The following is a 56,535-nucleotide window of genomic DNA, read 5'->3' as shown; positions in this document are numbered from 1 at the left end:
CACGCACATCCGCGGGCGGTCCCTGCACGACGCGTTCGTCATCGTGGACGAGGCGCAGTCGCTCGAGCGGAACGTCCTGCTGACCATGCTGTCGCGCATCGGGCAGAACTCGCGTGTGGTGCTGACGCACGACGTCGCCCAGCGGGACAACCTGCGGGTCGGCCGGCACGACGGTGTCGCGAGCGTGATCGAGCGCCTGAAGGGGCACCCGCTGTTCGCGCACGTGACGCTGACCCGCTCGGAGCGGTCGGCGATCGCGGCGCTCGTGACGGAGCTGCTCGACTCGCCCGACCTCGGGTAGCGCGGCTGGTCGGCCGCCGGCGGGACTCGCCTGGGCGGACACGTTCGCGGTCGCAGGACTGCGAACGTGTCCGCAGGCGCGAGTCTCGGGGGTGACCCGACGACGGACGGGAGGCGCGGTGCCAGCCGGCACCGTGCCTCCCGTCCGTCAGTGGGTCCCGAGGGTCAGTTCGGGTGCGTCATCGACAGCACGTCCAGCGCGCTGTCGAGCTGCTCCTCGGTGACCTCGCCGCGCTCGACGTGCCCCAGGGCGACGACCGCCTCGCGCACGGTGATGCCCTCGGCGACGGCGTACTTGGCGACCTTGGCCGCGGCCTCGTACCCGATGACGCGGTTGAGCGGCGTGACGATCGACGGGGACGACTCGGCGAACGCGCGGGCGCGCTCGAGGTTCGCCTGCAGCCCGTCGATGGTCTTGTCGGCGAGCACCCGCGAGCTGTTCGCGAGCAGGCGGATCGACTCGAGCAGGGCCGTGCCCATCACCGGGATCGCGACGTTGAGCTCGAAGGCACCCGAGGCGCCGGCCCAGGCGACCGTCGCGTCGTTGCCGATGACGCGTGCAGCGACCATCAAGGTGGCCTCGGGGATGACCGGGTTCACCTTGCCGGGCATGATCGACGAGCCGGGCTGCAGGTCCGGGATGTGCAGCTCGCCGAGGCCCGTGTTCGGACCCGAGCCCATCCAGCGCAGGTCGTTGTTGATCTTCGTCAGGCTGACCGCGATGACCTTGAGCGCACCCGACGCCTCGACCAGTGCGTCCCGGGCACCCTGTGCCTCGAAGTGGTCGAGCGCCTCGGTGATCGGCAGGCCGGTGTCCGAGGCCAGACGGGCGATGACCTGCTGCGGGAAGCCCTTCGGCGTGTTGATGCCGGTGCCCACCGCGGTGCCGCCGAGCGGGACCTCGGCGACGCGGGGGAGCGTGGCCTGCACGCGCTCGATGCCGAGCCGGACCTGGCGGGCGTAGCCGCCGAACTCCTGCCCGAGGGTGACCGGGGTGGCGTCCATCAGGTGGGTGCGTCCGGACTTCACGGCGTCGGCCCAGAGCGTCGCCTTGGCCTCGAGCGACTCCGCCAGGTGCTCGAGCGCGGGGACGAGCGTGCGGATGAGGGCCTCGGTCACGGCGACGTGCACGGAGGTCGGGAAGACGTCGTTCGACGACTGGGACGCGTTGACGTGGTCGTTCGGGTGGACGTCCGTGCCGGAGATGCGGGTCGCCAGGGTCGCGAGGACCTCGTTCATGTTCATGTTCGACGAGGTGCCGCTGCCCGTCTGGTAGACGTCCACCGGGAACTGGTCGTGGTGCTCGCCGCCGATGATCGCGTCGGCCGCCCGTGCGATCGCGTCGGCCACGGTCGGGTCGACGATGCCGAGGGACCCGTTGACGACCGCTGCGGCGCGCTTGATCCGGGCGAGGGCGACGATCTGTGCCGGCTCGAGTCCGCTGCCCGAGATCGGGAAGTTCTCGACCGCGCGCTGCGTCTGGGCGCGGTAGAGGGCATCCACCGGGACCCGGACCTCGCCCATCGTGTCGTGCTCGATGCGGAAGCCGTCACCGCCCGTCGCGGTCCGGTCGGTCGCGGTCTGGTCGGGCTCGCTGGTGTGGGTCACGTCGTCGTGGTCCTTCCTGTGGTGCACGGCCGGAGCGGTCGCCCCGGTGTCTTCGGCGGCCCGGTGGTCTCCGGGCGTCGCGTCGTGGCGGCCGGTCAGGCCTGGCCCACGACGGTGTCGATGGTGACCTCGCCCGTGGAGAGGTCGTAGGTCGCCCCGACGACGGCCAACCTACCGTCGGCGACCGCGTCGGAGACGACACCGGACCGCTCGATCACCTGGCGGAGCGTGGCCTCGAGGTGCGCGGCACCGACGGCCTCCTGCGGGAGCTCGGCGTCGGTCGCGCGGACCCGCTCGACGCTCGGCGCGATCGCGTCGACGAGCGACTGCAGGTGCGGCGCAGGCACGGGCTCGCCCGAGCGCGCTGCGGCGACGGCCCCGCACGCGGTGTGGCGGAGGACGACGACGAGCGGGGTGCCGAGGGCGACGACCGCGAACTCGATGGAGCCGAGCACGACGTCGTCGACGATCTGACCGGCGTTGCGGATCGCGAACAGGTCACCGATGCCCGCGTCGAAGACGTGCTCGAACGGCACGCGTGAGTCGGAGCAGCCGAGCACGGTCGCGAAGGGCGCCTGCGAGCCCGTGAGCTCGCCACGGCGGTCCGGGTCGATCCGGCCGGTGCGGCGCTTGTCGGCGGCGAAGCGGGCGTTGCCCTCGACGAGCAGGCGGAGGGCGTCGGACGGGGTGGAGGCGGCGCGGTCGGGCATGGTCTTCCTCGTGCTTCGGGTTCGGTCGGGCGGGGTCAGTTCGCGAGCTGCTCGGTGACGGCCTTCGCGACGGTCGTGAACGACGAGTCGTCGGCCGTGCCGGACAGGACGATGGTGTCGCGGCCGAAGGTGTGCACGAGCGAGTACGCGTGGTTCCCGGCGTCCTTGCCCTCGTCACGACGGTCGTACACGGTCCACTTCGTGCCGTCGATGGTGCGGTCACCGGTGGCGGGCTCCTGGTCGAGCTGGTTGGCCACCCACGACGCGTTCGCATCGATGCCCTGCTGGAGGCCGACGTACTGGCGGTCCGGGGTGACGAGGCCGACCGTCCAGACCCGCACGCCGTCCGACGTCTTGTCCTGGAAGTCGGCGCGGTTCGAGGTGAAACCGTCGGGCAGGTCCGGTGCCGCGAGCGTCACGCCGGGCACGTCGGCACCGGCGGCGACCTGCTGGTAGTCCACGGACCGGTCGACGGTCTGGTCCGGTCGCACGACCACGGCGACCAGGAAGAGCACGATGCCGAGCGATGCGATGAGCGCCAGCACGAGGTTGAAGGCGGTCTGGTGCTCGCGGCGGGAGCGTCGCGCGGCGTCCTTCCGGGCCCAGGTCTCCTCCGGGGTCTCCGGGCGGCCGAGCTCGGCGACGATCGGGCGTCCGTCGGGGTCGGTCACCGTGCTGCTCCGTCCGGGTCGCCTGCGGTGTCCGCGGTGCCGTCACCGGCCGACGCGGCACGGGCAGCGTCCAGCCGGGCGCGCGCGCCGACGAGCCACTCCTCGCACCGGGCCGCGAGGGCTTCGCCACGCTCCCAGAGCGCGAGCGAACGCTCGAGCGTCGCGGACCCCTGCTCCAGCTCACCGACGACGCGCACGAGTTCGTCGCGCGCCGCCTCGTAGCTCAGCGACTGCACGTCGGACGGCACGGGTTCCTGCTGGGATGACACACCCCGATCCTACCGAGCACCCTCCGTCGGCGGTGCACCGCCGACGGAGCCCGTGGAGACCGGGCTACGCCCCGGAACCGTCCGGCCCCGGTCCCTCCGGCTCGAGTGTCCCCGTCGCCGTGCCCGCGCCGAGGGTGACGTGGACCGGCGTCGCACCGTCGAGGTCCTCGGTACCGCGCACGACCCCGCCGTCACTCCGCTGCACGATGGCGTAGCCGCGGCGCAGGGTGTCGCGCGGCGAGAGCGCGCGCAGCCGCCCGGTCAGGTGCCCGACGTCGCTGTGCGAGCGCTCGAGGCGTCGGTCGAGCAGCTCTCGGGCACGGGACAGGTCGCGTGCGACCTCCTCCGCCCGGGTGTCGACGAGCCAGGCGGTCGACGCCAGCGCCGGGCGGGACCGGAGTGCGGCGATCCGGTCGGCCTCGACCGACAGGGTGTGCGAGAGCCGCAGCCCGAGCCGGGCCCGGGCCTGGCGGACGTTCGCGAGCTCCTCGGCCACGTCGGGCACCACGCGCTTCGCCGCGTCCGTGGGTGTGGAGGCGCGCAGGTCGGCGACCTCGTCGAGGATCGGGCGGTCCGCCTCGTGCCCGATGGCGGAGACGATGGGAGTGGTGGCGGCAGCGGCGGTCCGGACGAGTCCCTCGTCGCTGAAGCCGAGCAGGTTCTGGAAGTCGCCGCCACCCCGGGCGACGATGATGACGTCGACGGTCGGGTCGGCGTCGAGCTCGACGATCGCGGCCGTGACCTCGCCCACGGCCCGCTCGCCCTGCACCGCCGTGTGCACCGTGCGGAACTCGACCTGCGGCCAGCGGAGCTGCGCGTTCCGCTTGACGTCCTTCTCGGCGTCGGAGTCCTTGCCGGTGATCAGGCCGATCCGGTGCGGCAGGAACGGCAGACGCTTCTTGCGGGACGGGTCGAACAGGCCCTCCGCCGCCAGGGTGCGCCGGAGCCGTTCGAGCCGCTCGAGCAGGTCACCGAGGCCGACGTGCTTCATCTCGACCACCTGCATGGTGAGCGAGCCGCCCTTGACCCAGTAGTTCGGCTTCACCGCGGCGACGACGCGGGCGCCCTGCCCCAGGTCCGCGGGCACCCGGGAACGCACGCTCGACCAGATCGAGAAGGACACGGTCGCGTCGACCTCGACGTCCTTGAGCTTGCCGTAGACGTTGCCGCCGGCGACGTTCCACTGCGTGATCTCGCCCTCGACCCAGGCGGTGCCGAGTCGGTCGATCCAGTCGCGGAGCTTCGCCCCGAGCAGGGCGACGGGCCACGGGTTGTCGGCCGTCGGCGGGCCCTGTTCGATCGCCATACCCACCATCGTGCCGCATCCCGGCGACAGCGCCGGCCCGCGGCGCCGCACGCCGGTGCTCCACCACGTCGTCACGGCCCGGCTCGGCCCCGGACGCACCCAGGCCCCGCGCGTGCCCGGCACCTATCATCGGGGACGTGACGATCACCAACGGCCGCACGGTCCCACTCGCCCCGCCGCGGGTGCACGCAGCGCGTGGTCGGCTGCGGGACGAGCCGGTCGCCGGCACGAAGAAGGTCCTGCTCGCCGCGCCCCGCGGGTACTGCGCGGGTGTCGACCGTGCCGTGGTCGCCGTCGAGAAGGCGCTCGAGCAGTACGGCGAGCCGGTCTACGTGCGGAAGCAGATCGTCCACAACGTCCACGTCGTCTCCACGCTCGAGCAGCGCGGCGCGGTGTTCGTCGACGACGTCGCCGAGGTCCCGCGCGGCGCACACGTCGTCTTCAGTGCGCACGGCGTCGCACCCGCCGTCGTGGCCGGTGCCGCAGAACGCGACCTGCACGCGATCGACGCGACCTGCCCCCTCGTCACCAAGGTCCACCGCGAGGCCACCCGCTTCGCGAAGGCGGACCGCACGATCGTCCTGATCGGCCACGCCGGTCACGAGGAGGTCGAGGGCACCATGGGCCACGCGCCCGAGCGCACGATCCTGGTCAACGGACCCGAGGACGTCGCCGCGCTCGAGGTGCCCGACCCCGACAACCTCGTCTGGCTGTCGCAGACCACCCTGAGCGTCGACGAGACGATGGAGACCGTCCGCCTGCTCCGTGAGCGGTTCCCGTCCATCGAGAACCCGCCGTCGGACGACATCTGCTACGCCACGCAGAACCGCCAGGTCGCGGTGAAGAAGGTGGCGCCCGACGCCGACCTCGTCATCGTCGTCGGTTCGGCGAACTCCTCGAACAGCGTGCGCCTCGTCGACGTCGCCCTCGAGTACGGTGCGGCGTCCGCCCACCGGGTCGACTACGCCGAGGAGATCCGCCAGGACTGGCTCGACGGTGTCCGCACGGTGGGTGTGACCAGCGGTGCCTCGGTGCCCGAGGAACTCGTCACGGAGGTGCTCGAGCAGCTCGCGGACGCCGGCTACGGCACCGTGGAAGAGGTCGTGACGGCGCACGAGGACCTCATGTTCTCGCTCCCCAAGGAGCTCCGCACGGACGCCGCGGGCAACCCCACCCGCGCCCTCGGCGGGCGTCGCTCGTGAGCGGCCTCCGCGGCGACTGGTCGTCGGCACCGGCCCGTGAACCGGGGCACGTGGACGAGACCGCCCTCGGCCTGGAGGCCCGTCCCGCCTCCGCCGCACCGGCCTCCGGTCGACGGGACGGCCGGGTCCACGGCACGCCCGCTCCCGAGTACGGCGAGTACGCGCCGGAGGGCTGGGTGAACCCGGTCCTGGTCGAGCAGGAACGGCGCGACCGGCAGCGGCGCGAGGCCGACGACCGTGCCCGCGCGGCACCCCAGGGGCCGACCGACCGTGGCACGGCACGCACGACCCGTCCGACGGACCGCCGCACTTCCGGTGGCACCGGCGCCGGGCCGTCGCGGGGTGCCGCGGCCGGTCAGGAGCGGCCGACGCTCTCGAGCCGCTTCGGGGCGTCGCAGTTCGACTTCGTGGTGACGGTCGCCCTGTTGGCGTTCGGTCTGCTGTCGGTCGTGCAGTCGCTCGCCGTGAGCGACGTCGCCTCCGCCGTGCGCAGGGCGTTCGAACAGCAGGGCCTGGAGCTCTCCGACCCCACGGCGCTGTCGACCGCCGCTGCCGTCGGAGCCATCGGCAACGTGGTCGTGTTCGCCCTCGTCGCGTGGTGGTCCCTGCGTCGGCTGGCCGCTCGGAGGTGGACGTTCTGGGTCCCGCTGCTCGGCGGGGCCGTGGCGTCGCTCGTCAGCCTGGTCGCCTTCGCCGTGGTGATGTTCCAGGACCCGGGCTTCGTGCAGGTGCTGATGCAGCAGTCCGGGGCCTGACCCTCGGGCCCTCGCTGTCGTGTGCGGGCCGTGCGCTCGTCAGCGACCGGTGTCGAGCAGTCCGGTGACCCGGTCGACCGTGGCGTCGAGGTGGTCCTGCAGCGGTGTGCCGTCCGCGTCCTCGAGCCACGTCTCGAGCGCGGTCTGCAGGACGAGGACCGTGAGCCCGGCGACGGAGCGGGCGGTCCGGTCGTCCTCGCCGCGGCGACGGAAGCCGTCCCGGACCGCCGCCCGCAGGTCCTCCTGCTTCCGCAGGTCCCGCTCCCGCAGGTCGGGCTCCTCGCTGATGATCCGTCGTGCGGCGAGCACCTGGTCGCGGCCGGGGTCGAACCGCTCGGCCGCGAGCCGCCGGAGCCCGTCGAGGACCACGCGCATCGGTGCCTCCTCGGCCGGCGCGGTCTCGATCATCCGGGTCGCGATCGCGGGGATCTCGTCATCGCCGAAGAAGACCTCGCGCTTGTCGCTGAAGTGGCGGAAGAACGTGCGCCGGGTGACGCCCGCCCGCGCGACGATGTCGGGGACCGTCGTCGCATGGAAGCCGCGTTCCGCGAAGAGCTCCATCGCGGCCGTCCGCAGTCGCTCACGGGTGTCCGGTGCCCATCTCGTCATGGGGACACCCTAGTGATGACACTCGGTGCCGAGGGCGGGTAGAGTGACGACACCAGGTGTCATCGCTCGTGACGAAAGGCCCGCCGTGCCCGACAACTCCGCCGCTCTGCTCCGTGAACCCCGGGGCGCACTCGTCGTCGACCGGGTACCGGTCCCCGTCCCCGCCGAGGACGAGGTGGTCGTGCGCGTCCGCGCCGCTGCCGTCAACCCCGTGGACTGGGTGATCCAGGGCACGGGGCCGGTGACCTACCGCTGGCTCCGGACGCCGGCGGTGCTCGGCTCGGACGTCGCCGGCGAGGTCGTCGCCGTCGGCTCCGGCGTCACCCGCTTCGCGGTCGGCGACCGCGTCGTCGGACTCGCGACCGGGACCGACCGTGGCCGCGACCCGGTGCACGAGGGCGCGTTCCAGGAACACACCGCGCTGCTCGAACGCCTGACCGCCGCGGTGCCGGACGACGTGCCCCTCGAACAGGCCGCGGTCCTGCCGCTCGGGGCCTCGACCGCCGCCTGCGCGCTGTTCCAGCCGAAGCACCTCGGGCTCCCGCTCCCCGGGGCCGCCGACGCTCCGTCGGACCGCTCCGGCGTCGTCGTGGTCTGGGGTGGTTCGACGAGCGTCGGGATGAACGCGGTGCAGCTCGCCCGTGCCGCCGGGTACGCGGTCGTGAGCACCGCGTCGCCCCGGAACGCCGCGACCGTCCGGTCGCTCGGGGCCGACGTCGTCGTCGACCACGGTTCGCCGACGGCGGTGGACGACCTCGTCGCCGGCGTCGCCGGACGCCCCGTCGTCGGTGCCGTCGCGCTCGGGACGACCTCGACGGCCGCGTGCATCGAGGTGCTCCGCCGGACGGGTGGCACCGCGCTGGCGATGGCGAGCACGCCGGTCTCCCTCGACCGGATCGCCGGCCGTCGGCGACTCTTCCCGGCGATGCTCCCGGTGTTCACCCGCCTCGGACTCGCCACGCTGGCGCTCACGCTGCGTGCCCGTCGTGCGGGGATCCGGGCCGCGTTCGTGTGGGGGAGCAGCCTGCGCGACGACGACCTGGGCGCGGAGCTGTGGGGCCGGGTCCTGCCCGAGGGGCTCGCCGACGGCTCGATCCGACCGATGCCGGAGCCGCTCGTCGTCGGGCACGGGCCGGGCGCGGTGCAGGGCGCGATCGACCGGCAGCGTGCAGGGGTGTCCGCGCGCAAGGTGGTCGTGACGCTCTGACCCGCGGGCCAGCCGGCGCTGTCCGGCCGGCCGGGCCGTGACCCGCCTACCCGGCGAGGAAGGCGGCGACCGCGCCGTGCAGTGCCGCGAGGTCGTCCACGTGCACGAGTTCGCGGACCGAGTGCATCGACAGCAGGCCGACGCCGATGTCGATCGTCGGGATGCCGAGCCGCGTCGCCGCGATCGGGCCGATGGTCGAGCCACCGGGGATCGTGTTCACGTTGACGAACGGCTGCCAGGAGACGCCGGCGGCATCACAGGCGGTCGCCCAGACGGCCTCGCCCTTCGCCTCGGTCATGTAACGCTGGTTCGCGCTGATCTTCAGGAGCGGGCCCGCTCCCGGACGCGGACGGTTCGTCGGGTCGTGCTTCTCCGGCTGGTTCGGGTGGACGAGGTGTCCGGCGTCGCTCGACAGGAGCCAGGACGCCCGGAACGCCCGGGCGGCCTCGGAGCGGGTGGCACCGAGCCCCTCCTGCACGCGGCCGAGCACGTCCTCGAGGAACGGGCCCCCGGCACCGGACGGGGTCGAGGAACCGATCTCCTCGTGGTCGAACGCCGCGAACACCGGGATGTGGTCGCCGTCGGTCGGCGCGTCGACGACCCCGCGGAGCCCGGCGTGCACGCTCGTCAGGTTGTCCATGCGGCCGGACGCGAGGAACTCCCGATCGATGCCGATGCGCGCCGGGGGCTGTGTGTCCGCGAGGAAGAGGTCCCACGAGACCGCGTCCTGCCCGAGCCGGCCGCGCAGCCACCCGAGCACGTCGGTGCCGCCGGTGGTGCCGTCCGTGCCGACGACCGGCAGGGTGTGGCGCTGCCGGTCGATCTCCTTGCCGTCGTTCACCCCGCGGTCGAGGTGGATCGCGAGGTTCGGGATCCGCGCGACCGCGTCGGTCGACACGAGCCGCACCGATCCGTCGGCGTCGACCACACGTCCGGCGATGCGGAGGTCGCGGTCGAACCAGGTCGACAGGAGCGCGCCGCCGTAGACCTCGACGTTGAGTTGCTCCCACCCGCCCACGCGCACGGCCGGGTTCGGCTTGATGCGGAAGCCCGGGGAGTCGGTGTGGGCACCGAGGATCCGGAAGGGGGTGGTGGGCGTCGCCGACTCCGGCAGACGCCAGGCGATGACCGCGCCGTCGCGGACGACGACGTAGGCGCCCGCCTCGGTCGGCCAGGCGTCGAGTTCCGACAGCTCGGTGAACCCCGCTGCGACGAGCTGGTCCCGCGCGACCGCGGCCGCGTGGAACGCGGTGGGGGACTCGGTGACGTACTGGGCGAACGAGGAGGCGATGGCGTCGGAGGTCACCCGCCCATCGTGGCACGGGCGGTGGCGGTGACCGGACGCGGAACGGGGCGCGTCCTTGCGGACGCGCCCCGTTCCTCCCGGCTGGTGGTGCCGATCAGCCCTTGCTGTTGCCGGCCGAGCCGAGGACCTTCGCCGCCTCGACGACGCGGGCCGCCATGGCGGTCTCGGCGACCTTGCCCCAGGCACGCGGGTCGTACTGCTTCTTGTTGCCGACCTCGCCGTCGATCTTCAGCACGCCCTCGTAGTTCCGGAACATCGAGTCGGCGATCGAGCGCGTGAACGCGTACTGCGTGTCCGTGTCGATGTTCATCTTGATGACACCGTTGCGCACGGCCTCGTGGATCTCGTCGTCGGTCGAGCCGGAGCCGCCGTGGAAGACGAGGTCGAGCGGATTCTCACCGGTGCCGTGCTTCTGCGCGACCGAGGCCTGGATCTCGCCGAGGAGCTCCGGGCGCAGCTTGACGTTGCCCGGCTTGTAGACGCCGTGCACGTTGCCGAACGTGAGCGCGGCGATCCAGCGACCCCGGTCGCCGAGCCCGAGGGCGTCGACGACCTTCTCGACGTCGTTCGGGGTCGTGTAGAGCGCGTCGTTGGTGCCCTCGTGCTGGACGCCGTCCTCTTCTCCGCCGACGACGCCGATCTCGACCTCGAGGATCGCGTTGATGTTGCGCGTCTTCTCGATCATCGTGCGGGCGATCTCGATGTTCTCGTCGAGCGGCACGGCCGACCCGTCCCACATGTGCGACTGGAAGATCGGGTTGCGGCCCTGGCGGACCTCCTCCTCGCTCGCGGCGATGAGGGGCATGACGAAGCCGTCGAGGGCGTCCTTCGGGCAGTGGTCCGTGTGCAGCGCGACCGTGACGTCGTAGTTCTTCGCGACCTCGTGGGCGAAGCGGGCCATCGCGAGGGCGCCGGCGGCGCGGTTCTTCACGGTGTGCCCGGCGAAGTAGTCGGCGCCACCGGTCGTGACCTGGAGGATGCCGTCCGAGCCGGCCTCCTGCAGGCCCTGGAGGACCGCGTTGATCGTCTGGGAGGAGGACACGTTCACCGCGGGGTAGGCGAACTTGCCGGCCTTCGCTCGTTCGAGCATCTCGGCGTACTGTTCCGGCGTTGCGATGGGCACTGCGATCTCCTTCGACTGGTGGTTCCCCGCCGAGCCTAGTCAGGGCTCCTCAACGGGTTACAGCGTGCACGTCCGTGCACCCGTGCGGCCGCCCCGGAGCCCGGTCGGTAGGCTCTGGTCGTGACTCCCACGACTGAGACCGGCTCCCTGTTCCTCCAGCCCGACCGCAACCTGGCGCTCGAGCTCGTGCGTGCGACGGAGGCCGCCGCGATCCGTGCGCAGCCGTGGGTCGGCCGGGGCGAGAAGAACCTCGCGGACGGCGCAGCCGTCGACGCGATGCGGAAGTTCCTCGGCACGGTGAACTTCGACGGCGTGGTCGTCATCGGCGAGGGCGAGAAGGACGACGCCCCGATGCTCTTCAACGGCGAGCACGTCGGCAACGGCCACGGCCCGGCCTGCGACATCGCGGTCGACCCGATCGACGGCACCTCGCTCACCGCCGCCGGCCGGCAGAACGCCATCTCCGTGATGGCCGTCTCCGACCGCGGCTCGATGTACGACCCGTCGGCGGTGTTCTACATGGACAAGATCGCCGCGGGCCCCGAGGGTCGTGGCGTCCTCGACCTCGAGAAGCCGATCGGCGAGAACATCCGCGCGCTCGCGAAGGCGAAGCACAAGGACATCGAGGACATGCAGATCGCCGTCCTCGACCGTCCGCGCCACGACGAGCTCATCCGCGCGATCCGCGCAACGGGCGCCGGCACGCGCCTGCTGCTCGACGGCGACGTCGCCGGTGGCATCTCGGCGGCACTGCCCGGTTCGAAGATCGACATGTGCGTCGGTGTCGGCGGTACGCCCGAGGGCATCATCACCGCGTGCGCGATCAAGGCGCTCGGCGGCGTGATCCTCGGCAAGCTCCAGCCCAAGGACGACGAGGAGCGCCAGAAGGCACTCGACGCCGGGCACGACCTGGACAAGGTCCTCGACCAGGACGACCTCGTGACGGGCGACAACACGTTCTTCGTCGCGACGGGCGTCACCGACGGTGTCCTCGTGGACGGCGTCCGCCGGTCGCGCGGTGTCATCCACACCGACTCGCTCGTGCTCCGCTCGCGCTCGAACACGATCCGCCGCATCCAGGCCGACCACCGCGCCGAGAAGTGGTTCTGATCCGTCCCGGCCGCTGACGGCCGTCGGGACGCCTGACCGCTCGCACGACGAGAAGCACCCCGAACCACGCGATCACGTGGTTCGGGGTGCTTCTCGTCGTGCCGGAGCACCTCGCGCCGTGGCGCCTCGTGCCGTGGCGCCGCGCGGTCAGTCCTCGTCGAGGGCGCCGACGAGCTCCGGCGCGGTGAGCAGCCGCGGCTCGTCGTCGATCGTCGCCGGGTCGGCGAGCACCTTCGACTCGTCGAGCAGCGACAGCCGCCGGGCGCTCGGCAGCACCTGGCGCTCGAGCGACCCCACGAAGCGGTTGTAGTCGACGACGGACCCCCGGATCGCCCGGCCGAGCTTGTCGACGTGCCCGCCCATGGTGGCCAGGCGGCCGTACAGCTCGCGGGACACCCGGAAGAGCTCGCGTGCCTCGGCGGTGACGACGTCCTGCTGCCACGAGAACGCCACCGTCTTCAGCACCGACCACAGCGTGACGGGTGACGCCAGTGCGATGCGCTTGCGGAAGGCGTGGTCGAGCAGTCCGGGGTCGGCGGCCAGCGCGCTCGAGACCAGCGACTCGGACGGGATGAACGCGATCGTCAACTCGGGCGACGCGTCGTAGCCCGTCCAGTACTCGCGGGCGGCGAGGGCGTCGACGTGCGCCCGGAGCGCCTTGACGTGCTGCGCGATGAGCTGCTCGCGCCGGGCACCCTCGGCACCCGTCGCGCTCGCCGGGATCTCGGCCGCCTGCAGGTAGGCGCTGAACGGCACCTTCGCGTCGACGGCGATCGTCTTGCCGCCGGGCAGGTGCACGACCATGTCGGGTCGGGCGGTCCCCGCGGTCGTCGTGACGGAGGACTGCACGTCGAAGTCCACGCGTTCGAGGAGCCCCGCGGCCTCGACGACGTTCCGGAGCTGTGTCTCGCCCCACACGCCGCGGGTGCTGTTCGAGGACAGGGCGCTCGCGAGGGTGTCCGCCGTCGCGCGGAGCCGTTCCTCGGACTCGGCGGCGGATCGCAGCTGCGCGGAGAGGGCACCGTACTGCTCGCTGCGGGACTGCTCGAGTTCGGCGATCTTCGCGCGCATGACGTCGAGCGTCTGCGCGACCGGGCTCAGCGCCGACAGCACCTTCGACTCGCCCTGGTTCCGCGCCGCGTCGGCGCCGTGCATGCGCTGCACGAGGTGCTCGAGCTCGGCGGCACGGCGTTCGAGGGAGTCGACCTGCCGGCGGTACTGGGCGTCCTGGGCGTCGAGGCGCTCCTCGGCGTCGGCGCGCACCGAGTCGAGCTGCGCACGCAGCACGTCGGCCGTCGCCCGTGCGGCTGCCGCGTCCACCCCGGCGCGCGAGCGGGCGAGCGACCACGCGACGACGGCACCGACGGCCGTACCGAGGACGAGGCCGATGACCAGGGCGAGGATCTGCATGTCGTGACCCTGGCAGGTCCCACCGACACGCGCCTCCGGGCCGGAGAGGCGCCCGACAGCAGCCCGGTCCATGTACTGACATCAGCGCAAAGTCCGTGTACAGTCGTGCTCGTCCGCCGATGAAGCCGCCCGGAAGGTCCCGCGTCGCATGACCGACGAAGCCCCGCACGTCCATGACGTGATCACGATGGGACGCGTCAGTGTCGACGTCTACCCACAGCAGACCGGACCGCTCGAGGACGTCACCACCTTCTCGAAGTCCGTCGGTGGGAGCGCGACCAACGTCGCCGTCGCCGCCGCCCGGCACGGCGCGGACGCAGCGGTGATCACCCGCACCGGCAACGACCCCTTCGGCCGCTACATCGCCCGCACCCTGCCCGAGTTCGGCGTCGCGAACGACTTCGTCGAGCCGGTCGAGGGCCTCAACACGCCCGTGGCGTTCTGTGAGATCTTCCCGCCGGACGACTTCCCGCTCTACTTCTACCGCGCGCCGAAGGCGCCGGACCTGATGATCACGTCGGAGTCCCTGCCGCTGCACGCGATCGAACGGACGCGGGTGTTCTGGACGACCGTGACGGGACTCAGCGAGGAGCCGAGCCGCAGCGCGCACCACGCGGCCGCCGCGGCACGGAGCGCGGCACTGCGGGCGCCGGGCGCCACCGGGCGACACACCGTGCTCGACCTCGACTACCGAGCGGTGTTCTGGCCCGAGCCGGCGGCCGCGACGCGCGAGGTCGCCGTCGCCCTCGACCACGCCACCGTCGCCGTCGGCAATCGTGAGGAGTGCGAGATCGCCGTGGGGGAGACCGACCCCCTGCGCGCCGCCGACGCCCTGCTCGAGCGCGGCGTCGAGCTCGCGATCGTGAAGCAGGGCCCGAGGGGCGTGCTGGCGAAGACCCGCGACGAGACCGTCGCGTACCGACCGCACGCCGTCGACGTCGTCAACGGCCTCGGGTCCGGCGACGGGTTCGGCGGAGCACTCGTGCACGGGCTGCTGCAGGGCTGGAGCCTCGACCGCACCCTCGCCTTCGCGAACGTGGCCGGGGCGATCGTCGCCACCCGGTTCGAGTGCTCGACCGCGATGCCGACGAGCGACGAGGTCGAGGGCTTCCTGCGCACGAACCCCGCGCCGGCGACCGCGGAGGAGGGCGTCGGTGCCTGAGGTCAGCCCGGCCGACTTCGCCCGGTTGCGCGACCTGCGCGCCGGGTCACCGGAACGCGTCGCGGAGGTCCTGCGGACCCGGATCCGCCGTCCGCTGCTCGCCGAGGACGGCAGGCTCCTCATCGTCGCCGCGGACCACCCCGCGCGCGGTGCGCTCGCGGTCCGCGACGACGCCTCGGCGATGGCCGACCGGTACGACCTGCTCGAACGGCTCGTCGTGGCCCTCGGCCGCCCGGGCGTCGACGGGGTCCTCGGCACGCCGGACGTCCTCGAGGACCTGGCGCTCCTCGGGGCGCTCGACGGCAAGGTCGTCGTCGGCTCGATGAACCGCGGCGGCCTGCGCGGAGCATCGTTCGAGCTCGACGACCGCTACACCGCGTACTCGGCGCAGGCGATCACGGACGCCGGGCTCGACGTCGCGAAGCTGCTCGTCCGGATCGCGCTCGACGATCCCGGCACCGCCTCGACGCTCGAGGCGACGGCGCGGGCGGTGACCGAGGCCGCGGCCCTGCAGCTTCCGATCATGCTCGAGCCGTTCATGTCCTCGTGGCGGGACGGCAGGGTCGTCAACGACCTGAGCGCCGACGCCGTCATCACGTCGATGGCGATCGCCGCCGGCCTGGGCGAGTCGAGCGCCTACAGCTGGCTCAAGGTCCCGGTCGTCGACGACATGGCACGCGTGATGGCTGCGACCACCCTGCCGACGCTGCTGCTCGGCGGCGACCCGTCGGGCAGTCCGGACGAGACGTACGCCGCCTGGGACGACGCGCTCGCCCTGCCGGGCGTCCGCGGGCTCGTCGTCGGTCGCACCCTGCTCTACCCGCAGGACGGCGACGTCGCCGCCGCCGTCGACGTCGCCGCCGCCCTCGTCCACAGCCGGGAGGCACGGGGCGATCGCTCCACACCGGCTCGCCGTCGCGCCGACTCGCCTGCCCCGTCCGCCACCCTGGACCCGTCCGTCCCGGAAGGAAGCACCGCATGACCACCAGCACCGAGACCAGCGCCGGCAGCACGACGGTCGGGCACTGGATCGACGGCGAGCACGTCGCCTCGGCCTCCGGTCGGACCGCCCCGGTCCACGACCCGGCGCTCGGCGTCGTGACGAAGCGGGTCGCCCTGGCCGACGAGGCCGAGGTCCAGCGGGCGATCGCGAGTGCCAAGGCGGCGTTCCCGGCGTGGTCGGACCTGTCGCTCGCGAAGCGCCAGCAGATCATGTTCGCGTTCCGTGAGGTCCTCAACCGCGACAAGGCCGAGCTCGCCGAGATCATCACGAGCGAGCACGGCAAGGTCATCGACGACGCCCTGGGGGAGATCGCCCGCGGGCAGGAGGTGGTCGAGCTGGCGACGAACATCCCGTCGCTGATGAAGGGCGAGTTCTCGGACCAGGTGTCGACCGGCATCGACGTGTACTCGATCCGTCAACCGCTCGGTGTCGTGGGCATCATCTCGCCCTTCAACTTCCCGGCGATGGTGCCGCTCTGGTTCCTGCCGATCGCGATCGCCGCCGGCAACACCGTCGTGCTCAAGCCCAGCGAGAAGGACCCGTCCGCCGCGATGTGGCTCGCGCGGAAGTTCCGGGAGGCCGGTCTGCCCGACGGCGTGTTCACGGTGCTCAACGGCGACAAGGCAGCGGTCGACGGACTCCTCACCAGCCCCGACGTCGAGTCGATCTCGTTCGTCGGGTCCACGCCGATCGCCCGGTACGTGTCCGAGACGGGCACGAAGCACGGTAAGCGCGTCCAGGCGCTCGGCGGGGCGAAGAACCACATGCTGGTGCTGCCGGACGCGGACCTCGACCTCGTCGCGGACAATGCGGTCAACGCGGGCTTCGGCTCGGCCGGTGAGCGCTGCATGGCGATCTCGGTGGTGGTGGCGGTCGAGCCGGTCGCCGACGAGCTGATCGCGAAGATCAGCGAGCGCGCGGCGACGCTGCGCGTCGGCGACGGACGTCGGGGCTGCGACATGGGCCCGCTCGTCACCGAGCAGCACCGCGACAGGGTCGCTTCGTACATCGAGGTCGCCGAGCAGGACGGAGCCGAGGTCGTGGTGGACGGCCGCACCGTGCGACCCGACGGCGACGAGAACGGCTTCTGGCTCGGCCCGACGCTGATCGACCGGGTGCCGACGTCGAGTCGCGTCTACACCGAGGAGATCTTCGGTCCGGTGCTCTCGGTCGTCCGGGTGCAGTCCTACGACGAGGGGCTCGAGCTGATCAACTCCGGCGCCTTCGGCAACGGCACCGCGATCTTCACGAACGACGGCGGAGCCGCTCGACGATTCCAGCGCGACGTGCAGGTCGGCATGATCGGCATCAACGTGCCGATCCCGGTGCCGGTGGCCTACTACTCGTTCGGCGGCTGGAAGAACTCGCTGTTCGGCGACCACAAGGCGTACGGCGCCGACGGGGTGGCCTTCTTCACCAGGCAGAAGGCGATCACCTCCCGCTGGCTCGACCCGGCAGTGCACGGCGGTGTCGACCTCGGCTTCCCGTCGAACGGCTGACGCGCAGCATGGCGAACGAACAGCAGCAGCGCGACCGCTGGTTCATCCCGGCGGGCTCCCGCCCCGAGGCGGGCTGGACCGACGTGGTCGACGGCCGCGTCGAGGGGTGGACGCACACCGGTCTGCGGACCGGCGCCCTGCAGGACGGGGGCGAGCTGCGCCTCCCGGCCGACGCGGTCGAGCGCCTCGTCGTCCCGCTCGCCGGCAGCTTCACCGTGGCGTACGACGTCACCGAGCAGGCGCTCGAGGGACGCACCGGCGTCTTCGAGGGGCCGACCGACGTCCTCTACCTGGGGTCCGGCACCGCCGCGACGATCACCGGCTCCGGTCGTGTCGCCGTGGCCGAGGCGCCCACGGCGACGGTCCGGCCGAGCACGTACATCGCCCGCGTCGACGTCCCCGTGGAACTCCGCGGCACGGGGCAGTCGAGCCGGCAGGTGCACAACTTCGGGACCCCGGCCGCCCTCGACGCGGTGCGGTTCATCGTCTGCGAGGTGATCACGCCGGCCGGCAACTGGTCGTCGTACCCGCCGCACAAGCACGACACGAACCGCCCGGGCGAGGAGTCGGACCTCGAGGAGATCTACTACTACGAAGCCGCCGTGGCCCGTGGTGTGCAGGCTCCCGAGCAGGCCGACCCCTTCGCCCTGCACCGCACGTACGCCTCGGACGACCGGCCCATCGACGAGTTCCGCCAGGTGCGGACCGGGGACATCGCCCTCGTGCCGTACGGCTGGCACGGACCGGCCGTCGCGGCACCGGGCTACGACATGTACTACCTCAACGTCATGGCCGGACCGGACCCGGAGCGCGTCTGGAACATCACCGACGACCCCGCCCACGGGTGGGTCCGGCAGACGTGGACCTCGGAACCGATCGACCCGCGACTGCCCTACGAGAAGGAGCCCTCCCGATGAGCCAGCACGCCGGCCCGGAGCAGACCCGTCGGATGACCGTCGGTCAGGCGCTCGTCGCGTTCCTGGCGAACCAGTGGACCGTCGACGGTGATCACCGCGAGCGCACGATCCCGGGGATCTTCGGCATCTTCGGGCACGGCAACGTCGCCGGTCTCGGGCAGGCGATCAAGCAGCTCCACGTCGACCAGCCCGGCCTGCTGCCGTACCACCAGGCCCGCAACGAGCAGGCGATGGTGCACCAGGCCGTCGGGTTCGCCCGGATGCACCGCCGCCGGGCGACCTTCGCGTCGACGGCCTCGGTCGGCCCCGGCGCGGCGAACATGCTCACCGGCGCCGCGCTCGCGACGACGAACCGGCTGCCCGCGCTCCTGCTGCCGTCGGACACCTTCGCCACCCGCAGGACCGATCCGGTGCTGCAGCAGATCGAGATGCCCCACGACCCGTCGCTGCAGGTGACGGACGCGTTCCGGCCGCTGTCGCGGTTCTTCGACCGCGTCGAACGGCCCGAGCAGCTGTTCCCGATCGCGCTCGCCGCGATGCGGGTGCTCACCGACCCGGCCGAGACCGGCGCCGTGACGATCGCCCTGCCCGAGGACGTCCAGGCCGAAGCGCTCGACGTGCCGGTGACGTTCCTGCAACCGCGCGAGTGGCACGTCCGGCGTCCGCTGCCGGAACGCGGACCGCTGGCCCGTGCGGTCGAGGCGATCCGGAGCGCCGAGCGTCCCGTGGTCGTGGCCGGTGGTGGCGTGCTCTACTCGGGTGCCGAGGACGAACTCGCGGCCTTCGTCGAGACGACGGGCATCCCCGTCGGCACCTCGCAGGCGGGCGGCGGCTCGCTCGTCTGGGACCACCCGCAGTACCTCGGCGGCATCGGGGCGACGGGGACGGCTGCGGCGAACGCGATCGCCGCACGGGCCGACGTCGTGATCGGCATCGGCACGCGGTACAGCGACTTCACCACGGCGTCCCGGACGGCGTTCCAGGACCCCGACGTGACCTTCGTCAACGTGAACGTCGCCGCGTTCGACGCCCACAAGCACGGCTCGCAGCTGCCGCTGGTCGCGGACGCCCGGGAGGCGCTGGTCGCGCTGACCGAGATGCTCACGGCAGGTTCGTCGGACGCCCCGTCGTACGCCGTCTCCGCCGGGTACGCCGCCGAGGTCGCGTCGCGGAAGCAGGAGTGGGACGCCGTCGTCGACGCCGCGTCCGTGCCGTCCGGACGCGCGGTCCCGGGCCAGTCGGAGATCATCGGCGCGGTCCGGGCGGCGACGGACCCGCGCGACGTCGTGGTCCAGGCGGCCGGCTCGCTGCCCGGCGACCTGCACAAGCTCTGGCGGGTCCGCGACCCGCTCGGGTACCACGTCGAGTACGCCTTCTCGTGCATGGGCTACGAGATCGCCGGCGGCATCGGTGTGCGACGCGGCGCCCCGGACCGCGACGCGATCGTCCTCGTCGGCGACGGTTCGTACCTGATGCTGCACACCGAGCTGGTGACGGCGGTCGCCGAGGGCATCAAGATCGTCGTCGTGCTCGTGCAGAACGACGGCTACGCGTCGATCGGCCGCCTGTCCGAGACCGTCGGTTCCGAGCGCTACGGCACGGAGTACCGCTACCGGGACGACACCGGGTCGTTCGAGAACGACGAGGTGCTGCCCGTCGACCTCGCCGCGAACGCGCGCTCCTACGGCGTCGACGTGATCGAGGTCCGCCCCGGCCCGGACGTGATCGCCGACCTGACCGCGGCCGTGCGGCAGGCCAAGGCGAACGACCACACCACGCTGGTGCACGTGCACGCCGACCCGCTCGCGCCCGCCCCCGAGGGTGACGGCTGGTGGGACGTCCCCGTCGCCGAGACCTCGACCCTGCCGAGCACCCGGCAGGCCCGCGCCGAGTACGAGCAGCAGGTCGCGTCGCAGCGCCCCCTGCTCGGCTGAACGAACCCATCCCACGAAGGACGACGACGTCATGACCGACACCGCCGACACCGCTGCCACCGACGCAGCGGCCGCCCCCGCCGCGATCCGCATCGGTACCGCCCCCGACTCCTGGGGCGTCTGGTTCCCGGACGACCCGGGCCAGGTGCCGTGGCAGCGCTTCCTCGACGAGGCCGCAGCAGCCGGCTACACGTGGATCGAGCTCGGTCCGTACGGGTACCTGCCCACCGATCCGGCGCAGCTGTCCGACGAGCTCGAGTCCCGCGGCCTCCGGCTGTCCGCCGGCACGGTCTTCACCGGGTTCCACAAGGGTGACGACCAGTTCCAGCGGGCGTGGGACCAGGCGGTCGCGGTCGCCGGGCTCGCGTCGGCGCTCGGTGCCCGGCACCTCGTGACGATCCCGGACCTCTGGCGCTCGGACGCGACCGGTGCGGTGCTCGAGTCGCGGACCCTGACCGACGAGCAGTGGGAGCGCCTCGGCAGGGGACACGACCAGCTGGGCAAGGCGCTGCTCGAGGAGTTCGGCGTCCGCCAGCAGTTCCACACGCACGCCGACAGCCACGTCGGCACGTACCGCGAGACCGTGCGCTTCCTCGAGGAGACCGACCCGCGGTACACGAACCTGTGCCTGGACACCGGGCACTTCGCCTACTACGGCGGCGACAACCTCCGCATGATCGCCGAACACCCGGAGCGCATCGGCTACCTCCACCTCAAGCAGGTCGACACCGAGCTGCTGTTCGACGTGCTCAAGAACGACGTGCCCTTCGCGACGGCCGTGGCGCAGGGCATCATGACCGAGCCGCCGCGCGGCACCCCCGAGCTCGCCCCGGTCATCGAGGCCGTCGCCCGGATCGACCCGGACGTCTTCGGCATCGTCGAGCAGGACATGTACGGCTGCTCGGTCGACGCCCCCGGCCCGATCGCCGAGCGCACCGTCCAGCACATCCTCGGCTCGACCGCCTCGGCGCGCGTCCGCTGACCCCCCCAGGAGAACCCCGTGAGCACCACCGAGAACCTCCGCGTCGCCGTCGTCGGAGCCGGCGCGATGGGCAGCGACCACGTCCGTCGCATCACGTCCACGATTGCCGGCGCAGACGTCGTCGCCGTCGTCGACCCGGACACCGCCCGGGCCACCGCCACCGCCGAGCGGGCACCGGGGGCGCTCACCGCAGCGTCGTTCGAGGACGCCCTCGACGCGACGCCGATCGATGCCGTGCTCGTCGCGACGCCCGGGTTCCTGCACGAGCCCGTCCTCGTGCCGGCGATCGAGCGCGGTCTCGCCGTCCTGTGCGAGAAACCCCTCACCACGAGCGCGGAGGACTCCCTGCGCATCGTCGAGCTCGAGCAGGCGAGGTCCGACCGCCCACGGATCCAGGTCGGCTTCATGCGTCGCTTCGACAAGGGGTACCAGGAGCTCCGGGCACTCCGCGAGTCCGGCACGAACGGCGCGCTGCTCGCCCTGCACCACGCGCACCGCAACCCGACGACGCCGCCGAACTTCAGCGAGTCGATGCTCATCCACGACTCGGTCATCCACGAGATCGACATCATCCCGTTCCTCACGGGCGAGCCGATCGTCGCGGTCGAGGTGAAGAAGCCCCGCAGGAACTCGCTCGGACCGGTCGACCTGCCGGAGCCGCAGTTCGTGCTGTTCACCACCGCGTCGGGCACCATGGCGATCGTCGAGATCAACGTCAACGCGCAGTTCGGGTACCAGGTGACGACCGACGCCGTGTTCGAGTCCGGCGTCGCGTACATCGGGCGCGAGACGACGATGAACGTCGTGTCGGCCGGTGTCTCGGGCCAGGGCGTCACCCCGTCCTTCGTCGAGCGCTTCGGCGCCGCGTACGACGAGGAGGTCCAGCGCTGGGTGGACGCTGCCCGCACCGGGGGCATCGACGGGCCGAGCGCCTGGGACGGCTACACGGCGTCGGTCGTCGCCGAGGTCGCCGTGCGGGCGCAGCAGACCGGTGCCCTCGAGCACGTGACCTACGCCACCGCGAAGCCCGCGTTCTACGAGACGACGCCTGACGCCTGAGGACGCACCCTGACGAAGGACGCCCGACGGCGGCGCCTGACGGCGGCGCCCGACGGCGGCGCCCGGCGGCGGGCGCCCGGCGACGGAGGTGCCGGCACCGGTGCTGGAGACGGGCCGAGTGCCGGACGGGAGGCGCGGTGCATGCTGGCACGGCGCCTCCCGTCCGCGACGGCGCACCGCCACCCCCCCCCACCCACAGGAGGCACCATGCCGCTCGTCCGCATCGATCTCGTCACCGGTCGCACCCCGGAGCAGGTGCGTGCCGTCGCCGACGCGATCCACACCGCCATCGTCGCCGAGTACGGCATCCCCGAGCGCGACCGGTTCCAGGTGATCACCGAGCACCCGGCGCAGCAGATCATCGCGCAGGACGCCGGTCTCGGCTTCGAGCGGACCGAGGGCGTCGTCATGGTCCAGGTCTTCACCCAGGGCGGTCGGAGCGACGAGGCGAAGCAGGGTCTCTACCGCGCCGTGCACGACCGGCTCGCCGAGGTCGGCGTCGCGAGCGAGGACGTCTTCATCGGCTACGTGGAGAACGGGCCGCAGGACTGGTCGTTCGGGTTCGGCCGCGCCCAGTACGTGACCGGCGAGCTCGGCGTCCCCTCCGCCGGCTGAGGCAGCGGGTCCGCCGGCCTACTTGTCGACGAGGGTGACCTCGAACGAGTAGCGGTCCGGGCGGTAGCAGTGCACCCCGTACTCCACCGCCCGGCCCGACGCGTCGTACGCCGTGCGGCTCATCGTCAGGACCGGGTCACCGTCCTCGATCTCGAGCAGCGAGGCCTCGTCGTCGGTGGCCGCCCGTGCCCCGATCCGCTGCTTCGCGACCCGCATCGTGACACCCCGGCCGCGGAGCAGCTGGTACAGCCCGTGCGTCCGCAGGTCCTCGTCGGTGATCGCCGTGAACTCGGGCGGCAGGAAGTTCTCGAGGATCGCCATCGGGACGTCCTCGGCGAAGCGGACCCGGCGGATGTGGACGACCGGCGTGCCCGGGGCGGTGCCGAGGGCCTCGGCGACGACGTCGCTCGCCGGCAGGTCCGTGCGCTCGAGCAGCGTGGTCGCCGGTGCCTGCGAGCCCTGCGCGAGGTCGTCGTACAGGCTCGTCAGCTCCACCTTGCGCGTCACGGGGCCGTGCACGACCTGCGTGCCGATCCCCCGACGACGGACGAGCAGCCCCTTGTCGACCAGGTCCTGGATGGCTCGGCGGATCGTCGGGCGCGAGAGCCCGAGTCGCTCGCCGAGGGCGATCTCGTTCTCGAGCCGTGCGCCGGGCGGCATCGCACCGGAGCGGATCGCCTCCTCGAGCCGCGATGCGACCTGGAAGTACAGCGGCACCGGCCCGGAGCGGTCCAGGTCCGTGGAGAAGTCGGACGGCAGCTGGCCCTCGTTGGTCATCGCGGTCCTCCGGGTGGGGAGGGCACCGGCGACGGCACCCCACGGCTATGTCGTGACAATAGCACCGGACTCCGCGCGGCCCGGCCCCCCGGGATCGTCAGTCGGCGAAGATCATCGGACGGTTCGACAGCCGCGGCTGGGCTGCCGCACGGGGCTGCTCCGTCCGCGGTCGCACCGGCGCGATGTGCACCCGGGTGGCCGCACCGAGCGCCTCGACCGTGTCGCACCCGTGCTGCCCCGCGGCGTGCACGACGATCGCGGCGCAGGCCTCGGCGTCGGCAGCGGCGTCGTGGTGCTGGAAGCCCTCGTACCCGGCCGCGCGGGCCGCCATCGGGAGTCGGTAGGAGTCGAGCGTGTAGGTCTTGCGCGCCACCTGGAGCGAGCACAGCGAGTGGTGCTCCGCCAGTTCCGTGCCGGTCGCCGAGCAGCCGCCGGCGATCACACCCATGTCGAACCGGGCGTTGTGCGCGACCAGGACGTCCCCCTCGGCGAACGCCACGATGTCCCGGTACTGCTCGGCCCACCCCTTCGCCCCGACCACGTCCGTCGCGACGATGCCGTGGATGCGGGTGTTCCACTCGAGGAACGCGTCGTGGCCCACCGGCGGCTGGATGAACCAGGAGGCCCGCTCGACCACGCGGCCGCCGCGGACCTTGACGAGTCCGACGGAGCAGGCGCTCGCGGGGGAGCTGTTCGCGGTCTCGAAGTCGATCGCGGTGAAGTTCAACGGCACGCCCTCGATGGTCGCACGGGGTTCCGACATCACCCGCACGCGGCCTCGGCGTTGCGGCCCGGCGCGGTAGCGTCCGAGGCGTGACCGCCACCGCCACCACGACCCCGCTCGTCCTCGTCCTGCCCGGTGCCGGGTACGGGCAGCAGGCGCCCCTGCTCTGGTGGACGCGCGCGATCGCCGCGCAGCACGGCGTCGAGGTCGTCGCGCCGGCGTGGACGGTCGACGCCGCAGCGAAGGACGACCCGGTGGCCTTCGTCGAGCGCCAGGTGGCGGGCGCACTCGACGGCCGCCGCCCGGACCTCGTCGTCGCGAAGTCGTTCGGGTGCTCCGCCCTGCCCTGGGCGGTCCGCCACGGCGTCGACGGGGTCTGGCTCACGCCGGTCCTCACCGATCCGGCCGTCGTCGCCGCGCTCGCCGGGGCGGGCACCGGTTCGCTCGCCGTCGGCGGCTCCGCCGACCCCATGTGGCTGCCCTCCGCGGTCGGGACGACACGCGCCGGACTGCACACGGTGGACGGTGCGGACCACGCGCTCGAGGTGCGCGGTGACTGGCGCGGTTCCCAGCGCCTCCAGGCCGAGGTGCTCGCCCTGGTCGACGAGCGCCTCAGAGCGCTGGTGTCCTGACCCGCCGCGACGTACAGTCGGCGCATGGGGGAGCCGAGGGACCTGGACGAGCTGTTGGCGGGCGCACACCGCGTGGACGCGCGGCCGCACACCGTGCGGCGTGGGATCGGTCTCGGGACCACCCTGCTCGTGACCGCGGTGCTGGTCGCCGGCATCGTGCTCGGGATCGCGCACGGCCTGCTGCTCACGTTCGTGAGCTTCCTGTCCGGCATCTGGCCGTCCTGACGGCACCGGCCTGGAGGACCGGGTCGGCTCCGGCGGGCCGCCGCCGGTAGGCTGTGCTCCCGTGGCTCTCACCATCGGAATCGTCGGTCTCCCGAATGTCGGCAAGTCGACCCTGTTCAACGCCCTGACCAAGAACCAGGTCCTCGCCGCGAACTACCCGTTCGCGACGATCGAACCGAACGTCGGCGTGGTGAACCTGCCCGACCCGCGGCTCGACCAGCTCGCGACGCTCTTCAGCTCCGAGAAGACCGTGCCCGCGCCCGTGTCGTTCGTCGACATCGCCGGCATCGTGAAGGGTGCGAGCGAGGGCGAGGGCCTCGGCAACAAGTTCCTCGCGAACATCCGCGAGGCCGACGCCATCGCGCAGGTCGTCCGTGGCTTCACCGACGACGACGTCGTGCACGTGGCGAACAAGGTCTCGCCGAAGGACGACCTCGAGGTCATCAACACCGAGCTCATCCTCGCGGACCTCGAGACCATCGAGAAGGCGCTGCCCCGGTACGAGAAGACCGTGAAGCTCAAGCAGGCCGAGCCGATCGTGCTCGAGACCGCGAACGAGGCGAGGGCGGCGCTCGAGCAGGGCACGCTGCTCTCCGCGACCTCGATCGACCTCGCGCCGATCGCCGAGCTCGGCCTCCTGTCGGCCAAGCCGTTCATCTTCGTCTTCAACGTCGACGAGGCGATCCTGACCGACGAGTCCCGCAAGGCCGAGCTGGCCGCGCTCGTGGCACCGGCGCAGGCCGTGTTCCTCGACGCCCAGGTCGAGTCGGAGCTCATCGAGCTCGACCCCGAGGACGCCGCCGAACTGCTCGAGTCGACCGGGCAGACCGAGTCCGGCCTCGACCAGCTCGCCCGCATCGGGTTCGACACCCTCGGGCTGCAGACCTACCTGACCGCCGGGCCGAAGGAAGCCCGGGCGTGGACGATCGGCAAGGGGTGGAAGGCTCCCCAGGCTGCCGGCGTGATCCACACCGACTTCGAGAAGGGCTTCATCAAGGCCGAGGTCATCTCGTTCGAGGACCTCATGGCGGCGGGCTCGATCGCGGAGGCCCGTGCGCACGGCAAGGCCCGCATCGAGGGCAAGGACTACGTCATGCAGGACGGCGACGTGGTGGAGTTCCGCTTCAACAACTGACCGGTACGCGGCGGCCGACGGCTGTCGGCCGCCGCGCTCGGAAGTCCGGTCAGGCCGTCTCGAGGTCCCACACCGGCGGCACGTACTCGCGCGACCAGCCCTCGCGGAGTCGGGTGACCGCGCGGTCGAACGACTCGAGCAGGTCCATCTCCGGCCGCACCATCGACTGCAGCTGCAGCCCCTCGTACGTCGCGAGGAGCTGCTCGGCGCCACGAGCCGGCTCCATGGTGCGCGGCTCCCGGCCGAGCTCGACGTCCCGCTGCAGGGCCGCCAGCACGAACCCGTGGAAGCGACGCCAGCGCAGGTGGAGCATCGGTGCGAGCGGGTGGTGCGGCGTCGCGGCGATGTTGAGCGTCGAGGTCAGGAAGCGCATGAGCGACGGGTCGGCGACGTTCGCGCGGACGATGGCGCGGAGGAACACGATCGTGCCGCTGCGCTCGGCGATCGGCAGCAGCGCGGTGGTCCGCTGGTCGTTCCACTGGTCGATGGTGGCGAGCAGGAGTCCGTCCCAGGTCGGGAACACCTCGGTGACGACGTCGAGCGGCTGCGACGCCTCGGTGGCCACGTGCTCGTACGACACCTCGTGCAGGGCGTTCGCACGGAGCACACGGATCATCGCGTCGACGATCTCGACCCGGAGCAGCGCTGACGTGTCGAGGGGGTGGAACGATCGCATGGGTCCAGTCCACCGGGTGTGTGCTGCCCTGACCAGTCCCCAGAACTGGGAAGAGCCGATCTCCGCAGCCGCGCAGTCCCGGCGTGGCGGAGGAGCAGCGCGTCCCCCGGGGCGCGTCCGAGCTGAGTGCCCTTCGAGGATGCAGCGTTGACTGGACCGATGAAGTACGTGGTCTACGGAGAGAACCGAGTGATGACCGGCGACGCGATCGCCGAGGCGGTGCTCGCCTACGCCGCTGCGCTCGGCGAGAACGGCACGACGGACATCGTCGAGATCCCGACCGCGGACGCCGAGGGCTACGGCACCACGGCGGAGGTCCTGCTCGGCCCGGCTTCCCAGATCATGGTCGAGGCGGCGCCGGACGATGAGCTGGAGCCCGAGGACGAGGACCTGGTCAACGAGCTCGGGCGCCGCATCGCGGTGGTGGGCGGCGGACGGTTCACGGACGCCGCGTCGTCGCACTCCGACGAGCCGGAGGCCAAGCGCCTCCGGACGGACCCGCCTGAGGTCTGACCGCCGCACGCCCCGAGGAGTGGACTGGCCACGGAACGCACACTCCAGACCTCCTCGCACACGCGGTACCTACCGTCGAGGGAGAGATGAGGAGGAGACGTGAAGTACATCAACTACGACGCGAGCCAGATCCTCACCGGGGACCTGATCGCGGACGCGGTCGCCGACTACGCGGCCGTCCTCGGAGCGAACTCGCGCACCGACACGATCACGGTGCCGAGCGTCGGTGACGACGGCTCGGTGTCGACGTCGATCCTGCTCGTCGGCCCGGCGAGCGAGCTCTGCGTGACGGTCGCCCCGGACGACGAGCTCGAGCCCGAGGACCCGGCGTTCATCCGTCGCCTGCGCGACGCGGCACGGCGTGCGGGTCCGGCGCTCCCGGTGAACGCGGACGGTGGCACGCGCTTCCGCGGAGCCGAGGGGCCGTCGTCGTACGGGCCGGCCTGACACCCCGAAGGCACAGACGACGAACGCCGCCGGCGCTGAGCCGGCGGCGTTCGTCGTGTGTGGACCGGGAACCGTGTGAGCGGTTCCGGCGGGTCCGACCTAGGCGGCCAGGGCGAGCTCGCCCTTGCCGACGCGGCGCGCGAGCAGGATGGTCCGGCTCGACTCGCCCCGCCAGGAGCGGCCGGGTACGGTCCAGCCGGCCTCGCCGTCGATGTCCACGCGTGCGTCACGCGTGACGAACAGGCGCAGGTCGTCGGCCGCGATGCGGACGAGGTACTCGCGCTGCGAGCGGTCGTCGCGGACCGGGAACTCGGCGATGCGGTCGGGGGAGACGGTGGGGGCCGCGAGTGCGGTCCCGGAGATGGTGATGCGGTCGTTGCTGGTCATGGTGGTGCGGTACTTCCTGGTCGTTCGGCACCCGGCCGTGCTCTGGTCGGCGGACTCCGTGGTCCGGCACGACGCATCGGCTGCGGGTGCGCACGTCGTGTCTCGACGTGCTGCTCGTCCGTTCGGATCGAGCGGTGGTCTCGGTGGAATGCGACCCGGCGGGTCGGTACGAGACGTGCTGGTGTGCGCGAGTCAGATGGGTTCGCTGCAGTGCACCAATGAGACACTATACGTCGCTTCGTCCGGAACGTCCAGCAAGACGGACGGGAGGCGCGGTGCGAGCGTGCACCGCGCCTTCCGTCCGGCGGGCCGTCAGTTCAGAGCGGGGGTGTCCTCCGGCACGACGCCGTCGCCGTACAGGTCGGTCGCCAGGTCGCGGAGCGCGCGCAGCGCGACGCGCTGCGTCAGCGGACCGTAGGAGATGCGGGCGACGCCGAGGGCCTCGTACTCGGCAGCCGGCAGGGCGCCCGGCAGTCCGATCACCGAGAGCTTGCCGCGACCGAGCCCGTCGACGAGTCGTTCGACCACGTCGCGCTGGATCGCACCCGGCACGAAGACGAGTGCGGCGCCGTTGTCGAGGAACGCCTTCCCGCGGGCGATGGCGTCCTCGATGCTCTCGTCGATCGGGCGGTCGCCACCCCGGGCGATCGCGTCGGTGCGGGCGTTGAGCTGGAAGGCGACGCCCTCGGCCTCGGCTGCAGCGGTGATCGCGGCGACGCGGGCGACGGCCTCGTCGAAGGGACGGAGGCGGTCCTCGACGTTCGCGCCGACGATCCCGGCGGCGATCGCGCGACGGATCGTCTCGGCCGGGTTCGCGTACCCGTCGTCGAGGTCCGCCGTGACGGGCAGGTCGGTCGCGGCGGCGACGGTCGCGGCGCCCGCGAGGGCCACGTCGAGCGGCATCCCGCCGTCGTCGTAGCCGTGGCTCGCGGCGATGGAGTGCCCGGCGGTCGCGATCGCCTTCGTCTCCGGCAGGTCGCTCACGACCTTCGCGCTGATCGCGTCCCACACGTTGACGACGCGCAGGATCTCGGGGGCTTCGTGCAGCTGCTTGAGGGTGGTCGCCTTGTCGGCGGTGCTCGTGCTCATGGTGCCGAATCTACGGGCACCCGTGCTGACGCGTCCGTGCGCCGTCGCTGCGGCTACGCGGCGGTGCTCACGAGTCGTCAGAACGTCTACGCTGCTTCGAGGATCGCTCGCCCTCCGGGCAGTGGTGAGTGACGCAATGGGCGTCGAACGAGGGGAAGAACTTGGCACGCAGACGCGGTTTCTTCGCGGAGATTCAACATCAGCAGCGGCTCGCAGATCAGCGAGCCGGACGAGCGCGTCGTGAGCGCGCGGCTGCCCAGGCTGCCATCGAGCGCTCGCGAGCGCAGGCCGAACGGGCTCGGGCGCAAGCGGTACGAGCGGCAGCGGCTTCCGAGCGCGCCTCCGAGGCCGAGCGGAAGCGGGCGGAGCGCGAGGCACAGGCTGCCTACGCCGAGGCGCGCAAGGCTGAGGCCGACGACCAGAACGAGGTACTTCGTCTCACGAACGCGGCCGTCGGAAGCCTTCTCGGGGCGACCCTGAACGTCGACGATCACGTCGATCTGGAGCAGCTCAAGCGGACGGCTCACCATCCGCCCTTCCCGCACCCGGACCTCGAGGTTCCGATCCCGCGGCCGATGCCGCTGGCGTTGCCGCCCGCGCCGATCTGGCAGGAGCCGGCGGCGCCGAAGGGACTGTTCGGAAAGCGCAAGAAGCACGAGGAGCTGAAGCAGGAGGCGTGGGCCGCGTTCCAAGCCCATGGTGCTGAATGGGAGAGGCTTCGTGACTCCCTCCCAGCTCGCCAGGCCGACGCCGATCGCCAGCACGATGCGCTTGAGCACCGCCGTCGAGAGCAACTGGAAGTGGAACGAGGCCGGTACCAAGCCACTTGCGAAGCCCGTCAACGTGAGGTCGACGAGCACAACGCTGAGATCGATGCCTTGATCGCGGGTCTTGGTTACGGAGTCCCTGAAGCTGTCCAGGAGTACCTGGACATCGTTCTTGCAAACTCCGTCTATCCGGAGGACTTCGAGGTTCGGCACGAAGCAACCTTCGACGCAGCGTCCGGTGAGGCGGCCATCCGCGCAGTCGTGCCCGCGCCGGAGCTCCTCCCTGCGGTGAAGGCCTACCGGTGGGTGAAGGCATCGGACGAGATCGTCGGCGCCGCGCTGACAAAGAAGGACCAGAACGAACGGTACGGGGACGCTCTCGCGCAGGTTGCGCTCCGAACGCTGCACGAAGTCTTCGAAGCCGATCGCCGAGGGGTCGTTCGGTCGATAGCGCTCGAGGTCGGGCCCGCGACGAAGGATCCAGCGATCGGACTCGACCGGTTCTTCCCCCTCGTCGCGGTGGGCGCATCGCGCGATCACTTCGTCGAGTTCGACCTGGCATCTGTCGTACCGACCGCAACGCTCCAGCACCTTGGTGCAGCTATCTCAAAGAACCCGATCGCGCTCACCGTTGTCGATCCCGGTGGAGTGCGACGGTCGTGAGCAACCGCCGCTTCAACCCACCTCCGTCCTGGCCGCCGGTTCCCGCGGGCTGGCAACCCCCGACCTCCTGGAGCCCGCCCGCCGATTGGCCGGCGCTTCCGGAAGGTTGGTCACTCTGGATCGAAGACCAGCAGTCGAACCCTGAACGTCGACGTGGGGGCCCGACGCTGCCAGCGCCGCACAACGACGTGGCGGGAATCACCATGGACGTTCCATCGCGGGTCGAGGATGACGGGATCAGTGGTGAGGAACTGATGGTCCTCCTGCCGGTGAAGGATTCGGCACTCAGCAGCTTCGACGACCCCCGAGACGCTCGCATCGCTCAGCTGGAGGCGGAAGTGCGTAGTCTTCGGGCTGACACCTCCGCTGGAGTGAACGTCGCTGTCCCCCTCGACGACCAACAGGTCCTGCAGTCAGTCGGGATATACCGCTACCACCATCCGCTCGAGAACGCAGCCGCGTACAAGGAGCGGCTGGCGGTGATCGAGGCAACCGTCGCCGCGCTCGTCCGCGACGGCCGAGCGATTCACCGTTCCAACATGTTCACGTTCGACAACTCGCTCGCCAAGGGACGCAAGATGAGCGACGACCTGTCGAAATTGATGTTGCGCGCGTACAACGCCGAGGCGGACAGTGCTGTCCGGGCGCTCCGTGCAGGTAACGTCGAAACGGCAAAGCGTCGCCTGGAGAAGTCGCGGGATGCCATTGCTCGCCTGGGCGCGATGATGGAAATGCAGATCGCTCAGGAGTATCACGACCTTCGCATCGAGGAGGTTGAGCTGACGTCGGACTGGCTGATGCGGAAGCAGGAAGAGCGGGAGCGAGAGCGGGACGAACGTGCTCGACTGCGCGAAGAGAAGCGGGTACAGCAAGAGCTCGAGGCGGAACGCGAACGGCTCGACAAGGAGCGTGCCCTCATCGAGCAGACGCTCGAGCGGCTACGGGCGAACGGCGAATCCGACCCCGTCCTTGAGGCGCGGTTGGGCCAGATCGACGTGGCAATCGAGCAGAACGACTTCCGAGCTGCGAACATCCGAGCTGGGTACGTGTACGTCATTTCGAACCGGGGGGCGTTCGGGCCGGACGTCGTGAAGATCGGGCTGACGCGCCGCCTGGAACCGGCTGACCGGGTGCATGAGCTCGGCGGAGCTTCTGTACCGTTCCGATTCGACGTGCACACGATCTACTTCTCCGAGGACGCAGTCTCCTTGGAGACCGAACTTCATCGGCACTTCGCGGCGCGCGCACTCAACCAGGCGAACCCACGGAAGGAGTTTTTCTTCGCCAGCCCGGCAGAGGTGCGAGAGGTCCTCGCGGAGAAGGTGGGGGCGCTCCTAGAGTTCCGCGAAGATGCCGAGGCAACCGAATACCTACAGTCGGTCGGCGCTTGGCCGGACCGCGCTGCGCTGTCTGCCTGAACCAGTCTGACGTCCTGCCAGTTCTCGCGTGCAAAGGGTGGTGGTGCTGGCTGCCGATCACCGGAGTTGACGTGATCGGCTCGTCGGTGGAGTAGAACGTGTCGGATCCGCCGGAGTAACCCGACGCGTTCTGCGCTACGGCAGTCGATTCGTGCTGGTGAAGTGCCCGGGAGGTGATCGCTGGACGACGCGGGATGACGGCCGGACTCGCACCGGGCCTCCCGGTCGATGCATGCTGGGACGCATGGCTGACGACGAACAGGACCCGGTCGGCACGCTCCGCGGGGTCCGCACGAGCATCAAGTGGACGCGCTACGCGCCCGACGTGCTGCCCCTGTTCGTCGCCGAGATGGACCACGACGTGGCGCCGGCGATCCGGCAGGCACTGGTCGAGCGGGTGCAGCAGTCCGACCTCGGGTACCTGGACGGCCCCGGGCCGCTCGCGCCGGCGTTCGCGCAGTTCGCGCGCGACCGGTGGGGCTGGGCGGTCGACCCGGAGCGTGTGCACCTGGCGACGGACGTCAGCGTGGGGATCGTCGAGTCGCTCCGGCTCGCGCTGCCCGAGGGCGGACGCGTCGCGATCACCCCGCCGGTGTACCCGCCGTTCTTCGAGCTCGTCGAGGAAGCACGATGTCAGGTCGAGGAGGTTCCGCTGACCGAGCAGTGGGGCGTCTACCGGCTCGACCTCGCCGGGCTCGAGCGCGCCTTCGCCGACGGCGTCCGGGTGTTCCTGCTCTGCAACCCGCACAACCCGATGGGACTCGTGCACGACCGGGCCGACCTCGAGGCGCTCGCCGAGCTGGCGGCACGGTACGACGTGCTCGTCGTCAGCGACGAGATCCACGCGCCGCTCACGCACCCGGGCGTCCGCTTCACCCCGTTCGCGATGGTCGCCGAGCAGCACGGCGCCCGCAGCGTCTGCGTGACGAGCGCGAGCAAGGGCTGGAACCTCGCCGGCGTGAAGTGCTCCGTCATGGTCGCGGGGGACGACCGGACCGCGGCGCTCCTCGACACGCTGTGGGAGGAGGTCGCCTGCCGCACGAGCATCCTCGGGCTGCACGCGAACCTCGCCGCGTTCACCCTCGCGACGGACTGGCTCGACGACGTCGTCGCCCGCATCGTCGCGAACGAGCGGCTGCTCGGCGCCCTGCTCGCCGAGCACCTGCCCGGGGTGGTCTACACGCGGCCGCGGGCCGGCTACCTCGCATGGCTCGACTTCCGGGGGATCGGCCTCGGCGACGACCCCGCGGTGCCGCTCCGTGAGCACGCGTACGTGGCGCTGAACTCCGGGCTCGGCTTCGGCGCCCAGGGGCGGGGGTTCGCGCGGCTCAACCTGGCGTGCTCGCCGGAGACCCTGCGCGAGGCCGTGCACCGCATCGCGGCGGCCTACCCGTCGAGCGCGCAGGAGGGACTGGTCTGGCACGTCGCCTGAGCGGTCGGTCGCGCTCGGACGAGTCTCGCGCCCAGCGACCCGTCCCGGGCCCGGGCGCGCGAGGGACGTCGCGCAGCTCGAGCCTCACCGCGGGAGGACGCTCGCGGAGGAGCGCCGCGACGGCGTCAGTCGGACAGCTCGTCGACGTACTGGTTGCGGCCGACGACGCGGATGCGCAGGTCGTCGTCGCGGTCCATCGCGAGGAACTCCCGTGCGACCGGACCGACGGAGGACCAGCGGAGCACCTCGGTGATCGGGGTCCCCTCGATGAACACCTGCCACACGCCGCGCTCACGGACGGCCTGCACCTCGTACGTCGCCATGCGGCGAGCGTACCGGCTCACTGCAGGCGCTTCTCGTACCACCGCATGGTCGGGACGGTCCCGTCCGGCTTCGCCCAGTCCGCGGGAGACCGGTGGGTCAGCCGCCAGCCGCGGCGTTCGTACAGCCGCCACGCGCCGGGGGTCTCCTCGGTCACGTCGAGCCGCAGGACCGGTGACGCCGCGGAGGCCTCGGCCGCCGCCAGCAGGGCGTCGGCGACGCCCTGCCCACGGTGGTCCGGGTGGACGACGAGTCGGGTGACCAGCGGTGCCGCGGCCGCGGCGGGAGCGGCCAGTCCGACGTGACCGACCACGCTGCCCGACGACCACGCGGTCCACGCCGAGCGGTGCCCGGGCGGGGTCAGCCACGCGACCGGATCGTCGGGCCAGTGCGCCGGGAAGCCGTCCTCGTCGTGCGTGCGCCGGAGCACCCGGACCAGGTGCTCCAGCTCGTCGTCGCGGCGCGGTCGGATGTGCACGAACGTGACGCTACCGGGTCGGGGTCAGACCAGGTCGAGCACCATGTGGACGTCCGCGCGGGCGTACGGGCTCGGCGCGATCTCGTCGTGTGCGAGGTGCCGGAAGCCGAACGCCTCGTACAGGTGCACGGCGCTCGCCAGGGCACTGTTGCTCTCGAGCGCGACCCGCTGCGCGCCGAGGGACCGGGCGCGGTCGAGTGCTGCGGCGATGAGCTTCCGTCCGGTGCCGTGCCCCTGGTGCACCGGCGAGACCGCCATCTTGACGAGTTCGAACACGCGCTCGCCCACGGGCATGATCCCGATGCAGCCGATGACCTCGTGGTCGAGCCGCGCGACGAACACCGCACCGCCGGGCTCGATGATGCGGCCGACCGGATCGCCGAGGATCGCGCGGTCCTCGTCCTCGAGCGTGAAGTACTGCTCGATCCACGCCTCGTTGAGGGTGCGGAACGCCGTGGCGTCGGCGGCGGTCTCGAACTCGGCGATGGTCAGCGTGGGCGTCTCGGGCACGGATCCATCCTCGACCAGGGATCTGATCGCGTCCAATACTCGTTCCCGCTCATCGATAGGCTGCGTGCATGGATGTCGACCTGCGGCAGCTCCGGGCGTTCCTCGCCGTCGCCGACGAGCTGCACTTCGGGCGGGCCGCCGAACGGCTGCGCATCGCCCAGCCCGCGCTCTCGCAGCAGATCCGACGGACCGAGCGTGACCTCGGGGTGGACCTGTTCGTCCGCACCTCGCGCAGCGTCGCGCTCACCGCCGCCGGTCGGGTGCTGCAGGGCCGTGCACGCTCGCTGCTCGACCAGGCAGCGCGCGACGTGGACGAGGTCGTGCGGGTCGGACGCGGTGAGGCCGGACGGCTGGACGTCGGGTTCGTCGTCTCGGCGTTGCCCCTCGGTCCGATCGAGCGCGTGCAGGCCTTCCGGCAGCGGTACCCGCTCGTCCGCGTCGAACTCACCGAGGGCTACTCGTCGACGCTGCTCGCCCGCATCGTCCGCGGCGAGCTCGACCTGGCGGTCCTGCGCGACCCCGACCCGGACCCCGCCGTGCGGTTCCTGCCGTTCCGCTCCGAGCCCTTCGTCGCGGCGGTCCCGCACGGGCACCGGCTCGCGGAGCGGGTGTCGATCCGCGGCATCGAACTGGTCGACGATCCGTTCGTGTTCTTCCCGGCGATCGCCGGTGCGGTCGCGACCGAACGCAACCTCGCGCCCGTGGTCGTCGAAGGACGGCGACCCGAGGTCGTGCAGGAGGCCACGACGTGGGCCACCGTGCTCCACCTGGTCGGAGCGGGGCTCGGTGTGACGATCGCCCCGGAGAGCGCGACCCTCGCGGCACCCGACACCGTCGTCCTGCTCCCGCTGCAGGACGACCCGCACCGCAGCGAGCTGGTCTGGGCGGTCCGCGTCGACGACGACCGCGAGATCCTCCGCAACTTCATCGCGGCTACCGAGCCCTGAGCTGTGCCCCGCCACAGCACCGAGCCCGCTCCAGGGCGGCGTCAGCGAGCGCAGACGGACCGGACGTGCAGGCTGATGCCCTCGGCCGTGCCGCGGATGTCCGCGCTCGCGACGCCGTGCGGTGTCGGGTCGTCGGCGGTCCACAGGTCGAGTCCCGACCCCCGGCCGCTCATCGTCAGTCCCGCGGCCGTCCACGTCGCCGTGACCCGGTCGAACGGCACCTGCGCGTCCCGGTAGCGGGTGAAGACCGGGACGACGGTGGACGCGACGGCCCGCGTCCCCTGCTCGTTCCCGAGTGCCTCCCGTCCCACCGCGCACGGTTCGATCGTCGTCGTCACCTCGGCGGCGACACCGGTGCGCTCCACGGACCGCGCCGCGAAGGACCGCACGGCCTCGGTCTCGGCGGTGACGTCGGCCGGTGCCCACGGCAGGGCCGGCGCCTCGAGGTCCTGCGGCTCCGGGGACCCGAGGGGGAGTCCGAGCAGCCCCTCGGTCGTGGCCTCGGCACTGCCCGGGCCCGTCAGCGAGAACGCGGTGCGCGGGGCGGTCCCGGCCTCGGCGGCCTCGTCGGGTGTCGTGGCGAGCACCGCGGCGGTGGCGGCCGGGTCCGGTACGGTCGCGCGCAGGGAAGGCCGTGCCGGTCCGCCGTCCACGCTGCGGTCGTAGCGCGTCCCGGCCTCGGAGCGGACGTCCCGGGCACCGACCCGGTCGAGCACGCCCAGCACGGCCTGTCCGGGCTGCAGCGCGTCGACCTCGACGGAGGAGTCGCCCGACTCCACGGTCACGGAGCGTCCACCGGCATCCGCGCGGACCCGGCGCACGGTGTCGGTCCAGGACGGCAGACCCACGGCGGTCACCCGCGTCGCGTACCGATCTGCACGGACAGCGTGGACGAACGACTCGGTCCGCAGGCGCTCCGCCACGTCGACCAGTCCCGCGTCGAGCGGGTCGACGACCCCCGCCGCCCGGTCGTCGCCGGCCGGCACCGAGAGGTCGATGACGAGTGTCGTGCCGGGCACGGGGCGGGCCCCTCGAGCAGACGCCGTGCTCCGCACCGCAGCCGCCACACCGAGGTCGCTCGACCGCGCCTGCACGGTGACGTCGGCGAGCCAGTCGGTCGGGTGGTCCTTCTCGTCGACCTGGCGCACGTCGCCTTCTGCACCGGCCACGTCGGGCAGCGTCCGGAGGTCGTCGAGCAGCGCGCCGAGGGCATCCTCGGACCCCTTCGGCGGCGGGGTCTCGAGGAACCCCCTGGTGCACCCGCCGAGCAGGATCGTCGTCAGCAGGGCGAGGAGGACGGCGAGTGCGGTCGGTCGTGCGGTGGTCACGGCACCGACCCTAGGAACGCCGGGCCGACGGCAGCGCTCGGCCGCGACGTGGTGTGCCCGAGGACACACGGTCGCTCACCCGAGCGGCAGCACCGGTGCGCGCTGGTCGCCGAGTTCGTCCTCGTGCCACGGCCGCGCACCGCGGAGCGTCAGTCCGAGCTGCACCAGGACGAACGCCACGTGCGGCTCGACGTCCGGGTCCCACGGCCCCTCGACCCCGAGGCCGAGCGCGCCGAGCTCGTCGTCCGCCTCGTCGCGGATGCTGAGGCGCCAGCGCCCGTCGCCCTGTTCCTCGACGACGGCCCACCGCGCGGTGGCGAACCGGCTCACGCGGTCTTCGCCACGTCCTCGGTGAAGTTCCGCACGCGCCCGAGCAGGGCCTCGCCGCGCATCGCGATCGTCGCGGGCGGGTTGAGGTGAGGCGGCGCCGTCCGGATGAGCATCGAGCAGCCGAGGTCCTCGCAGATGTAGGACCCGATGGTGTTGCCGTTCCGGCCGGACTCACCGGCGCGGGCGGCGGAGAACAGGCGGACCTGCGTCGCCGGCTGCGGGGAGTGGCAGAACGAGCACATCGCGGCGATGCCCGGGCGGAGCGAACCGCCGGCGGAGCGGACGACGATGCCGACCGGGCGGTCGTCGATCCACGACACGATGTAGCCGCGTCGGGCGGCCTGCGGGTCGCGCCAGCCGAGGAACTCGCGCTCGTCCCACAGCATCTCGTGCAACCCCGGGATGGGGAGCTGCTCGAGCTCGTCCGGGGTGGCGTTCACGAACGACGAACGGATGTCTGCTTCGGTCAGTGGCTTCACGGTGCCTGCCACCCTATGCCTCGCCCCCGACAGGCGTGACCGGTGGGCTCAGCGCAGCCGGGAGGCACGGATCGCCCCGAGCGCGCTCGTCCCGTCCGCCACGAGCACCGCCCGGCGCAGGGCGTCGCGTCCGACGCGTCGGGCCGCCGCGTCGTCGGCGGCGAACTCGACGAGGACGCGCGTCGAGCGCGCCATGGCGCGCGCCCCGGGAACCCACGGGACCGCACGCTCGATCGACTCGGCGACCGCGACGGCCACCGCGTGGCGCTGCGTCAGGTGGGCGCGCTCGTGGGCGACCACGGCCTCCAGTTCGTCGGTCCGCAGCAGGTCGGCGAGCCCGGTGCTCACGAGCACACCGCCGGACCGACCGGGGACCGCGCAGGCGAGCGCGTGGTCCGCCTCGACCAGGGCGACGGTGGTGCCGTCGATCCGTCGGTGCGGAGCGGTGCCCGACCGCATGGCCTGCCGTACGGCCTCGTGCTCGGCGCCGGGACGGACCCGGACCGCGACGACGAACGCTGCCACGCCGAGGAGTGCGACGCCGAGGTTCAGGCCGTGCGTCGGGGACTCGGTGAGCCGGAAGGGGTCGAGCGGCCGGTCGGCCGCGACGACGAGGGCGACCCCGACGACGAAGCCGACCACGCCGAGCAGGACCGCGACGGACCACGAGACCAGCGCCGTGCGTGGGTGGTCGATCGTCCAGGCGGACCGGGTCAGGACGCGCGGGGCGACCACCACGACGACGAGGGCGAGGGCGATGAGGGCGACTCCGACGACGACCACTGCTCGGTTCCGGTCAGGAGCGGGCTCGGGCGTCGAGGGCGCGGCGCAGGACGTCGAGGTCGTCCGAGGCGAGCGATCCGGTGAACTGGAGCAGCGCGGCCTCGCGGTCCGACGCGGCGGCCAGCGCGTTCGACATCAGCGATGCCGTCTGCTGCTCACGGCTGTGCACGGCGCGGAAGGTCAGCGGGGCCTCGGCGTGCTCCTGCCGCTCGACCTGGCCCTTGCGTCCCAGGCGGTCGAGCACGGTCAGCACCGTGGTGAGCGCCGGACGCGGCTCCGGGAAGGCGTCCAGCACCTGCCGTGCCGTGCACCCGTCCACGACGCCGCGGTCGGCCGCAGCGCGCAGGGTCTCGAGGACCGCCTGCTCGAGCTGCCCACGGGGGCGCGATCGCTGTCCTGCCATCCCCGCATTCTACGAGACGTCGAAGGGGCGACCACGACACATGCCGGAAACGCGGGGTCGGTATGCTCGGGCCTGCACAACTCAACACCGGCCGCACACCCGCCGCGGGAGAGCCGAGCGCACGCGCACGGCACCGAAGGAGCAACCTCCCCGTCAATCTCTCAGGTCCCACACCGCAGCGGACAGGCCACTCTGAAAAGCAGACACGCGTCCCCGCCGGGCCCGCGCGGCGTCTCGCCCACGGTGAAAGCCGCCGGACCTCACGGGCCGCGGTGAAACTCTCAGGCCCATGACAGAGGGGGAGTTCCCACCCGACGACGGCCGTCGGGTCCTGCCGATGTCAGGAGAACTCCGTCATGCGTTCCTCCCCACTCGAGTCCGCCCACGAGGCTGCGGGCGCCACCTTCACCGACTTCGCCGGGTACCGGATGCCCGTGCGGTACTCGTCCGACCTCGCCGAGCACCACGCCGTCCGTCAGGCCGCGGGCGTCTTCGACCTGTCGCACATGGCCGAGGTCGGCGTCGTCGGCCCCGACGCCGTGCCGTTCCTCGACCACGCGCTCGCCGGGTCCTTCGGCGCGATGCCCGTCGGTCGCGCGAAGTACTCGCTGCTCCTCGCCGAGGACGGCGGGATCCTCGACGACCTCGTGGTCTACCGCACCGGCGAGGACGTCTTCCTCGTCGTGGCGAACGCCGCGAACCGCTCCGTCGCGGTCGACGCGCTCGTCGCGCGCTCGGGCGGCCACGACGTCGAGGTCACCGACGACTCGGACACCACCGCCCTCGTGGCGATCCAGGGTCCGGCCGCCGCAGGGACGCTCGACGCCCTGGTCGTCGCGGACCGCCTGCAGCCGGAGACCCCGCTCGACGAACTCCGGTACTACCGCGTGCTGCACGCGCTGTTCGACGGCGCCGAGGTCCTCGTCGCCCGGACCGGCTACACCGGCGAGGACGGCTTCGAGATCTACAGCGACACCGACGTCGCGTCGTCGATCTGGGACGCCCTGCTCGAGACCGGCGCCGACCGCGGTGTCGTGCCCGCCGGGCTCGCCGCGCGGGACACCCTGCGGCTCGAGGCCGGGATGCCGCTCTACGGGCACGAACTGTCGACCGAGGTGCGACCCGCCCAGGCCGGTCTCGGTCGTGTCGTCGCGACCTCGGGCTCGTTCGTGGGGGACGCCGGCGTGGCGCCCGCCCCCGGTGCCCGCGTGCTCGTCGGCCTCGTGACCGAGGGACGCCGTGCGCCCCGCGCCGGGTACGACGTCGTGCACGACGGGCAGGTCGTCGGCACCGTCACGTCCGGGGCGCTCTCGCCGACGTTGGGACACCCCGTCGCCATGGCCTTCGTCGATCCGACCGTGGCCGGCGAGGGACAGCTCCTGCACATCGACGTGCGCGGGACCGCGATCCCCAGCACCGTCACCCCCTTCCCCTTCTACCGCCGCACTCCGAGAGGCTGATCCCGTGACCGACCAGACCGCACTGCAGTACACCGCCGACCACGAGTGGATCCTCGTCGAGGGCGACACCGTGACCGTCGGCATCACCGACCACGCCGCCGAGCAGCTCGGGGACGTCGTCTACGTCGAGCTCCCCGCCGTCGGTACCACCACGACCGCCGGCGAGCAGATGGGCGAGATCGAGTCGACCAAGAGCGTCGGCGAGCTCTTCGCCCCGATCGAGGGCGAGGTCGTCGCGATCAACGACGCCGTGGTCGACGCCCCCGACACCGTCAACCAGGACCCGTTCGGCGCCGGCTGGCTCGTGAAGCTCAAGGTCGAGGGCACCTCCTTCCCCGAGGACCTGATGGACCACGACGCGTACCGGGCGTCCCTCGCATGACCGGCGCGCAGCAGAACCTCCAGACGTCCTTCGCCGACCGGCACATCGGCACGACGAGCGCCGACCAGCAGGTCATGCTCGACGTGGTCGGGCAGCCGTCCCTCGACGCCCTCGTCCGCGCGGCGATCCCGGAGTCGATCCACGCCGCGCCCACCACCGACACGGTCGTCCCCGCGGCCGTCGGTGAGACCGAGGCGCTCGCCGAGCTCCGCGCGAAGGCCGGGCGGAACACCGTCCGTCGCGCCATGATCGGCCTCGGCTACCACGGCACCCACACGCCCGCGGTGATCCAGCGGAACGTGCTCGAGAACCCGAGCTGGTACACGGCGTACACGCCCTACCAGCCGGAGATCTCGCAGGGCCGACTCGAGGCGCTCATCAACTTCCAGACGATGGTGTCCGACCTGACCGGCATGGCCACCGCCGGCGCGTCGATGCTCGACGAGGGCACGGCCGTGGTCGAGGGCATGCTCCTGGCCCGTCGTGCGTCGAAGGTGAAGGGCGACGCGTTCCTGGTGGACGCCGACCTGCTGCCGCAGACCCGCGCGCTGCTCGACCACCGTGCCGACGCGGTCGGGATCGCCCTGCGCGAGTTCGACGCGGCGACCGGGCCCAGCGACGACGACCTGGACGGCGCCTTCGGCGTGATCGTGCAGTACCCCGGTGCCTCCGGGCGCGTGGTCGACCCCTCGACGACCATCGAGCGCGTGCACGCCGGTGGCGGCATCGCCGTGGTCGCGGCCGACCTGCTCGCGATGACGCTCCTGGCGAGCCCGGGCGACCTGGGTGCCGACGTCGCCGTGGGCACGAGCCAGCGCTTCGGCGTCCCGCTCGGCTTCGGCGGCCCGCACGCCGGGTACCTCGCGGTCCGTGCCGGTCTGGAGCGGCAGCTGCCCGGCCGGCTCGTCGGCGTCTCCTTCGACGCCGACGGACAGATGGCCTACCGGCTGAGCCTGCAGACGCGTGAGCAGCACATCCGTCGCGAGAAGGCCACGAGCAACATCTGCACCGCGCAGGTCCTGCTCGCCGTGATGGCCTCGATGTACGCGGTCTACCACGGCCCCGAGGGGCTGCGCTTCATCGCGGACCGCGTGGCCCGGACGACCTCGGCGCTCGCCGACGTCGCCCGTGCGGCGGGGCTCGAGGTCGTGCACGAGCACTGGTTCGACACCCTGACCCTGCGGGCTCCCGGGCGCGCGGCAGCGATCGTCGACGCCGCGCGCGACGCCGACCGCCTGCTCCACCTGATCGACGCCGACACCCTCCAGCTGTCGGTGGACGAGACGACCACACCCGAGGACGTGACGGCGCTCGCCGACGTGTTCGGGGCGGTGGACGTGACCGTCCCGTCGACCGAGGGCGCCGTGCGCGACGCGGCCACGGGCCTCCCGTCCGACCTGCTGCGCAGCAGCGAGTACCTGACGCACCCCGTGTTCAGCGCGCACCGCAGTGAGACCCGCATGATGCGGTACCTCAAGCACCTGGCCGACAAGGACTACGCGCTCGACCGCGGCATGATCCCGCTCGGCAGCTGCACCATGAAGCTCAACGCGGCGACCGAGATGGCGGCGGTCACCTGGCCCGAGTTCGCGAACATGCACCCGTTCGCCCCGCGCGAGGACGTCGAGGGGTACCTCGACATGATCGGCGACCTGGAGACCTGGCTGGCCGAGGTCACCGGGTACGACACGGTCTCGTTGCAGCCGAACGCCGGCAGCCAGGGCGAGCTCGCGGGGCTGCTCGCGATCCGGGGCTACCACCGGTCCCGCGGTGACGTCGACCGCACGGTGTGCCTCATCCCGTCGAGCGCTCACGGCACGAACGCCGCGTCCGCCGTCCTCGCCGGCATGAAGGTCGTCGTCGTGGCCTGCGACGAGGACGGCAACGTCGACCTCGCCGACCTCCGTGCCAAGACCGCGCAGCACGCCGACACCCTCGCCGCGCTGATGATCACCTACCCCTCGACGCACGGCGTGTACGAGCACGACGTCCGCGACGTCTGCGACGCCGTGCACGAGGCCGGTGGCCAGGTGTACGTCGATGGTGCCAACCTCAACGCACTGCTCGGGCACGCCCGGTTCGGCGACTTCGGCGGCGACGTCTCGCACCTCAACCTGCACAAGACGTTCTGCATCCCGCACGGCGGCGGCGGCCCCGGCGTCGGCCCGGTCGCGGCGAAGGCGCACCTCGCGCCCTTCCTGCCGGCGCACGCCTTCGCCCAGGACCCGGACCGGCGACCCGGATCGACCTCGGACGGGCGACTCGCCCACGCCGGTGGGCCGGTCTCCGCAGCGCCCTACGGCAGCCCGAGCATCCTGCCGATCACCTGGACCTACGTCCGGATGATGGGACTCGAGGGCCTCACCCGGGCGACCGAGGCCGCGGTCCTCGGTGCGAACTACATCGCCGCGCGGCTCCGTGACGCGTTCCCCGTGCTCTACACGGGGGAGTCGGGGCTCGTCGCCCACGAGTGCATCCTCGACCTGCGCGCCCTGCGCGAGTCGTCCGGCATCACGGTCGACGACGTCGCGAAGCGCCTGGTGGACTACGGTTTCCACGCCCCGACGATGTCGTTCCCGGTCGCCGGGACGCTCATGGTCGAACCGACCGAGAGCGAGGACCTCGCCGAGCTCGACCGCTTCGTCGACGCGATGCTGGCCATCCGTGCCGAAGCGGCAGCCGTCGAGCGGGGGGAGTGGCCGGCGGACGACAACCCGCTCGTGCACGCCCCGCACACCGCGGCGTCCGCGATCTCGGGGGAGTGGACGCACCCGTACACGCGGGAGCAGGCCGTCTACCCCGTCCCCGGGATCAGTGCGCGGAAGTACTGGCCACCGGTCCGCCGGATCGACCAGGCGTACGGCGACCGGAACCTGGTCTGCGCGTGCCCGCCGATCGAGGCGTTCGCCTGATCGGGCCCGCCGCCCGTGTCACACGGCGACGGTCCCACCCCTGAGCGCGTAGCGTGTGCCCTGTCCGGAGATCCGGGCAGGGCACACGTGCGCCAGGGGGTGTGCGCCGACGGTTCCGGACAGCGGGATGTCGGAGCGCTCCACCTCCGTCCGAGGGCTGCTCGGCTAGCCCATCGCTGTGCGCTCGTGCAACAACTTCGTTGCAGAAGCAACAAACCCGCTCGCGCCTCGTCAGGGCGACCGAATCTTGCATCCTTCCGCAACGATCCTGCAACTTGGTTTCCGGTTTGTAACCGATGGCCGCAGGGTTTGGTCGGCGGTCCGAGCACTGCCTACAGTGCAAGGACAAACGCGCCCGGCAGCACCTCTGTGCCTGGCGCGTCCCATGCACCAGGAGGAACCTTGATCAAGAAGCGCGCTGGGCTCTCTGCCCTCGCCGTGCTCGGGGCCACAGCAATCGCCCTGACCGGCTGCTCCAGCAACGGAAGCGGCAACGGCGGTGACTCGGGCTCGACGAACGCGTCCGGGATCGTCACCACGAACGGCTCCGAGCCCCAGAACCCGCTCATCCCCTCGAACTCCACCGAGACCGGTGGCGGCAAGATCATCACGTCGATCTTCGAGGGCCTCGTCTCGTACGACGCCGACGGCAAGCCGGTGAACGAGGTCGCGAAGAGCATCGACACCGATGACTCCAAGACCTACGACATCACGCTGAACACGGGCTACACCTTCACCAACGGCGAGAAGGTCACGGCCGAGTCGTTCACGAAGGCGTGGAACTGGGCTGCCCAGAAGTCGAACGCGCAGGGCGCGAGCTACTTCTTCGAGAACATCGAGGGCTACGACGCCGACAAGGACTCGGAGCTCACCGGGCTCAAGGTCAAGAGCGACGACGAGTTCACCGTCACGCTGAAGTCGGCGCAGTCGGACTTCCCGCTGTCGCTCGGTTACTCGGCCTTCATGCCGCTCCCCTCGGCGTTCTACGACGACACCAAGGCGTTCGGCGAGAACCCGATCGGCAACGGCCCGTACAAGCTCGACGGCAAGGGTGCGTGGACGCACAACCAGTCGATCAAGCTCGTCACCAACGAGGACTACGCCGGCAAGCGCAAGCCGAAGAACGGTGGTCTGACGATCACGTTCTACACCTCGCAGGACACCGCCTACGCGGACGTGCAGGGTGGCAACCTCGACGTGCTCGACGCGATCCCGGACAGCGCCTTCCAGACCTACAAGTCGGACTTCCCCGACTCGAACGCGAACCAGGCCGCGGCGATCTTCCAGGGCTTCTACCTGCCCTACTACCTCGACCACTGGAAGGGCGAGGAGGGCAAGCTCCGTCGCGAGGCCCTGTCGATGGCGGTCAACCGCAAGCAGATCACCGACAAGATCTTCGACGGCACCCGCACCCCGGCCAAGGACTTCACGTCCCCGGTCATCAGCGGCTGGAACGGCGACCTCAAGGGCTCCGACGTCCTCGACTACAACCCGGACGAGGCGAAGAAGCTCTGGGCGCAGGCCAACGAGATGTCGCCGTACGACGAGACGCTCACCATCGCCTACAACGCCGACGGCGGGCACGAGGCATGGGTGACCGCGGTCACCAACTCGATCTCGAACACGCTCGACATCAAGGCCGAGGGCAAGGCGATCCCGACGTTCCAGGAGGCGCTCGACGCCCAGACGCAGGACAAGCTCACGGGCGGTAGCCGCACCGGTTGGCAGGCCGACTACCCGTCGCTGTACAACTTCCTCGGCCCGACCATGGGTGAGGGCTCGTCCAGCAACTACGCGCGCTACGACTCGGCCGAGTACAACGAGCTGCTCGCCAAGGGCCGTTCCGCCTCGACCGTCGAAGAGGGCAACAAGTACTTCGACCAGGCCCAGGAGCTCCTGTTCCAGGACCTGCCGGAGATCCCGCTGTGGTACTCCAACGTGACCGGCGTCTGGTCGGCCGACAACGTGAAGAACGTCAAGTTCGGTTGGGACTCCGTGCCGCTGTACTACGACATCGAGGTCACCAAGTAACACCGGTGTCACCGCGGTCGAGCACCGCGGAGACACATCGCGAGCAGGTATCCTGCTCCGCGGCCACCGGACGGGGGTCCGGAGACCACACGGTCTCCGGGCCCCCGTACCTCGGCGGCAACACAACCCCCACCACCGCGGGCGCCGCCGCCCGCACCGGACACCCGTGCCGACCCGCGAGCCGTCCACCCCTCACGACATGAACCTGAACGACACGCGCGCCGCTGCGCAGGGCCGAGCGATCTGATGCTCTGGTACCTCGGCAAGCGCCTCCTGCAACTCATCCCCGTCTTCTTCGGGGCCACGTTCCTCATCTACTTCATGGTCTTCTCGCTGCCCGGCGACCCGATCGCCGCGCTGTTCGGCGACCGTCAGCCGTCGCCGCAGGTGATCGAGCAGCTCCGGCAGCAGTACAACCTGGACAAGCCGTTCCTCGTCCAGTACTTCCTGTGGATCGGTGGCGTCTTCCGCGGCGACCTCGGACTGACCTACTCGGGCCTGCCTGTGTCGCAGCAGCTCGCGTCGGCGTTCCCGATCACCGCGCGTCTGGCGCTCCTGTCCCTGCTCTTCGAGGCCGTCGCGGGCATCGTCGTCGGTGTCATCGCGGGTCTCAAGAAGGGCAAGTGGTTCGACACCTCCGCGCTCGTCGTCTCGCTGCTGCTCATCTCGGTGCCGACCTTCGTCGTCGGCTTCCTGCTGCAGTACGTCTTCGGCATCCAGCTCGGTCTGTTCCGCGTGACCGTGTCGGGTCAGGCACCGTGGTCGGAGCTCGTGCTCCCGGCCGTCGTGCTCGCGACGGTGTCGTTCGCGTACATCGTGCGGCTCACGCGCGCCAGCGTCGCCGAGAACATGAACGCCGACTTCGTCCGGACCGCCACCGCGAAGGGCCTGCCCCGTCGTCGCGTGGTCGGGGTGCACATCTTCCGCAACTCGCTCATCCCCGTGGTGACCTACCTCGGTGTCGACATCGGCAACCTGATGGTCGGCGCGGTCGTGACCGAGGGCATCTTCAACATCAACGGTGTCGGCGGCACGGTGTTCCGCGCCGTCAAGCTCGGCGAGGGCCCCACGGTCGTGTCGTTCGTCGCCGTGATGGTCATCATCTTCATGCTCGCCAACCTCCTGGTCGACCTGCTCTACGCCGTCCTGGACCCGAGGATCCGCTATGCCAAGTAACGCCGAACCCCGCTCCGCGACGCACTACGTGGCGCCGATCGAGGAGACGCCGCTCCAGGCCGTCGACCAGGTCGACGAGACGGAGAAGACGCGCTCGACCTGGACCGACGCGTGGGACTCCATGCGTGTCCGCCCGACCTTCTGGATCTCCTCGGTCCTGATCCTGCTCGTGCTGGTCGTCGCGGTCTTCCCCGGCCTGTTCACGCACGTGGACCCGCGCGCGGCGAACCTCGACTTCAGTGACGAGGGCGCCCGCCCGGGTCACCCGCTCGGGTACAACCGCCAGGGCTACGACGTGTACGCCCGTGTCATCTGGGGCGCACGCAGCTCGGTCATCGTCGGCCTGGTGGCCACGATCCTGGTGTCGCTCGTCGGCATCATCATCGGTGCCCTCGCCGGCTTCTACGGCGGCTGGCTCGACACGATCGTCTCCCGCATCGGCGACATCTTCTTCTCGATCCCGACCATCCTCGGTGCGATCGTGATCATGTCGGTCATCCCGGCCCGCAACGCGATCACGGTGGCCCTCGTGCTCGCCGCGTTCGCGTGGCCGCAGATCGCCCGCATCATGCGCGGTGCGGTGCTCAGTGCGAAGCAGTCCGACTACGTCACCGCCTCGGCGGCGCTCGGCGTCAGCCGCTTCACCACGCTCGTCCGCCACGTGATCCCGAACGCGATCGCCCCGGTCATCGTCATCGCCACGGTGTCGCTCGGGTCGTTCATCGTCGCCGAGGCCACCCTGTCGTTCCTCGGCATCGGGCTGCCCCCGTCGGCGCTCAGCTGGGGCCTCGACATCGGGACCGCGCAGACGTCGATCCGCACCAACCCGTCGACGATCTTCTGGCCGTCCGCCGCCCTGTCCATCACCGTGCTCGCGTTCCTGCTCCTCGGCGACGTGGTCCGCGACGCGCTCGACCCGAAGGCGAGGGCCCGTCGATGACCGAGACGCTCACCGATCCCACCACCCGTCGTCCGGCCGGTTCCGGCGCCCCGCTGCTCGAGGTCTCCGGCCTGCAGGTCGGGTTCCGCACGCAGAGCGGTCTCGTGCAGGCCGTGCGCGGCGTCGACTTCACCCTCGAGCAGGGCGAGCGTCTGGCGATCGTCGGCGAGTCCGGTTCGGGCAAGTCGACCAGCGCCCAGGCGATCATCAAGCTGCTCGCCGGCACCGGCGAGGTCACCGGCGGGTCGATCAAGTTCAACGGGCGTGAGCTCGTCGGCCTGTCCGACAAGGAGATGGCCGGCATCCGCGGGAAGGAGATCGGCTACGTCCCGCAGGACCCGATGTCGAACCTCAACCCGCTGTGGTCGATCGGCTTCCAGGTCGAGGAGGCGATCAAGGCCAACGGCATGGCCACCGGCAAGCACGCGATCCGCGCCCGCGCGGTCGAGGTGCTGCAGGAGGCCGGCCTCGGCGACGCCGCCACCCGGCTCAAGCAGTTCCCGCACGAGTTCTCCGGCGGCATGCGCCAGCGCGTGCTCATCGGCATCGGTCTGTCCAGCCGCCCGCAGCTGCTCATCGCGGACGAGCCGACCTCGGCGCTCGACGTCACCGTCCAGCGGATCATCCTCGACCACCTCGAGACGCTGACCCGTGACTTCGGCACCTCGGTCCTGTTCATCACGCACGACCTCGGCCTCGCCGCCGAGCGTGCCGAGAAGCTCGTCGTGATGTACAAGGGCCAGGTCGTCGAGTCGGGTCCGTCCAAGGAGATCCTGGCCAACCCGCAGCACCCGTACACGCAGCGCCTCGTCGCCGCGGCGCCCTCGCTCGCGAGCCGTCGCATCCAGTCGAAGGTGCAGCACGCCCGGGTCGACATCGCCGACGCGGGCAGCGAGGACGACGAGCTGATCGCTCGCGCCCAGGAGCGCGAGCACCGTCCGGCGCAGGACCTCATCGTGGTGAAGAACCTGCAGAAGGTCTACAAGCTCCGCGGGAAGAACCTGCAGTCCCGCGAGCTCAAGGCCGTCGACGACGTCTCGTTCGCGATCCCGAAGGGCACCACCACGGCGCTCGTCGGCGAGTCGGGCTCGGGCAAGTCGACCGTCGCGAAGCTCGTGCTGCAGCTCGAGTCGATCAGCGGTGGTTCGGTCACGTTCGACGGCATCGACATCGGCGCCCTCAAGGGCAAGGACCTGTTCGACTTCCGTCGCCGGGTGCAGCCGGTCTTCCAGGACCCGTACGGCTCGCTGGACCCGATGTACAACGTCGGGAACACGATCGCCGAGCCCCTTGCCACGCACAAGGTGGGCGACAAGGCGAGCCGCCGGGCCCGCGTGCTCGAGCTGCTCGACCAGGTCGCGCTGCCGAAGTCGATGGTGAACCGCTACCCGAACGAGCTCTCCGGCGGGCAGCGGCAGCGCATCGCGGTCGCGCGTGCGCTGGCGCTCAAGCCCGAGGTCATCGTGCTCGACGAGGCGGTCTCGGCGCTCGACGTGCTCGTCCAGGGACAGATCCTCGACCTGCTCACCGAGCTGCAGACCGAGCTCGACCTGACGTACCTCTTCATCACGCACGACCTCGCCGTCGTCCGCCTCGTCGCGGACAACGTCTGCGTCATGCGGAAGGGGCAGATCGTCGAGAAGGCGACGACCGACGAGGTCTTCGCGAACCCGAAGGAGCAGTACACGAAGGACCTGCTCGCCGCGATCCCGGGTGCCGGGTTCGAGTTCGGGCGCTGATCCCGCTGCACCACCCCGAGGCCGGACGTCCCGTCGTCCTCCGCGCAGGTCGCGGAGGGGCGGTGGCGTCCGGCCTCGTCGTCGTCCTGGGGGTGTTCCTGCTCGCCGACGCCGCGGTACGGGGGAGTTGGGACGTCGTCTGGGTCGCGGTCGGCCCGGTCGCCGCGATCGTGTGGGCGCTCTGGCTGCTCACCGTCCGGCCGTCGGTGCGGCTCGACGACGACGCGCTCACGGTCGTGAACCCGATGCGCACCACCCGCGTCCCGTGGGCTGCCGTCACCGACGTCCGGCTGCGCTGGCAGATCGTGGTGCAGACCGCCGACGGGCGCTCCGTCACCTGCCGCGGCGGGCCGTCGATCCGCGGGTCGCGTCCGGTCCGTCGTGGGCAGCTGTCCGTGCCGCAGGAGCCGGAGGAGCTGCGGACGATCCGCCAGCGCTGGCGCGCACGCCGCGCGGCCGGGGCACCCGACAGCGACGTCCGCCGCGGGTGGGACCGCCCCGCCGTCGTGACCGGGGCGGCGGTCGCGGTCCTGCTGCTGGTCTCCGCGGGCGCGCTGGCGGTCTGACGCACCACGGGGCGGTCGGGAGGCTCTGCGCGGTCCCGCCACGCGCCTCCCGTCCGCCGACGGGATGGCCGGGAGGCTCTGCGCGGTCCCGCCGCGCGCCTCCCGTCCGCCGACGGGATGGTCCGGAGGCTCGACGCGGTCCCGCCACGCGCCACCGGGCCGTTGCGTGCTCGTCTAGAGCTGTGCGCCTGCCATCGACGCGGCGACACCGAGCACGATCATCGCCGTGACCGTCCACCCGTGCACGCGGTGGACGATGGTCGCGGCCTCGACGGTCGCCGGCGGCGGTCCGTCCTGCACGACCGGCGCAGGCACGTGCGCGCGGAGGACGTCCGCGACCTCCCGGACGTCGGCGGCCGTCGTCGCGCCGTCGCCCGGCCGACGGATCCCGAGCGCGGCGGTCGGCCGCGTCGCGAGCCAGGTGCGGCGGACGCCCTCGGTCGTGACCACCTCGATGCCGTACTTCGTGCGGACCTCCTGCACGCGGCGCCAGGGGTAGGTGCTCGTGCGGCGGACGTCGACGATCGTCAGCGTCTCCTCCGTGAGCTCGAACCGCGGGCGCCAGAGCACGGCCCACGCGATGAACGCGGTGAAGATGCTCGGGACGGGGACGAGCAACGGGTTGCCGCCGGTCAGGAGCGCGAGCGGCACCAGCACGACCGCGACGACCCACAGGACGACGGCGAACAGGCGCATCCGGGGCGCGACGACGGTGCTCATCCAGGCCATCGTAGGGGAGTGGGCGGGGTCGAGAGCGCCTCCCCGGGGACGTCCGGGAGCGGGTGTGACACACCTGCGCGTACCGCCGGACGACCCGGTTCCCCGGAGAGGCGGGTCCGTTGCGGACCTCGTCCGTCCATGGTCAGCACCGTCACGCCCGGGTGTCAACACCCGGTGCCCGATCTTCAGGAACGCTGGTCCGTCCCGCGCGGTCAGACGAGTCGTTCGACCTGCTCGCGGATGGTGTCGGCCTTCGGGAAGCGCAGGCCGACGAGCCCGACGTGGCGCCAGCGGACGATCCCGTCGGCATCGATGACGAAGACCGAGCGGCGGAGGCCGATGCCCGGCGCACGGACGCCGTAGGCCCGCGCGACGTCGCCGCCGGTGTCGCTCAGCAGCGGGAAGGTGAGGGACGCACCGCGGGCGAAGTCCTCGTGCGAATCCAGTGCCTGCGGGCTGACACCCCAGACGACGGCCCCGAGGTCGGTGAACTCGTCGAGCTCCTCCTGGTAGCTGCAGAGCTGGGCCGTGCACACGGGCGTGGCGTCGCCGGGGTAGAAGGCGAGGACGAGGGGGCGTCCGATGACCGCCGACAGGGCGTACTCGTCGTCCGTCCGTGCGCCGTTCCGGATGACCAGGCCGGGCAGGGAGAAGTCGGGCGCGGTCTCGCCCGGCTCGGGGATGCTCATGCCCTCACAGTAGGACAGGGAACGGGCCCGGTCGCGTTCTGCGACCGGGCCCGTCCTGGTGTCGTGCTGCTACTTCGTGAACCCGACCTTGGTCCAGTCGATGTTCTGCGCGCCCGCGAACGCGCCGTAGTTGGCGAGCTTCGGGTTCTGCGCGACGAGGGCCGGCTTCGCGGTGATCGGCATCGAGTGGCCGATCGCCCAGACCTGCTTGTCGACCTTGTTCCAGATCGCGTTCGCCTTCTCGGTGTCCGGCTCGGCGACCGCCTGCGCGATGAGCTTGTCGATCGCGTCGTCACCGATGCGGCCGTAGTTCTGACCGGTGTCGCCGGTTTGGTAGATCGACGCGCTGCTGGAGTGGAAACCGGTGCCGCCCCAGACGAAGATCGTCATGTCGTAGTTGCCCGGCGTGACGTACTGCTCGAAGAAGTCGTCCACCGCGACGGACTTGAGCTTCAGCTCGATGCCGACGTCCTTGAGCTGCTGCTGCATCACCTCGGAGAGCTTCTGCGACGAGGTCGCACCCGACGGGATCGTGATGGACAGCGAGAGCGTCTTTCCGCCCTTCTTGCGGTACTGGCCGTCGGTCTTCCAGCCGTCGTCGTCGAGGATCTTCTTCGCCTTCTCGACGTCGAAGGTGCCGTTCGGGTCGGTGTTCGCCTCGTAGCCGTCGTCGGTCGACAGGAAGACGTGGTTGTCGAGCGTGCCGAGCTTGTACGGCAGGGTCCCGCCGATGACCTGCGCCAGCGCTTCCCGGTTCACCGCGTGCTGGATCGCGAGTCGGAGCTGCTTGTCCTTGAGGATGCCCTTGGACGAGAAGTCGACGTGCGTGTACTGCGCCGAGGTCGAGGCGTAGACCTTCGAGTTCTTGGCGTCCTTGACGCGGTCGAACCGTTCCGAGGTCGTCGTCAGGACCGAGTCGATCTCCTTGTTGAGGTAGGCGTCGACGTCCGCGTTGCCGTCGAGCGACCGGAAGATGACCTGGTCGAGCTTCGGCTTGTCACCCCACCAGTTCTCGTCGGGGACGATCGTCACGGTGCCGGCGGTCTCGTCGAGCTCGGACACCTTGTACGGGCCCGAGGAGACCGGGACCTTGCCCTTGTACGCCTCGTTGAACTGCTCGGGGGTTCCGGTCTGGCTGGCCGGGTAGAGCGGGGTGAAGAGCGACTTCCAGTCGGAGAACGGCTTGTCGAAGACGACCTTGACGTCCTGGTCGGACGACCCCTTCGTCACCGAGGCGATGTCCTCGTACCCGGTGGTCGACCCGACCAGGTAGTCCGGGTTCGTCCCGTTCAGGGCCTTCCACTCGTTCTCGAAGTCCTTCCACGTGATGGGGGACCCGTCGTTCCACTTCGCCTTCGGGTTGATCTCGTACTCGATCGTGAGCGGGTCGTCGCTCGTCGCCTCGGCCTTGGAGACGTAGTCGGTGTCGAGCTGCGGGGCGCCCTTGCCGTCGATCACGTAGATGAACGGCATCGTCGCCTGTTCGATCGTGGAGGCGTCGACCAGGGCGCCGTCGACCTGGTTGTAGTTCCACTGGGTGATCCACTGCGAGATCGGCAGGCGGAGCGTGCCGCCGTCCTGCAGGTCCGAGACGGGCTGCTCGTTGATCTGGGCCGAGGTGGGCAGGGTCTTCTTGCCCGAGTCGTCGGAGCCGCTGCCGGACCCACCGTTGGATCCGTTCGAGCAGCCGGTGGCGACGAGAGCGAAGCCGGCGAGTGCCGCCGTCAACGCCAGGACTTTCCTGTGCTTCATGGTCTTCCCCTCGTGAAGTTGTGGATCACCATACGGCCCCCGCGCGGGGGCAGTCGACCCGTTCTGTTGCAAACACCAATTCGTTACGCGGGGAGTGGCGGGATGTGATCTCCCGGAAACAAATCGGGTCGTATGGTGTTCCGCATGACCCGCTTCCTGGCGCGTCGACTCGTGTACTACGTCGTGCTCGTGTTCCTCGCCACCTCGCTGACGTACTTCCTGGCCTCGGCGACGTTCAGCCCCCGATCCGTCTACGCAGAGCGCAACCCGGCCCCGCCTGCGGCCACCATCGACAAGAAGCTCGACGACATCGGTGTCAACGACAAGACGCCGATCGTCGTGCGGTACGGGCACTGGCTCGGCGACGTCGTGCAGGGAGACATGGGGCGGACGATCCAGGACCGCCCCGTGACCGACCAGTTCTGGCCGCGCCTGGGGGTGAGTCTCCGCCTGCTGCTGGTGGGCACGATCGTCGGCATCCTGCTCGGGGTGCTGCTCGGCGTCTGGAACGCCGTCCGGCAGTACCGGATCTCGGACCGGGTGAGCGCGATCATCTCGATCGTGCTCATCTCGACACCGGTGTTCCTGACGGCCGTGTTCCTGAAGATCGGGGCGACGAAGCTCAACCAGGACACCGGGACCCAGCTCATCAACTTCACCGGTGAGGCCACCCCGGGGCTCAGCGGGAGCTGGATCGACCTGTTCTTCGACCGCGGCGTGCACCTGCTCCTGCCGACGATCTCGATCGCACTCGGGCTCATCGCGATCTACAGCCGGTACCAGCGGGCGACGATGCTCGACGTGCTCGGTTCGGACTTCCTGCGGACCGCGCGCGCGAAGGGCCTGACGAAACGGCAGGCGACGTTCAAGCACGGGCTCCGGACGGCGCTCCTCCCGATGACGACCCTCTTCGCCTACGGCTTCCTGGGCATCCTGACCGGTGCGATCTTCACCGAGAAGATCTTCGGGTGGAACGGCCTCGGTGCGTGGTTCATCGACTCGGTGAACAACAACGACGTGAACGCGGTCACGGCGTACTCGCTGTTCGCGTCGGTGATGGTGCTCATCGCCGGGTTCCTCGCGGACACCCTCACCGCCGTCCTCGATCCCCGCGTGCGGAGGAACTGACATGACCGACACCCGGATCGAACCCGTCGACGGCACGACCGTCGGTCGGTCCGACACACCGTTGCCCGGCAGCCCGAAGCCCGGCGGGAAGCAGCGCAACCGCTTCGTGCAGACCGTCGTCCGCACCTTCATGAACCGCGGGGCCGGGATCGGCCTCGTCGTGATCGTGCTGCTCTTCGCCTTCGCGTTCATCGGGCCGCTCGTGAGCCCGTACGGCTACTCGCAGATTGACTACACCGCGTTCTCGCAGCCGCCGAGCGGGACGCACTGGTTCGGCACGAACGGCATCGGGCAGGACGTCTTCGCGCAGACCGCGCGGGGGATGCAGAAGAGCCTGCTCATCGGCCTGCTCGTCGCGGTGTTCTCGACGGCGATCGCTGCCCTGACGGGTGCCGCGGCCGGGTACTTCGGCGGCTGGGTCGACCGGATCGTGATGTTCTTCGTCGACATGCTGCTCGTGCTGCCGTCGTTCCTCATCATCGCGATCATCAGCCCACGCATCCAGAACTCGGGCTGGATCGTCCTGGTCGCCCTCATCGCGGGCTTCGGCTGGATGATCACCGCCAGGGTCGTCCGCTCGATGACGCTGTCGGTGAAGGAGCGCGAGTTCGTGCGCGCCGCCCGGTACATGGGCATCGGACCGTTCCGGATCATCGTCCGGCACATCCTGCCGAACGTGGCGTCCTTCCTCATCATCGACGGCACGATCCAGGTCGGCGCCGCGGTGTTGTCCGAGACGAGTCTCAGCTACTTCGGCTTCGGCGTGCAGGCACCGGACGTCTCGCTGGGCACGCTCATCGCGCAGAACCAGGACGCCGCGCTCACCAGCCCGTGGCTGTTCTTCTTCGCGGCCGGTGCGCTCGTGGTCTTCGCCATCGCGGCGAACCTGCTCGGCGACGGGCTGCGCGACGCGCTCGACCCGACGTCGGCGACGGGCAAGAAGCAGAAGCGGAGCGGTCGGAAGCGCGACCAGAACCAGGCCGCGGTCGACGCCGCGACCATCACCACGCAGGCAGGGGCCGGCGCATGAGCACCACCACCACGACGACCACCACGACCGAACCGCTGCTCCGCGTCCGCGACCTCGACGTCCGGTTCCCGACCCCGCGCGGCGTCGTGCACGCCGTTCGGGGGGTCGACCTCGAGCTCCGGCGGGGCGAGGTCCTCGGCATCGTCGGCGAGTCCGGTTCGGGCAAGTCCGTCACGAGCATGGCGATCCTCGGACTGCTGCCGGAGACCACGAAGGTCACGGGGTCGATCGCGCTCGAGGGGCAGGAGCTCCTCGGCCGCAGCGACCGGCAGCTGAGCAAGCTGCGGGGCGCCAAGGTGGCGATGGTCTTCCAGGACCCGCTGTCCGCCTTCACGCCCGTGTACACGATCGGTGAGCAGATCGCCGAGACCGTCCGCGTGCACCGGGGCGCCTCCAAGCAGGACGCACGCGCCCGGGCGATCGAGCTGCTCGAGCTCGTCGGCATCCCGCAGGCCGAGCAGCGTGTGGACGCCTTCCCGCACGAGTTCTCCGGTGGCATGCGGCAGCGCGCGATGATCGCGATGGCCATGGCGAACGACCCGGACGTGATCCTGGCCGACGAACCGACCACGGCACTGGACGTGACGATCCAGGCGCAGATCATCGACGTGCTCCGCACCGCGCAGCGCGAGACCGGTGCCGCCCTGGTGTTCGTCAGCCACGACCTCGGGGTGATCGCCGGCATCGCCGACCGCATCGCCGTGATGTACGCCGGCCGGATCGTCGAGACGGCGAGCGCGGACGAGCTGTTCGCCCGGCCACGCATGCCCTACACGATCGGCCTCATCG

General features: G+C 71.2%; 58 protein-coding genes and 1 riboswitch (2 of these 59 cut by a window edge). Of the genes, 33 read left to right on the top strand and 25 right to left on the bottom strand.

The genetic code is table 11. The features are described from left to right. On the top strand, positions 1-301 hold the 3' end of the coding sequence (locus tag M3677_RS04730) for a PhoH family protein (RefSeq protein ID WP_251159902.1). Its footprint begins 1,061 nt before the window's first position; only the last 301 of its 1,362 coding nucleotides appear in the window; its start codon lies beyond the left edge, outside the window; it ends in the stop codon at positions 299-301. A gap of 164 nt (positions 302-465) precedes the next feature. On the opposite strand, the gene M3677_RS04725 is transcribed toward M3677_RS04730, so the two are convergent. The 5 genes from M3677_RS04725 to xseA form a co-directional block, all read right to left on the bottom strand. Further along, positions 466-1,839 (bottom strand): class II fumarate hydratase, encoded by a 1,374-nt coding sequence (locus M3677_RS04725; RefSeq protein WP_308201966.1) that lies wholly within the window; start codon positions 1,837-1,839, stop codon positions 466-468. A 164-nt stretch (positions 1,840-2,003) separates the two neighbouring features. Next, positions 2,004-2,618, bottom strand: coding sequence for a carbonic anhydrase (locus M3677_RS04720; RefSeq protein ID WP_066652668.1), 615 nt, complete (start codon positions 2,616-2,618; stop codon positions 2,004-2,006). A gap of 35 nt (positions 2,619-2,653) precedes the next feature. Further along, entirely contained in the window at positions 2,654-3,289 is a 636-nt protein-coding gene (locus M3677_RS04715; protein WP_209683729.1) for a DUF4245 domain-containing protein, read from the bottom strand. Next, on the bottom strand, positions 3,286-3,558 hold the full coding sequence (locus tag M3677_RS04710; protein ID WP_066652672.1) for an exodeoxyribonuclease VII small subunit: 273 nt from the start codon (positions 3,556-3,558) through the stop codon (positions 3,286-3,288). The genes M3677_RS04715 and M3677_RS04710 overlap by 4 nt, the downstream gene beginning before the upstream one ends. A 64-nt stretch (positions 3,559-3,622) precedes the next feature. Continuing rightward, positions 3,623-4,864, bottom strand: a complete 1,242-nt coding sequence (gene xseA, locus M3677_RS04705) for an exodeoxyribonuclease VII large subunit (RefSeq protein ID WP_066652675.1) — start codon at positions 4,862-4,864, stop codon at positions 3,623-3,625. A 143-nt stretch (positions 4,865-5,007) separates the two neighbouring features. Here xseA and M3677_RS04700 point away from each other — a divergent pair, with 143 nt between their 5' ends. Together M3677_RS04700 and M3677_RS04695 are read left to right on the top strand one after the other, a co-directional pair. Further along, positions 5,008-6,066: a 4-hydroxy-3-methylbut-2-enyl diphosphate reductase gene (locus M3677_RS04700; protein ID WP_066657835.1), complete on the top strand. Its 1,059-nt coding sequence runs from the start codon at positions 5,008-5,010 to the stop codon at positions 6,064-6,066. Further along, positions 6,063-6,821: a DUF6264 family protein gene (locus M3677_RS04695; RefSeq protein ID WP_251154685.1), complete on the top strand. Its 759-nt coding sequence runs from the start codon at positions 6,063-6,065 to the stop codon at positions 6,819-6,821. Before M3677_RS04700 ends, M3677_RS04695 begins: the two co-directional genes overlap by 4 nt. A 39-nt stretch (positions 6,822-6,860) precedes the next feature. On the opposite strand, the gene M3677_RS04690 is transcribed toward M3677_RS04695, so the two are convergent. After that, the gene (locus M3677_RS04690) at positions 6,861-7,430 is read right to left on the bottom strand and encodes a TetR family transcriptional regulator (RefSeq protein ID WP_251159901.1); all 570 of its coding nucleotides are present in this window, start codon (positions 7,428-7,430) and stop codon (positions 6,861-6,863) included. A gap of 85 nt (positions 7,431-7,515) precedes the next feature. Between M3677_RS04690 and M3677_RS04685 the strand changes: the two genes are divergently transcribed. Then, positions 7,516-8,637, top strand: coding sequence for a zinc-binding alcohol dehydrogenase family protein (locus M3677_RS04685; RefSeq protein ID WP_251154686.1), 1,122 nt, complete (start codon positions 7,516-7,518; stop codon positions 8,635-8,637). A gap of 46 nt (positions 8,638-8,683) precedes the next feature. Here M3677_RS04685 and M3677_RS04680 read toward each other — a convergent pair whose 3' ends face one another. Together M3677_RS04680 and fbaA are read right to left on the bottom strand one after the other, a co-directional pair. Next, complete coding sequence (locus tag M3677_RS04680) at positions 8,684-9,943, bottom strand: M18 family aminopeptidase (protein ID WP_251159900.1); 1,260 nt, start codon at positions 9,941-9,943, stop codon at positions 8,684-8,686. Between the two features lie 94 nt (positions 9,944-10,037). Further along, entirely contained in the window at positions 10,038-11,066 is a 1,029-nt protein-coding gene (fbaA, locus tag M3677_RS04675) for a class II fructose-bisphosphate aldolase (RefSeq protein ID WP_066652690.1), read from the bottom strand. Positions 11,067-11,186: 120 nt separating this feature from the next. Between fbaA and glpX the strand changes: the two genes are divergently transcribed. Continuing rightward, on the top strand, positions 11,187-12,176 hold the full coding sequence (gene glpX / locus M3677_RS04670) for a class II fructose-bisphosphatase (RefSeq protein WP_081984693.1): 990 nt from the start codon (positions 11,187-11,189) through the stop codon (positions 12,174-12,176). Between the two features lie 147 nt (positions 12,177-12,323). Here the strand turns inward: glpX and rmuC are convergent, their stop codons facing one another. Beyond that, positions 12,324-13,586 (bottom strand): DNA recombination protein RmuC, encoded by a 1,263-nt coding sequence (gene rmuC / locus M3677_RS04665; RefSeq protein WP_066657838.1) that lies wholly within the window; start codon positions 13,584-13,586, stop codon positions 12,324-12,326. A 148-nt stretch (positions 13,587-13,734) separates the two neighbouring features. Here rmuC and iolC point away from each other — a divergent pair, with 148 nt between their 5' ends. The 8 genes from iolC to M3677_RS04625 all read left to right on the top strand — a co-directional run bounded on the left by iolC (position 13,735) and on the right by M3677_RS04625 (position 22,757). Further along, a complete protein-coding gene (iolC, locus tag M3677_RS04660; protein ID WP_251159899.1) occupies positions 13,735-14,748 on the top strand; it encodes a 5-dehydro-2-deoxygluconokinase in 1,014 nt (337 codons plus the stop codon). Next, positions 14,741-15,730 carry a deoxyribose-phosphate aldolase gene (locus M3677_RS04655; RefSeq protein WP_251159898.1) on the top strand — a complete coding sequence of 330 codons (990 nt, stop codon included), beginning with the start codon at positions 14,741-14,743 and terminating at the stop codon, positions 15,728-15,730. The genes iolC and M3677_RS04655 overlap by 8 nt, the downstream gene beginning before the upstream one ends. Next, positions 15,727-17,250, top strand: coding sequence for a CoA-acylating methylmalonate-semialdehyde dehydrogenase (locus tag M3677_RS04650; RefSeq protein ID WP_066652707.1), 1,524 nt, complete (start codon positions 15,727-15,729; stop codon positions 17,248-17,250). Before M3677_RS04655 ends, M3677_RS04650 begins: the two co-directional genes overlap by 4 nt. 8 nt (positions 17,251-17,258) lie before the next feature. Next, the gene (iolB, locus tag M3677_RS04645) at positions 17,259-18,167 is read left to right on the top strand and encodes a 5-deoxy-glucuronate isomerase (protein WP_251159897.1); all 909 of its coding nucleotides are present in this window, start codon (positions 17,259-17,261) and stop codon (positions 18,165-18,167) included. Further along, positions 18,164-20,101: a 3D-(3,5/4)-trihydroxycyclohexane-1,2-dione acylhydrolase (decyclizing) gene (gene iolD, locus M3677_RS04640; RefSeq protein ID WP_245171578.1), complete on the top strand. Its 1,938-nt coding sequence runs from the start codon at positions 18,164-18,166 to the stop codon at positions 20,099-20,101. The genes iolB and iolD overlap by 4 nt, the downstream gene beginning before the upstream one ends. A 31-nt stretch (positions 20,102-20,132) precedes the next feature. Continuing rightward, positions 20,133-21,083, top strand: a complete 951-nt coding sequence (locus tag M3677_RS04635; protein WP_209683706.1) for a sugar phosphate isomerase/epimerase — start codon at positions 20,133-20,135, stop codon at positions 21,081-21,083. A gap of 18 nt (positions 21,084-21,101) precedes the next feature. Further along, positions 21,102-22,142 carry a Gfo/Idh/MocA family protein gene (locus tag M3677_RS18330; protein WP_209683703.1) on the top strand — a complete coding sequence of 347 codons (1,041 nt, stop codon included), beginning with the start codon at positions 21,102-21,104 and terminating at the stop codon, positions 22,140-22,142. A gap of 207 nt (positions 22,143-22,349) precedes the next feature. Then, a complete protein-coding gene (locus M3677_RS04625) occupies positions 22,350-22,757 on the top strand; it encodes a tautomerase family protein (RefSeq protein WP_066652713.1) in 408 nt (135 codons plus the stop codon). A gap of 18 nt (positions 22,758-22,775) precedes the next feature. Here the strand turns inward: M3677_RS04625 and M3677_RS04620 are convergent, their stop codons facing one another. Continuing rightward, positions 22,776-23,534 carry a GntR family transcriptional regulator gene (locus M3677_RS04620; protein WP_209683699.1) on the bottom strand — a complete coding sequence of 253 codons (759 nt, stop codon included), beginning with the start codon at positions 23,532-23,534 and terminating at the stop codon, positions 22,776-22,778. A gap of 97 nt (positions 23,535-23,631) precedes the next feature. Continuing rightward, positions 23,632-24,297, bottom strand: a complete 666-nt coding sequence (locus M3677_RS04615; protein WP_251159896.1) for an exonuclease domain-containing protein — start codon at positions 24,295-24,297, stop codon at positions 23,632-23,634. Between the two features lie 50 nt (positions 24,298-24,347). On the opposite strand from M3677_RS04615, the gene M3677_RS04610 reads away from it, so the two are divergent. From M3677_RS04610 to ychF, 3 genes are all read left to right on the top strand, one after another. Then, a complete protein-coding gene (locus M3677_RS04610; protein ID WP_209683693.1) occupies positions 24,348-24,890 on the top strand; it encodes a hypothetical protein in 543 nt (180 codons plus the stop codon). 24 nt (positions 24,891-24,914) lie between these two features. Continuing rightward, positions 24,915-25,115, top strand: coding sequence for a hypothetical protein (locus M3677_RS04605; protein WP_066652723.1), 201 nt, complete (start codon positions 24,915-24,917; stop codon positions 25,113-25,115). 61 nt (positions 25,116-25,176) lie between these two features. Next, positions 25,177-26,250, top strand: coding sequence for a redox-regulated ATPase YchF (ychF, locus tag M3677_RS04600; RefSeq protein ID WP_066652725.1), 1,074 nt, complete (start codon positions 25,177-25,179; stop codon positions 26,248-26,250). Positions 26,251-26,299: 49 nt separating this feature from the next. On the opposite strand, the gene M3677_RS04595 is transcribed toward ychF, so the two are convergent. Continuing rightward, entirely contained in the window at positions 26,300-26,926 is a 627-nt protein-coding gene (locus tag M3677_RS04595) for a TetR family transcriptional regulator C-terminal domain-containing protein (protein WP_066652727.1), read from the bottom strand. A 147-nt stretch (positions 26,927-27,073) separates the two neighbouring features. Between M3677_RS04595 and M3677_RS04590 the strand changes: the two genes are divergently transcribed. Together M3677_RS04590 and M3677_RS04585 are read left to right on the top strand one after the other, a co-directional pair. Continuing rightward, entirely contained in the window at positions 27,074-27,439 is a 366-nt protein-coding gene (locus M3677_RS04590) for a hypothetical protein (RefSeq protein ID WP_144411241.1), read from the top strand. Between the two features lie 99 nt (positions 27,440-27,538). Further along, positions 27,539-27,886: a hypothetical protein gene (locus M3677_RS04585; RefSeq protein ID WP_066652733.1), complete on the top strand. Its 348-nt coding sequence runs from the start codon at positions 27,539-27,541 to the stop codon at positions 27,884-27,886. A gap of 99 nt (positions 27,887-27,985) precedes the next feature. Here M3677_RS04585 and M3677_RS04580 read toward each other — a convergent pair whose 3' ends face one another. Together M3677_RS04580 and M3677_RS04575 are read right to left on the bottom strand one after the other, a co-directional pair. Continuing rightward, complete coding sequence (locus tag M3677_RS04580; protein WP_066652736.1) at positions 27,986-28,273, bottom strand: hypothetical protein; 288 nt, start codon at positions 28,271-28,273, stop codon at positions 27,986-27,988. Positions 28,274-28,585: 312 nt separating this feature from the next. Further along, entirely contained in the window at positions 28,586-29,362 is a 777-nt protein-coding gene (locus M3677_RS04575; protein ID WP_251159895.1) for an isocitrate lyase/phosphoenolpyruvate mutase family protein, read from the bottom strand. 161 nt (positions 29,363-29,523) lie between these two features. Between M3677_RS04575 and M3677_RS04570 the strand changes: the two genes are divergently transcribed. From M3677_RS04570 to M3677_RS04560, 3 genes are all read left to right on the top strand, one after another. Then, complete coding sequence (locus M3677_RS04570) at positions 29,524-30,792, top strand: hypothetical protein (RefSeq protein WP_251159894.1); 1,269 nt, start codon at positions 29,524-29,526, stop codon at positions 30,790-30,792. Then, positions 30,789-32,210 carry a DUF4041 domain-containing protein gene (locus M3677_RS18325; RefSeq protein WP_251159893.1) on the top strand — a complete coding sequence of 474 codons (1,422 nt, stop codon included), beginning with the start codon at positions 30,789-30,791 and terminating at the stop codon, positions 32,208-32,210. The genes M3677_RS04570 and M3677_RS18325 overlap by 4 nt, the downstream gene beginning before the upstream one ends. A 244-nt stretch (positions 32,211-32,454) precedes the next feature. Then, positions 32,455-33,642 (top strand): MalY/PatB family protein, encoded by a 1,188-nt coding sequence (locus M3677_RS04560; protein WP_251159892.1) that lies wholly within the window; start codon positions 32,455-32,457, stop codon positions 33,640-33,642. A 125-nt stretch (positions 33,643-33,767) separates the two neighbouring features. On the opposite strand, the gene M3677_RS04555 is transcribed toward M3677_RS04560, so the two are convergent. From M3677_RS04555 to M3677_RS04545, 3 genes are read right to left on the bottom strand one after another with little or no spacing between them, the layout of a single operon-like run. After that, on the bottom strand, positions 33,768-33,965 hold the full coding sequence (locus M3677_RS04555; protein ID WP_209683687.1) for a hypothetical protein: 198 nt from the start codon (positions 33,963-33,965) through the stop codon (positions 33,768-33,770). A gap of 17 nt (positions 33,966-33,982) precedes the next feature. Next, positions 33,983-34,441 carry a GNAT family N-acetyltransferase gene (locus M3677_RS04550; protein WP_251159891.1) on the bottom strand — a complete coding sequence of 153 codons (459 nt, stop codon included), beginning with the start codon at positions 34,439-34,441 and terminating at the stop codon, positions 33,983-33,985. Positions 34,442-34,465: 24 nt separating this feature from the next. Next, a complete protein-coding gene (locus tag M3677_RS04545; protein ID WP_251159890.1) occupies positions 34,466-34,951 on the bottom strand; it encodes a GNAT family N-acetyltransferase in 486 nt (161 codons plus the stop codon). A gap of 68 nt (positions 34,952-35,019) precedes the next feature. On the opposite strand from M3677_RS04545, the gene M3677_RS04540 reads away from it, so the two are divergent. Beyond that, positions 35,020-35,898: a LysR substrate-binding domain-containing protein gene (locus tag M3677_RS04540; RefSeq protein ID WP_251159889.1), complete on the top strand. Its 879-nt coding sequence runs from the start codon at positions 35,020-35,022 to the stop codon at positions 35,896-35,898. A 41-nt stretch (positions 35,899-35,939) separates the two neighbouring features. On the opposite strand, the gene M3677_RS04535 is transcribed toward M3677_RS04540, so the two are convergent. The 5 genes from M3677_RS04535 to M3677_RS04515 form a co-directional block, all read right to left on the bottom strand. Then, on the bottom strand, positions 35,940-37,226 hold the full coding sequence (locus tag M3677_RS04535; protein ID WP_251159888.1) for a hypothetical protein: 1,287 nt from the start codon (positions 37,224-37,226) through the stop codon (positions 35,940-35,942). Between the two features lie 75 nt (positions 37,227-37,301). After that, positions 37,302-37,556, bottom strand: a complete 255-nt coding sequence (locus M3677_RS04530; RefSeq protein ID WP_209683676.1) for a hypothetical protein — start codon at positions 37,554-37,556, stop codon at positions 37,302-37,304. Continuing rightward, positions 37,553-38,035, bottom strand: coding sequence for an FBP domain-containing protein (locus M3677_RS04525; protein WP_081985224.1), 483 nt, complete (start codon positions 38,033-38,035; stop codon positions 37,553-37,555). Before M3677_RS04525 ends, M3677_RS04530 begins: the two co-directional genes overlap by 4 nt. Before the next feature lie 48 nt (positions 38,036-38,083). Then, complete coding sequence (locus tag M3677_RS04520; RefSeq protein ID WP_251159887.1) at positions 38,084-38,818, bottom strand: M56 family metallopeptidase; 735 nt, start codon at positions 38,816-38,818, stop codon at positions 38,084-38,086. A 13-nt stretch (positions 38,819-38,831) separates the two neighbouring features. After that, positions 38,832-39,221: a BlaI/MecI/CopY family transcriptional regulator gene (locus tag M3677_RS04515; RefSeq protein WP_066652757.1), complete on the bottom strand. Its 390-nt coding sequence runs from the start codon at positions 39,219-39,221 to the stop codon at positions 38,832-38,834. Positions 39,222-39,316: 95 nt separating this feature from the next. Beyond that, positions 39,317-39,407: riboswitch (glycine riboswitch) on the top strand. A 170-nt stretch (positions 39,408-39,577) separates the two neighbouring features. Here M3677_RS04515 and gcvT point away from each other — a divergent pair. The 8 genes from gcvT to M3677_RS04475 all read left to right on the top strand — a co-directional run bounded on the left by gcvT (position 39,578) and on the right by M3677_RS04475 (position 50,427). Next, positions 39,578-40,681, top strand: coding sequence for a glycine cleavage system aminomethyltransferase GcvT (gene gcvT / locus M3677_RS04510; protein WP_251159886.1), 1,104 nt, complete (start codon positions 39,578-39,580; stop codon positions 40,679-40,681). Between the two features lie 4 nt (positions 40,682-40,685). Continuing rightward, complete coding sequence (gcvH, locus tag M3677_RS04505) at positions 40,686-41,063, top strand: glycine cleavage system protein GcvH (protein ID WP_066652768.1); 378 nt, start codon at positions 40,686-40,688, stop codon at positions 41,061-41,063. Continuing rightward, the gene (gene gcvP / locus M3677_RS04500) at positions 41,060-43,975 is read left to right on the top strand and encodes an aminomethyl-transferring glycine dehydrogenase (RefSeq protein ID WP_251159885.1); all 2,916 of its coding nucleotides are present in this window, start codon (positions 41,060-41,062) and stop codon (positions 43,973-43,975) included. Before gcvH ends, gcvP begins: the two co-directional genes overlap by 4 nt. A 402-nt stretch (positions 43,976-44,377) precedes the next feature. Then, on the top strand, positions 44,378-46,006 hold the full coding sequence (locus tag M3677_RS04495) for an ABC transporter substrate-binding protein (RefSeq protein WP_251159884.1): 1,629 nt from the start codon (positions 44,378-44,380) through the stop codon (positions 46,004-46,006). Between the two features lie 246 nt (positions 46,007-46,252). Next, a complete protein-coding gene (locus M3677_RS04490) occupies positions 46,253-47,182 on the top strand; it encodes an ABC transporter permease (protein ID WP_066652773.1) in 930 nt (309 codons plus the stop codon). Next, complete coding sequence (locus M3677_RS04485; protein WP_066652788.1) at positions 47,172-48,122, top strand: ABC transporter permease; 951 nt, start codon at positions 47,172-47,174, stop codon at positions 48,120-48,122. Before M3677_RS04490 ends, M3677_RS04485 begins: the two co-directional genes overlap by 11 nt. Continuing rightward, on the top strand, positions 48,119-49,861 hold the full coding sequence (locus tag M3677_RS04480) for an ABC transporter ATP-binding protein (RefSeq protein ID WP_066652791.1): 1,743 nt from the start codon (positions 48,119-48,121) through the stop codon (positions 49,859-49,861). The genes M3677_RS04485 and M3677_RS04480 overlap by 4 nt, the downstream gene beginning before the upstream one ends. A 62-nt stretch (positions 49,862-49,923) precedes the next feature. After that, positions 49,924-50,427: a PH domain-containing protein gene (locus tag M3677_RS04475; RefSeq protein ID WP_066652794.1), complete on the top strand. Its 504-nt coding sequence runs from the start codon at positions 49,924-49,926 to the stop codon at positions 50,425-50,427. Positions 50,428-50,601: 174 nt separating this feature from the next. On the opposite strand, the gene M3677_RS04470 is transcribed toward M3677_RS04475, so the two are convergent. The 3 genes from M3677_RS04470 to M3677_RS04460 all read right to left on the bottom strand — a co-directional run bounded on the left by M3677_RS04470 (position 50,602) and on the right by M3677_RS04460 (position 53,588). Further along, positions 50,602-51,147: a PH domain-containing protein gene (locus tag M3677_RS04470; RefSeq protein ID WP_158407732.1), complete on the bottom strand. Its 546-nt coding sequence runs from the start codon at positions 51,145-51,147 to the stop codon at positions 50,602-50,604. 212 nt (positions 51,148-51,359) lie between these two features. After that, on the bottom strand, positions 51,360-51,836 hold the full coding sequence (locus M3677_RS04465; protein WP_209683664.1) for a peroxiredoxin: 477 nt from the start codon (positions 51,834-51,836) through the stop codon (positions 51,360-51,362). Between the two features lie 69 nt (positions 51,837-51,905). After that, positions 51,906-53,588, bottom strand: a complete 1,683-nt coding sequence (locus M3677_RS04460; RefSeq protein ID WP_251154699.1) for an ABC transporter family substrate-binding protein — start codon at positions 53,586-53,588, stop codon at positions 51,906-51,908. A gap of 144 nt (positions 53,589-53,732) precedes the next feature. Between M3677_RS04460 and M3677_RS04455 the strand changes: the two genes are divergently transcribed. The 3 genes in view from M3677_RS04455 to M3677_RS04445 are tightly spaced (at most 1 nt apart) and all read left to right on the top strand, a layout consistent with a single transcriptional unit that may run on beyond the window. Then, on the top strand, positions 53,733-54,716 hold the full coding sequence (locus tag M3677_RS04455) for an ABC transporter permease (RefSeq protein ID WP_251154700.1): 984 nt from the start codon (positions 53,733-53,735) through the stop codon (positions 54,714-54,716). 1 nt (position 54,717) lies between these two features. Continuing rightward, positions 54,718-55,746: an ABC transporter permease gene (locus M3677_RS04450; protein ID WP_251154701.1), complete on the top strand. Its 1,029-nt coding sequence runs from the start codon at positions 54,718-54,720 to the stop codon at positions 55,744-55,746. Next, on the top strand, positions 55,743-56,535 hold the beginning of the coding sequence (locus tag M3677_RS04445) for an ABC transporter ATP-binding protein (protein ID WP_251159883.1). The gene runs 1,346 nt beyond the window's last position; the window shows 793 of its 2,139 coding nt (coding positions 1-793); the start codon lies at positions 55,743-55,745; its stop codon lies off the right edge, out of view. Before M3677_RS04450 ends, M3677_RS04445 begins: the two co-directional genes overlap by 4 nt.

Origin of the sequence: Curtobacterium sp. P97, assembly GCF_023712445.1 — a bacterium.
In the GTDB taxonomy this organism is placed as follows: Bacteria; Actinomycetota; Actinomycetes; order Actinomycetales; family Microbacteriaceae; genus Curtobacterium.
The sequence above is the reverse complement of the archived record's forward strand: the minus strand, read 5'-3'. Positions and strand labels throughout refer to the sequence as shown.

Excerpts from the sequence above, each read along its gene's own strand:
- M3677_RS04615 (WP_251159896.1), bottom strand. The coding sequence starts at position 24,297 with ATGTCGGAACCCCGTGCGACCATCGAGGGCGTGCCGTTGAACTTCACC.
- M3677_RS04485 (WP_066652788.1), top strand. The coding sequence starts at position 47,172 with ATGCCAAGTAACGCCGAACCCCGCTCCGCGACGCACTACGTGGCGCCG.
- M3677_RS04465 (WP_209683664.1), bottom strand. The coding sequence starts at position 51,836 with ATGAGCATCCCCGAGCCGGGCGAGACCGCGCCCGACTTCTCCCTGCCC.
- M3677_RS04575 (WP_251159895.1), bottom strand. The coding sequence starts at position 29,362 with ATGAGCACGAGCACCGCCGACAAGGCGACCACCCTCAAGCAGCTGCAC.
- M3677_RS04515 (WP_066652757.1), bottom strand. The coding sequence starts at position 39,221 with ATGGCAGGACAGCGATCGCGCCCCCGTGGGCAGCTCGAGCAGGCGGTC.
- M3677_RS04455 (WP_251154700.1), top strand. The coding sequence starts at position 53,733 with ATGACCCGCTTCCTGGCGCGTCGACTCGTGTACTACGTCGTGCTCGTG.
- xseA (WP_066652675.1), bottom strand. The coding sequence starts at position 4,864 with ATGGCGATCGAACAGGGCCCGCCGACGGCCGACAACCCGTGGCCCGTC.
- M3677_RS04470 (WP_158407732.1), bottom strand. The coding sequence starts at position 51,147 with ATGAGCACCGTCGTCGCGCCCCGGATGCGCCTGTTCGCCGTCGTCCTG.
- M3677_RS04625 (WP_066652713.1), top strand. The coding sequence starts at position 22,350 with ATGCCGCTCGTCCGCATCGATCTCGTCACCGGTCGCACCCCGGAGCAG.
- M3677_RS04450 (WP_251154701.1), top strand. The coding sequence starts at position 54,718 with ATGACCGACACCCGGATCGAACCCGTCGACGGCACGACCGTCGGTCGG.
- M3677_RS04650 (WP_066652707.1), top strand. The coding sequence starts at position 15,727 with ATGACCACCAGCACCGAGACCAGCGCCGGCAGCACGACGGTCGGGCAC.
- M3677_RS04595 (WP_066652727.1), bottom strand. The coding sequence starts at position 26,926 with ATGCGATCGTTCCACCCCCTCGACACGTCAGCGCTGCTCCGGGTCGAG.
- gcvP (WP_251159885.1), top strand. The coding sequence starts at position 41,060 with ATGACCGGCGCGCAGCAGAACCTCCAGACGTCCTTCGCCGACCGGCAC.
- iolD (WP_245171578.1), top strand. The coding sequence starts at position 18,164 with ATGAGCCAGCACGCCGGCCCGGAGCAGACCCGTCGGATGACCGTCGGT.
- rmuC (WP_066657838.1), bottom strand. The coding sequence starts at position 13,586 with ATGCAGATCCTCGCCCTGGTCATCGGCCTCGTCCTCGGTACGGCCGTC.
- M3677_RS04460 (WP_251154699.1), bottom strand. The coding sequence starts at position 53,588 with ATGAAGCACAGGAAAGTCCTGGCGTTGACGGCGGCACTCGCCGGCTTC.
- M3677_RS04555 (WP_209683687.1), bottom strand. The coding sequence starts at position 33,965 with ATGGCGACGTACGAGGTGCAGGCCGTCCGTGAGCGCGGCGTGTGGCAG.
- M3677_RS04540 (WP_251159889.1), top strand. The coding sequence starts at position 35,020 with ATGGATGTCGACCTGCGGCAGCTCCGGGCGTTCCTCGCCGTCGCCGAC.
- M3677_RS04635 (WP_209683706.1), top strand. The coding sequence starts at position 20,133 with ATGACCGACACCGCCGACACCGCTGCCACCGACGCAGCGGCCGCCCCC.
- M3677_RS04690 (WP_251159901.1), bottom strand. The coding sequence starts at position 7,430 with ATGACGAGATGGGCACCGGACACCCGTGAGCGACTGCGGACGGCCGCG.
- M3677_RS04720 (WP_066652668.1), bottom strand. The coding sequence starts at position 2,618 with ATGCCCGACCGCGCCGCCTCCACCCCGTCCGACGCCCTCCGCCTGCTC.
- gcvT (WP_251159886.1), top strand. The coding sequence starts at position 39,578 with ATGCGTTCCTCCCCACTCGAGTCCGCCCACGAGGCTGCGGGCGCCACC.
- M3677_RS04605 (WP_066652723.1), top strand. The coding sequence starts at position 24,915 with ATGGGGGAGCCGAGGGACCTGGACGAGCTGTTGGCGGGCGCACACCGC.
- M3677_RS04560 (WP_251159892.1), top strand. The coding sequence starts at position 32,455 with ATGGCTGACGACGAACAGGACCCGGTCGGCACGCTCCGCGGGGTCCGC.
- iolB (WP_251159897.1), top strand. The coding sequence starts at position 17,259 with ATGGCGAACGAACAGCAGCAGCGCGACCGCTGGTTCATCCCGGCGGGC.
- M3677_RS04620 (WP_209683699.1), bottom strand. The coding sequence starts at position 23,534 with ATGACCAACGAGGGCCAGCTGCCGTCCGACTTCTCCACGGACCTGGAC.
- iolC (WP_251159899.1), top strand. The coding sequence starts at position 13,735 with ATGACCGACGAAGCCCCGCACGTCCATGACGTGATCACGATGGGACGC.
- M3677_RS04480 (WP_066652791.1), top strand. The coding sequence starts at position 48,119 with ATGACCGAGACGCTCACCGATCCCACCACCCGTCGTCCGGCCGGTTCC.
- M3677_RS04490 (WP_066652773.1), top strand. The coding sequence starts at position 46,253 with ATGCTCTGGTACCTCGGCAAGCGCCTCCTGCAACTCATCCCCGTCTTC.
- M3677_RS04580 (WP_066652736.1), bottom strand. The coding sequence starts at position 28,273 with ATGACCAGCAACGACCGCATCACCATCTCCGGGACCGCACTCGCGGCC.